The sequence below is a fragment of the Streptomyces sp. NPDC002784 genome, from assembly GCF_053592135.1.
The window spans coordinates 1-57,671 of sequence record NZ_JBSFVD010000005.1 but is presented as its reverse complement, the minus strand read 5'-3'; the positions used below and the strand labels follow the sequence as shown (position 1 = coordinate 57,671).

General features: G+C 71.7%; 44 protein-coding genes and 2 pseudogenes (1 of these 46 running past the window's edge). 26 read left to right on the top strand and 20 right to left on the bottom strand.

Annotation, left to right across the window (positions count from 1 at the left end; translation table 11 throughout):
• Positions 1–114, top strand: partial view of a PP2C family protein-serine/threonine phosphatase gene (locus ACWD1Z_RS12305; RefSeq protein ID WP_451117936.1) — the 3' portion only. 1,116 nt of this gene lie to the left of the window's left edge; 114 of the gene's 1,230 nt are visible here — the last part of the coding sequence; its start codon lies beyond the left edge, outside the window; the stop codon is at positions 112–114.
• A gap of 21 nt (positions 115–135) precedes the next feature.
• On the opposite strand, the gene ACWD1Z_RS12300 is transcribed toward ACWD1Z_RS12305, so the two are convergent.
• A complete protein-coding gene (locus tag ACWD1Z_RS12300) occupies positions 136–312 on the bottom strand; it encodes a hypothetical protein (protein WP_451117934.1) in 177 nt (58 codons plus the stop codon).
• Positions 313–505: 193 nt separating this feature from the next.
• Here ACWD1Z_RS12300 and ACWD1Z_RS12295 point away from each other — a divergent pair, with 193 nt between their 5' ends.
• Together ACWD1Z_RS12295 and ACWD1Z_RS12290 are read left to right on the top strand one after the other, a co-directional pair.
• The gene (locus ACWD1Z_RS12295; protein WP_451117933.1) at positions 506–1,684 is read left to right on the top strand and encodes a spore photoproduct lyase family protein; all 1,179 of its coding nucleotides are present in this window, start codon (positions 506–508) and stop codon (positions 1,682–1,684) included.
• A gap of 75 nt (positions 1,685–1,759) precedes the next feature.
• Complete coding sequence (locus ACWD1Z_RS12290; protein ID WP_451117932.1) at positions 1,760–2,797, top strand: LacI family DNA-binding transcriptional regulator; 1,038 nt, start codon at positions 1,760–1,762, stop codon at positions 2,795–2,797.
• A 31-nt stretch (positions 2,798–2,828) separates the two neighbouring features.
• On the opposite strand, the gene ACWD1Z_RS12285 is transcribed toward ACWD1Z_RS12290, so the two are convergent.
• The gene (locus tag ACWD1Z_RS12285) at positions 2,829–3,896 is read right to left on the bottom strand and encodes a fatty acid desaturase family protein (RefSeq protein ID WP_451117930.1); all 1,068 of its coding nucleotides are present in this window, start codon (positions 3,894–3,896) and stop codon (positions 2,829–2,831) included.
• A gap of 342 nt (positions 3,897–4,238) precedes the next feature.
• Here ACWD1Z_RS12285 and ACWD1Z_RS12280 point away from each other — a divergent pair, with 342 nt between their 5' ends.
• Positions 4,239–5,081, top strand: coding sequence for a SigB/SigF/SigG family RNA polymerase sigma factor (locus ACWD1Z_RS12280; RefSeq protein WP_451117929.1), 843 nt, complete (start codon positions 4,239–4,241; stop codon positions 5,079–5,081).
• Between the two features lie 73 nt (positions 5,082–5,154).
• On the opposite strand, the gene ACWD1Z_RS12275 is transcribed toward ACWD1Z_RS12280, so the two are convergent.
• The gene (locus ACWD1Z_RS12275; RefSeq protein ID WP_451117927.1) at positions 5,155–5,790 is read right to left on the bottom strand and encodes a DUF6461 domain-containing protein; all 636 of its coding nucleotides are present in this window, start codon (positions 5,788–5,790) and stop codon (positions 5,155–5,157) included.
• A 246-nt stretch (positions 5,791–6,036) separates the two neighbouring features.
• Between ACWD1Z_RS12275 and ACWD1Z_RS12270 the strand changes: the two genes are divergently transcribed.
• On the top strand, positions 6,037–7,545 hold the full coding sequence (locus ACWD1Z_RS12270; protein WP_451117925.1) for a phospholipase D family protein: 1,509 nt from the start codon (positions 6,037–6,039) through the stop codon (positions 7,543–7,545).
• Between the two features lie 95 nt (positions 7,546–7,640).
• On the opposite strand, the gene ACWD1Z_RS12265 is transcribed toward ACWD1Z_RS12270, so the two are convergent.
• Positions 7,641–8,099: a TIGR03618 family F420-dependent PPOX class oxidoreductase gene (locus tag ACWD1Z_RS12265; RefSeq protein WP_451117923.1), complete on the bottom strand. Its 459-nt coding sequence runs from the start codon at positions 8,097–8,099 to the stop codon at positions 7,641–7,643.
• Positions 8,100–8,157: 58 nt separating this feature from the next.
• Positions 8,158–10,191 carry a BTAD domain-containing putative transcriptional regulator gene (locus ACWD1Z_RS12260; protein WP_451117921.1) on the bottom strand — a complete coding sequence of 678 codons (2,034 nt, stop codon included), beginning with the start codon at positions 10,189–10,191 and terminating at the stop codon, positions 8,158–8,160.
• Between the two features lie 158 nt (positions 10,192–10,349).
• Here ACWD1Z_RS12260 and ACWD1Z_RS12255 point away from each other — a divergent pair, with 158 nt between their 5' ends.
• The gene (locus ACWD1Z_RS12255; protein WP_451117920.1) at positions 10,350–11,231 is read left to right on the top strand and encodes an alpha/beta fold hydrolase; all 882 of its coding nucleotides are present in this window, start codon (positions 10,350–10,352) and stop codon (positions 11,229–11,231) included.
• Between the two features lie 109 nt (positions 11,232–11,340).
• On the opposite strand, the gene ACWD1Z_RS12250 is transcribed toward ACWD1Z_RS12255, so the two are convergent.
• On the bottom strand, positions 11,341–12,510 hold the full coding sequence (locus ACWD1Z_RS12250; RefSeq protein ID WP_451117918.1) for an NAD(P)/FAD-dependent oxidoreductase: 1,170 nt from the start codon (positions 12,508–12,510) through the stop codon (positions 11,341–11,343).
• A 171-nt stretch (positions 12,511–12,681) separates the two neighbouring features.
• On the opposite strand from ACWD1Z_RS12250, the gene ACWD1Z_RS12245 reads away from it, so the two are divergent.
• Together ACWD1Z_RS12245 and ACWD1Z_RS12240 are read left to right on the top strand one after the other, a co-directional pair.
• Positions 12,682–13,029, top strand: a complete 348-nt coding sequence (locus ACWD1Z_RS12245) for a hypothetical protein (protein WP_451117917.1) — start codon at positions 12,682–12,684, stop codon at positions 13,027–13,029.
• Positions 13,030–13,108: 79 nt separating this feature from the next.
• A complete protein-coding gene (locus tag ACWD1Z_RS12240; protein ID WP_451117915.1) occupies positions 13,109–13,747 on the top strand; it encodes an SRPBCC family protein in 639 nt (212 codons plus the stop codon).
• A 589-nt stretch (positions 13,748–14,336) separates the two neighbouring features.
• Here ACWD1Z_RS12240 and ACWD1Z_RS12235 read toward each other — a convergent pair.
• Entirely contained in the window at positions 14,337–15,353 is a 1,017-nt protein-coding gene (locus ACWD1Z_RS12235; protein ID WP_451117914.1) for a LacI family DNA-binding transcriptional regulator, read from the bottom strand.
• A 303-nt stretch (positions 15,354–15,656) separates the two neighbouring features.
• Between ACWD1Z_RS12235 and ACWD1Z_RS12230 the strand changes: the two genes are divergently transcribed.
• From ACWD1Z_RS12230 to ACWD1Z_RS12215, 4 genes are all read left to right on the top strand, one after another.
• On the top strand, positions 15,657–16,970 hold the full coding sequence (locus ACWD1Z_RS12230) for an ABC transporter substrate-binding protein (RefSeq protein WP_451117912.1): 1,314 nt from the start codon (positions 15,657–15,659) through the stop codon (positions 16,968–16,970).
• A gap of 94 nt (positions 16,971–17,064) precedes the next feature.
• Positions 17,065–18,060, top strand: coding sequence for a carbohydrate ABC transporter permease (locus ACWD1Z_RS12225; RefSeq protein WP_451117910.1), 996 nt, complete (start codon positions 17,065–17,067; stop codon positions 18,058–18,060).
• Positions 18,061–18,072: 12 nt separating this feature from the next.
• Positions 18,073–18,996, top strand: coding sequence for a carbohydrate ABC transporter permease (locus tag ACWD1Z_RS12220; RefSeq protein ID WP_451117908.1), 924 nt, complete (start codon positions 18,073–18,075; stop codon positions 18,994–18,996).
• 48 nt (positions 18,997–19,044) lie between these two features.
• Positions 19,045–20,487, top strand: coding sequence for a GH1 family beta-glucosidase (locus tag ACWD1Z_RS12215; protein WP_451117906.1), 1,443 nt, complete (start codon positions 19,045–19,047; stop codon positions 20,485–20,487).
• Between the two features lie 104 nt (positions 20,488–20,591).
• Here the strand turns inward: ACWD1Z_RS12215 and ACWD1Z_RS12210 are convergent, their stop codons facing one another.
• Positions 20,592–21,581, bottom strand: coding sequence for a Gfo/Idh/MocA family protein (locus ACWD1Z_RS12210; protein WP_451117904.1), 990 nt, complete (start codon positions 21,579–21,581; stop codon positions 20,592–20,594).
• A gap of 271 nt (positions 21,582–21,852) precedes the next feature.
• Here ACWD1Z_RS12210 and ACWD1Z_RS12205 point away from each other — a divergent pair, with 271 nt between their 5' ends.
• The 3 genes and pseudogenes from ACWD1Z_RS12205 to ACWD1Z_RS12195 all read left to right on the top strand — a co-directional run bounded on the left by ACWD1Z_RS12205 (position 21,853) and on the right by ACWD1Z_RS12195 (position 23,076).
• Positions 21,853–22,299: an SsgA family sporulation/cell division regulator gene (locus tag ACWD1Z_RS12205; RefSeq protein ID WP_451117902.1), complete on the top strand. Its 447-nt coding sequence runs from the start codon at positions 21,853–21,855 to the stop codon at positions 22,297–22,299.
• 268 nt (positions 22,300–22,567) lie between these two features.
• Positions 22,568–22,627 (top strand): annotated as a pseudogene (locus ACWD1Z_RS12200) (hypothetical protein); the annotation flags it as partial.
• A 245-nt stretch (positions 22,628–22,872) separates the two neighbouring features.
• Positions 22,873–23,076, top strand: coding sequence for a hypothetical protein (locus ACWD1Z_RS12195; protein ID WP_451118482.1), 204 nt, complete (start codon positions 22,873–22,875; stop codon positions 23,074–23,076).
• Between the two features lie 24 nt (positions 23,077–23,100).
• Here ACWD1Z_RS12195 and ACWD1Z_RS12190 read toward each other — a convergent pair whose 3' ends face one another.
• The 10 genes and pseudogenes from ACWD1Z_RS12190 to ACWD1Z_RS12145 all read right to left on the bottom strand — a co-directional run bounded on the left by ACWD1Z_RS12190 (position 23,101) and on the right by ACWD1Z_RS12145 (position 31,847).
• A complete protein-coding gene (locus tag ACWD1Z_RS12190) occupies positions 23,101–23,748 on the bottom strand; it encodes a CoA transferase subunit B (RefSeq protein WP_451117900.1) in 648 nt (215 codons plus the stop codon).
• 8 nt (positions 23,749–23,756) lie between these two features.
• A pseudogene (locus ACWD1Z_RS12185) lies at positions 23,757–24,504 on the bottom strand (CoA transferase subunit A); the annotation flags it as partial.
• Positions 24,501–24,848, bottom strand: coding sequence for an SDR family oxidoreductase (locus tag ACWD1Z_RS12180; RefSeq protein WP_451117898.1), 348 nt, complete (start codon positions 24,846–24,848; stop codon positions 24,501–24,503). The gene ACWD1Z_RS12180 and the pseudogene ACWD1Z_RS12185, both read right to left, overlap by 4 nt.
• 124 nt (positions 24,849–24,972) lie before the next feature.
• Positions 24,973–25,728, bottom strand: a complete 756-nt coding sequence (locus tag ACWD1Z_RS12175) for an SDR family NAD(P)-dependent oxidoreductase (RefSeq protein ID WP_451117896.1) — start codon at positions 25,726–25,728, stop codon at positions 24,973–24,975.
• Positions 25,725–26,696, bottom strand: coding sequence for a fumarylacetoacetate hydrolase family protein (locus tag ACWD1Z_RS12170; protein WP_451117894.1), 972 nt, complete (start codon positions 26,694–26,696; stop codon positions 25,725–25,727). Before ACWD1Z_RS12170 ends, ACWD1Z_RS12175 begins: the two co-directional genes overlap by 4 nt.
• 84 nt (positions 26,697–26,780) lie before the next feature.
• Entirely contained in the window at positions 26,781–27,713 is a 933-nt protein-coding gene (locus ACWD1Z_RS12165) for a VOC family protein (protein ID WP_451117893.1), read from the bottom strand.
• A gap of 5 nt (positions 27,714–27,718) precedes the next feature.
• Positions 27,719–28,744: an amidohydrolase family protein gene (locus ACWD1Z_RS12160; RefSeq protein WP_451117892.1), complete on the bottom strand. Its 1,026-nt coding sequence runs from the start codon at positions 28,742–28,744 to the stop codon at positions 27,719–27,721.
• On the bottom strand, positions 28,741–29,871 hold the full coding sequence (locus tag ACWD1Z_RS12155; protein WP_451117891.1) for an FAD-dependent oxidoreductase: 1,131 nt from the start codon (positions 29,869–29,871) through the stop codon (positions 28,741–28,743). The genes ACWD1Z_RS12160 and ACWD1Z_RS12155 overlap by 4 nt, the downstream gene beginning before the upstream one ends.
• 24 nt (positions 29,872–29,895) lie before the next feature.
• The gene (locus ACWD1Z_RS12150; protein ID WP_451117889.1) at positions 29,896–30,852 is read right to left on the bottom strand and encodes a cyclase family protein; all 957 of its coding nucleotides are present in this window, start codon (positions 30,850–30,852) and stop codon (positions 29,896–29,898) included.
• Positions 30,849–31,847, bottom strand: a complete 999-nt coding sequence (locus ACWD1Z_RS12145) for a fumarylacetoacetate hydrolase family protein (protein WP_451117887.1) — start codon at positions 31,845–31,847, stop codon at positions 30,849–30,851. The genes ACWD1Z_RS12150 and ACWD1Z_RS12145 overlap by 4 nt, the downstream gene beginning before the upstream one ends.
• A gap of 137 nt (positions 31,848–31,984) precedes the next feature.
• Here ACWD1Z_RS12145 and ACWD1Z_RS12140 point away from each other — a divergent pair, with 137 nt between their 5' ends.
• Together ACWD1Z_RS12140 and ACWD1Z_RS12135 are read left to right on the top strand one after the other, a co-directional pair.
• A complete protein-coding gene (locus ACWD1Z_RS12140) occupies positions 31,985–32,896 on the top strand; it encodes a LysR family transcriptional regulator (protein ID WP_451117885.1) in 912 nt (303 codons plus the stop codon).
• 223 nt (positions 32,897–33,119) lie between these two features.
• Positions 33,120–34,355: an MFS transporter gene (locus tag ACWD1Z_RS12135; RefSeq protein WP_451117883.1), complete on the top strand. Its 1,236-nt coding sequence runs from the start codon at positions 33,120–33,122 to the stop codon at positions 34,353–34,355.
• Positions 34,356–34,365: 10 nt separating this feature from the next.
• Here ACWD1Z_RS12135 and ACWD1Z_RS12130 read toward each other — a convergent pair whose 3' ends face one another.
• Both ACWD1Z_RS12130 and ACWD1Z_RS12125 read right to left on the bottom strand, forming a co-directional pair.
• Positions 34,366–35,454, bottom strand: coding sequence for a LacI family DNA-binding transcriptional regulator (locus tag ACWD1Z_RS12130; protein ID WP_451117881.1), 1,089 nt, complete (start codon positions 35,452–35,454; stop codon positions 34,366–34,368).
• A gap of 15 nt (positions 35,455–35,469) precedes the next feature.
• Positions 35,470–36,483, bottom strand: a complete 1,014-nt coding sequence (locus tag ACWD1Z_RS12125; protein WP_451117879.1) for a LacI family DNA-binding transcriptional regulator — start codon at positions 36,481–36,483, stop codon at positions 35,470–35,472.
• A gap of 298 nt (positions 36,484–36,781) precedes the next feature.
• On the opposite strand from ACWD1Z_RS12125, the gene ACWD1Z_RS12120 reads away from it, so the two are divergent.
• The 9 genes from ACWD1Z_RS12120 (at position 36,782) to ACWD1Z_RS12080 (ending at position 57,502) form a co-directional block, all read left to right on the top strand.
• Positions 36,782–38,095, top strand: coding sequence for an ABC transporter substrate-binding protein (locus tag ACWD1Z_RS12120; RefSeq protein ID WP_451117878.1), 1,314 nt, complete (start codon positions 36,782–36,784; stop codon positions 38,093–38,095).
• A gap of 88 nt (positions 38,096–38,183) precedes the next feature.
• Positions 38,184–39,068, top strand: a complete 885-nt coding sequence (locus tag ACWD1Z_RS12115; RefSeq protein WP_451117876.1) for a carbohydrate ABC transporter permease — start codon at positions 38,184–38,186, stop codon at positions 39,066–39,068.
• A 4-nt stretch (positions 39,069–39,072) separates the two neighbouring features.
• The gene (locus tag ACWD1Z_RS12110) at positions 39,073–39,981 is read left to right on the top strand and encodes a carbohydrate ABC transporter permease (RefSeq protein ID WP_451117874.1); all 909 of its coding nucleotides are present in this window, start codon (positions 39,073–39,075) and stop codon (positions 39,979–39,981) included.
• A gap of 69 nt (positions 39,982–40,050) precedes the next feature.
• Positions 40,051–42,624: a family 78 glycoside hydrolase catalytic domain gene (locus tag ACWD1Z_RS12105; RefSeq protein WP_451117873.1), complete on the top strand. Its 2,574-nt coding sequence runs from the start codon at positions 40,051–40,053 to the stop codon at positions 42,622–42,624.
• Positions 42,625–42,983: 359 nt separating this feature from the next.
• Positions 42,984–45,452: a glycoside hydrolase family 3 protein gene (locus ACWD1Z_RS12100; protein ID WP_451117871.1), complete on the top strand. Its 2,469-nt coding sequence runs from the start codon at positions 42,984–42,986 to the stop codon at positions 45,450–45,452.
• A gap of 93 nt (positions 45,453–45,545) precedes the next feature.
• Entirely contained in the window at positions 45,546–46,652 is a 1,107-nt protein-coding gene (locus ACWD1Z_RS12095) for an ABC transporter substrate-binding protein (protein WP_451117869.1), read from the top strand.
• Between the two features lie 53 nt (positions 46,653–46,705).
• On the top strand, positions 46,706–47,485 hold the full coding sequence (locus tag ACWD1Z_RS12090; protein WP_451117868.1) for an IclR family transcriptional regulator: 780 nt from the start codon (positions 46,706–46,708) through the stop codon (positions 47,483–47,485).
• Positions 47,486–47,801: 316 nt separating this feature from the next.
• The gene (locus ACWD1Z_RS12085; protein ID WP_451117866.1) at positions 47,802–55,172 is read left to right on the top strand and encodes an amino acid adenylation domain-containing protein; all 7,371 of its coding nucleotides are present in this window, start codon (positions 47,802–47,804) and stop codon (positions 55,170–55,172) included.
• Positions 55,169–57,502: an ATP-binding cassette domain-containing protein gene (locus ACWD1Z_RS12080; RefSeq protein ID WP_451117864.1), complete on the top strand. Its 2,334-nt coding sequence runs from the start codon at positions 55,169–55,171 to the stop codon at positions 57,500–57,502. Before ACWD1Z_RS12085 ends, ACWD1Z_RS12080 begins: the two co-directional genes overlap by 4 nt.
• The last annotated feature ends 169 nt before the right edge of the window (positions 57,503–57,671 follow it).

Here is a 57,671-nt window from a genome sequence, read left to right as displayed (position 1 = left end):
CTCACCCGGCATCGGCACGCCGAGCCCGATGCCCTCGCCGACGCACTGCTGTCCGACCTCCTCCCGCCCACCGGAAACACCGACGACACGGCCCTGGTCGTCATCCGACTCTGATCCGGCGCACCGGCATCCCCGTCACCGCCGGCGGGTCCGGCTCCCCCAGCCGCTGCCGATTCCGGCGACGTGCAGGGCCAGCAGGGCCAGCCCGATCAGCATCACGTTGGTCGAGGTGAACACGTCGTTGGTCCCGATCTCCGCCGCATTGATGAGCCAGGCGATGAAAAAAAGGACCGCCGCAATGATCGCAAGCACGTTTGCCTCCCGAGTTCGTCCGGTTGTCGTATGCCGTATGCCCCCGGCGAGGCGATGGACACGGCCACGCCCGTTGTGAACGGGCCCGCCCGGTGTGAAGCCGGCGGGGCGCCCGCCGTCATCGCCCGGCCGTAGAGTGGAAGGTCCGGATCCGCCCCTTGCGGCACTCCCGCACCACCCCACCGGAGCCCGCATGCACCACCCGTCCACCGGCCCGGACGACGGCTCCGGCACGCTGTTCGGGCTGGACGCCCTCGACCCCGGACCGGCCCCCGCCCCCTCGCGCGCCCCTCTCTTCCGGGACTCCGCGGCGGCACGCCGGCTGCTGCCGGTGCGGGAGATCCACGCGGAACCCGCCGCGGCGGCGTCCCCGCGAGGCAGGCAGGTCCTGAGCCGCTTCCCCGAGGCGCGGCTGATCACCGTGGACTCCCACTGGCGCATTCCCGGACTGCACGGCAACGAGGGCAACGTCGACCGCTGGGTCCGGATCAAGGGCGAGACGGTCGTCCTCGGCGAGAAGAAGACGCTCACCACCCGCCCCAACGGCAGATCCGCCGACTGGATCGCCCCGGGCACCTCCAACGGCTGCGCCATGGCCTGCGCGTACTGCTACGTGCCGCGCCGCAAGGGGTACGCCAACCCGATCACCGTCTTCACCAACATCGACCGGATCATCGCCCACCTCGCCCGGCACATCGCACGCCAGGGTCCCAAGCCGGAGCCGAACCAGTGCGACGCCCGCTCCTGGGTGTACGACATCGGGGAGAACGGCGACTGCTCGGTGGACGCCCTGATCTGCGACAACACCGCGGACCTCGTCCATGCCTTCCGGCGGTGGCCCACCGCCAAGGCGTCGTTCGCCACCAAGTTCGTCAACCCCGACCTGCTCGCCCTGCACCCCGGCGGCCGCACCCGCATCCGCTTCTCGCTGATGCCGCCCGACGACTCCCGTCTGCTGGACGTACGGACCTCACCCGTCGCCGAGCGCATCGCCGCCGCAGCGGACTTCCTCGACGCCGGTTACGAGGTGCACTTCAACCTCTCGCCGGTGGTCGTCCGGCCCGGCTGGCAGGACGCCTGGGCGGAGCTGCTGAGGCAGCTCGACGACGTCCTGCCCGAGCGGGTGAAACGGCAGGCCGCCGCCGAGGTGATCATGCTGACGCACAACCGGGAACTGCACGAGGTCAACCTCGGCTGGCACCCCCGCGCCGAGGACCTGTTGTGGCGGCCGGAAATCCAGCAGGCCAAGCGGTCCGAGAACGGCGCCCTCAACGTCCGCTACCGAAACGGCGTCAAGGCCGAGGCGGTCGCTTCCCTGCGCTCCTTGATCCACCTCCACGCCCCCTGGCTGGACGTCCGCTACGCCTTCTGACCGGTCGCCCTCCGGGGGAGCCGGGGGCCGGGAGAGCGCTCCCCGAAGGCGCCGTCCAGCGGGTAGGGTGCGGGGATGATCAGGCGGCTGCCGACCCTGGAGGACGTGGCGCGGGAGGCGGGGGTCTCACGGGCGACCGTCTCCCGGGTCATCAACGGGGTGCGCAACGTCGATCCCGCCATCCAGAGCGTGGTGCGCGACGCCGTCGCGCGTACCGGGTACTCACCGAACCGGGCCGCGCGCTCCCTGGTCACCCGCCGGACCGAGACCATCGCGCTCGTCGTCTCCGGAGCGGGCGAACCTCAGGACGGGAAGGGCTCGTTCGCCGCGCGGATGCTGGCGGACCCCTTCTTCGGCCGGGTGGCCGGCGGAGTGATCGACTTCCTGCGCCCGCGGTCGATGCACCCCGTGCTGATGTTCGCCGACTCCGAGGCGACCCGTGCCGAGGTGGTGGCCCATGTGCGGCAGGGCAGCGCGGACGGCGCACTGGTGGTCTCCACGCACGCGGAGGACCCGCTGCCCGAGCAGCTGGCCGAGGCGGCCCTGCCCTGCGTGCTGTTCGCGCGCCCGGCACGGCCGGTCCCGGTCAGCTACGTGGACCTCGCCCACGCCGACGGTGGCCGACTGGCCGCCGAGCATCTCCTGGCCCGCGGTCGCCGACGGCTCGCGACGGTCACGGGACCGCTCGACGTGCCCGCCGGACAGGACCGGCTGGCCGGGTTCCGGGACGCGCTGGCGCGGCGCGGTCACCCGTACATCCCGATCGTCGAGGGCGGCTTCACCTACGACAGCGGTGCCACGGCGATGGCTCGGCTGCTGACCGAGCACCCGCACATCGACGGGGTGTTCGTGGCCAACGACCTGATGGCGCAGGGAGCCTGCGACGTGCTGCGGGAACACGGCAGACGGGTGCCGGACGATGTCGCGGTGATCGGGTTCGACGACTCCAGCGCGGCCCTCGCCTGCCGGCCCGCGCTGACCACCGTCCGGCAGCCGATGGAGGAGATGGCGGGCACGATGGCGCAGCTCCTCCAGGAGCACATCGAGGGGGGCCGCACCGAGCCCACCTCGGTCATCTTCGAACCGGAGCTGGTGGTGCGCGCGTCGGCGTAGGAACGGGATCAGGGCCGTACGCCGACGTCGCCTAGATGCCGGCGCGCAGCGGCTCTCCCACCTCGTGCATGTGCCGCAACGCCTGACGGTAGGAGTCGACGAGGCCGGTCTCCGCGTAGGGGATGCCGAGGTCGCGGCAGTGGGCCTTCACCATGGACTGGGCGAGCCTCAAGTGAGGGCGGGGCATGCTCGGGAACAGGTGGTGCTCGATCTGGTAGTTGAGGCCGCCGAGGAACCAGTCGGTGGCGACACCGCCCTTGATGTTGCGGGATGTCAGGACCTGGCGTCGCAGGTGCCCCCACTTCTCGCCGTCGGGGTCGGGCATGTCCATCCCCTTGTGGTTCGGTGCGAAGGCCAGGCCCAGGTGCAGCCCGAACAGGGCCTGATGGAGCGCGGCGAAGACGAGTGCGTGCGCGAGGGGCATGGTCGTCAGCAGCAGGGTGGCGTACCCGGCGACGTGGGCGATGAGAAGCGCGCCCTCCACCAGGCGCTCGCGGCCGCGCCGGCGGCGCACGTCCTGGAAGCCGGAGAGCTTCAGGGCGAGGCCCTCCAGGAGGGTGAGAGGGAAGAAGAGCCACGCCTGATGGCGGGTGAGCCAGCCGCGGAAGCCCGTGCGGCCGGCGGCCTGCTCGCTGGTGAACACGAGGACATCGGCGGCGACGTCCGGGTCCTTGTCGATGTGGTTGGGGTTGGCGTGATGGCGGTTGTGCTTGTCGTTCCACCACCCGTAGCTCATACCGAGCAGCAGATTGCCGTGGATGAGCCCGATGGTGCGGTTCGTGGCGCGGTTGCCGCTGATCTGGGCATGGCCCGCGTCGTGCCCGATGAACGCCGCGCGGGCGCACAGGATCGCGAGGACGGGGGCGAGGGCGAGGACCCACCACGAAGCGCCGAGGAATGCCATGCCGGTGCCGACGGCGGCCAGGCCCAGGGCGTTGGTGACGATGGTTCGCGCGTACCAGCCGGTGCGCCGTTCGAGGAGCCGTTGCCCCTTGACGGCCCGCAGCAGGGGCGTGAACTCGCTGCTCGTGTCAGGTGACGCTTGCCTCGCGGTGGCCTGCTCGGGGTGCGGCAGAGTGGTTTCGCCGGCCAAGGGCATGGGTGTACTCCGGTGTGGGGTGCGGTGGATGGGGTGCTGCGTCGTGTGGCTCGTCAGCCCGTGCGAATGAACCTACGGAGCCGAGGGGCCGGCGGCCATGGAGCCATCACCCGGCCGATCCGGGGGAGCGCCCGCGTGCTCATGGGGGGTTGTCCGCAGGTCGCGCGGCGGATGGCGGTAGCCCGCCGCCAGGGTCGATGCCCCCTGGTCGCGCCCGGCCGCCGCCGACTCGGAAATTTCTTTTTCGTGAATCGGTGTGTGGGGGATTCTTCGGGGTAGACGCGCCTCTGCCGGTCACTGGACCGGTGATGATCGGCAGAGTTCTACAGGGAGGGGTGTGTGATGGTCGCGACGACCGTGCAGGCTGCTGAGCGGACCACGGACGTCTTGGAGGGGGTTGAGGCGCGACGCGTGGCCCCCCGGGACGCGCGAGAGCTGTCGCGGCACTTCTTCGACCAGCTGGCGGTGCTGGAAGAAGGCACTGAGGAGTTCCAGTACGTCCGCAACACCCTGATCGAGATGAACATGTCCTTGGTCCGGTACGCGGCGGGCCGGTTCCGCAGCCGTGGGCCGCAGGAGATGGAAGACATCGTCCAGGTCGGCATGATCGGTCTGATCAAGGCGATCGACCGGTTCGAGATTTCCCGCGAGGTCGAGTTCACCTCCTTCGCGGTCCCCTACATCGTGGGTGAGATCAAGCGGTTCTTCCGTGACACCTCGTGGGCGGTGCATGTGCCGCGGCGTCTTCAGGAGGCGCGCGTGCAGCTGGCCCGCGCGACCGAGGAACTGCGCAGCCGCCTCGGCCGTACGCCCACGACCAAGGAACTCTCCGAGCTGATGTGCCTGCCGGAGGAGGAGATCGTCGAGGCCAGGCTCGCGTCCAACGCCTACACCTCCGCCTCCCTGGACGCCGCGATCAACAGCAGCGAGGACGGGGAGACGGCACTCCAGGACTTCATCGGTACCGAGGACGCCGCCCTCGACCTGGTCGAGGACCTGCACTGCCTCGCGCCGATGATCGCCGAGCTGGACGAGCGCGACCGCAAGATCATTCACTGGCGCTTCGTCGAGGAACTGACTCAGGCCCAGATCGCCGAGCACCTGGGGATCTCGCAGATGCACGTCTCACGGCTGCTCTCACGCCTGCTGGCCCGCCTGCGCGAAGGCATGCTGACCACACGCTGACCCTCCCCGAGGCGGGAGGCGGTCGGGCTACCAGCCCCTTGGAGGTGACGTACTCCAAGGGGCTGCGGCGCTGTCAGGCGAACGCGGCCGACGGCAGCTCTGCCTCCGTTTCCTCCCAGGAGAGGTAGATACCGAGTTCGACTCCGAGGAACTCCAGGAACGCGACGTCTCCGAGCCCGTCGCCCTGGTGGACGAAGCCGAGCGCCTCCTCCGGTGGGGCGCCGCTCGTCAGATGCGGCAGGCCGGGCTCGAAGAACGTCACCACCTGGCCGTCAAGGGCGTACCCCACCTGGCTGAAGCCCTTGGCGTTGCGATGTACGCAGAACGCCCGCCCTCGCTCGGACAGCGCCGCGAGGCAGGTGCCCGTATGGCAGCTGTGCTCCTCCAGCGCATACGCCCACCCGGCCACCGAGCCCGCTCGGACGATGGTGGTCGGCGGAGTGGGCAGAAAGCCGCCGCTCGTCAGCCTGGCGACCGCCGCTTCGTCTTCCCAGTCCAAGAAGTCGAGGTCACTGATGTGGTCCTCCTCCTGCCTGAGCAGCAGCAACTCCGCCGCTGACCGGGTGAGCGGGACAATCCGGGCGTCCCGGGCGCCGACAGCGCGCAGCAGCTCGTACGGGGAGAGCCCTTCGCTGAGGGTGAGCGTGAATCCGATGTCGTAGGCGTCTGCTATCCACCGCAGCCTGTTCTCCCCGAGTCTCTGATCCACCGGTTCCCCCTCCGCACGATGTCTGCCGCGCGCGGGCGGCCTTCGCGGAGAGACGTCAGCGCCCGGCACTGACACCGCCCCCGGCCGAGAAGGTGCCGTGATGTGGGTACTCATGAGGAGTCTGGGAGGAGACCTGGGGCTGTGGACATCGATGCATGGCTGTTGACCGCGGCGGAGCGTGGCAACCGCGCGACGCGGCTGGACCGTCGTCGGCCGGATGGCGCGGCTTGGTCGTGCGGAAACGAGGTGCGCCCTCTGGTTCATGGGGCGACGTACTTCGCGGAGTTGCTCCGTGCGATCCGGGCGCAGCGCGCCGGTGATCTGCTGCTGTTCACCGACTGGCGCGGCGACCCCGACGAGCGACTCGACGGTCCCGGGAGCGAGATCGGGGCCGTCCTGGCAGCGGCGGCCGAGCGCGGTGTGATCGTCAAGGGGCTGGTGTGGCGCTCGCACCTGGACCGCTTCCAGTTCAGCGAGGCGGAGAACCGCCACCTCGGCGAGCAGGTCGCCGCGGCGGGCGGCGAGTTCCTGCTGGACATGCGGGTGCGCCCGGGCGGATCGCACCACCAGAAGTTCATCGTGCTCCGGCACGCCGACCGCCCCGAGCTGGACGTCGCCTTCGTCGGGGGCATCGACCTGTGCCACAGCCGCAACGACGACGCGAGCCACCGCGGCGACCCCCAGCCCTTGCCGCTCGCCGCCGCGTACGGCCCCAATCCGCCCTGGCACGACCTCCAGCTCGCGATCCGCGGACCGGCCGTCGGCGACCTGGAGGCCTGCTTCCGTGAACGCTGGGAGGATCCGGCGCCCCTCACCCGCAGCCCGCTCGTCCGCCTGCGCGAGCTCGTGCACCACGAGGACGTCCACGCCGACCCGCTCCCGCCCCAGCGACCCGACCCTTCCCCCCGCGGCACGGCCATGGTCCAGATCCTGCGCACCTACCCCAACCGCCTCCTGCGCGGCTACGACTTCGCGCCCGACGGCGAACGCAGCATCGCGCGCGGTTACCGCAAGGCATTGCGCCGGGCCCGGGCCCTGATCTATCTGGAGGACCAGTACCTGTGGTCCCCGCGCGTGGTGGAGTGCTTCGCCGAGGCCCTGAGCAGCAACCCCCGCCTGCGCCTGATCGCGGTCGTCCCTTCCTTCCCGGATCAGGACGGCTCCGTCAGCCTGCCGATGAACCTCGTCGGCCGCGTTGCCGCCCTGAACAGGCTGCGGCAGGCCGGGGGCGACCGCGTCGGGGTGTACGGCCTGGAGAACCATGCCGGAACCCCGGTGTACGTACACGCCAAGGTCTGCGTGATCGACGACGTCTGGGCCTCGGTCGGCTCCGACAACGTCAACCTGCGCTCCTGGACCCACGACTCAGAGCTGTCCTGCGCCGTCCTGGACGAGTCCAGGGACCCGCGCGAGCCGCACGACCCCGGCGGCCTCGGCGACGGCGCCCGCGGCTTCGCCCGCAACCTGCGCCTGGAGTTGTCGCGCGAGCACTTGGACCACGAGGACATGGAAGGGCGGGAAGCCGACGAACTCTGCGATCCGGTGAGCGCATTCGACGCCTTCGCGAGGAGTGCCGCCGCGCTGGACTCCTGGCACCGCAACGGCCGCCGCGGCCCTCGACCGCCGGGCAGGCTGCGTCCCTACCGCTCACCGAGGATGTCCCGTACGGCGCTGACGCTCGCGAAGCCGCTGCACCGGGTCCTCGTCGACCCGGACGGCAGGCCCTTCATGCTGCGGCGCCGCAATGAGTTCTGACGCAGGGCGGCGGATCAGCACCGCCGTATCCCTGGTGGGCGGTTCACCGGCGCTACAAGGGCGCACCCGATCGATCCCCAGGGACCCGGCACCTCTCAGCCGCTGATGTCGAGCGCCGTTCCGTACAACCGGTCGACCTTCAGCCGGATGACCACGCGGCGCTCGGCGACCAGCTGCTCCAGGAACGCGTCCTCGTCCTCCGGCTTCGCGGCGGCGGGGATCATCCCGAGCAACTCCCGCCCGACCGCGTCCCCGGGCGCCGTCGTGGTCTCGGAGACCTCGGCGTCGCCCTCGGCGACAGCGAAGGACCACACGTCGCCGCCCTGCACATGCACCGAGGCACGGGGATTGCGGCGCAGATGCCCGATCTTGATCCGGTCGGCCGTGGTCGAGAACCGCACGATGCGCGCCTCGGGGTCCCAGCTGTACAGCATGGTGGTCAGGTGGGGGTGGCCGCTGCGCCTGACGGTGGCGAGCGTTCCGAACTGCTGCCGGCCGAGCAGGGCGGAGAGCGCTTCGTCGGACAGGGCGCGAGGTGCTGGTCCTTGAGTCATGACGTGATCAACCCCCGTGACTGCTCGGCTATTTCATGGTCCTCTCGGGCCCCTTTCGTCACCCCTGGACTGCCAGCGCCCGCTCTGCGGCTCGCAGGTGCCGGGCGACCGGTCCGAAGGAGATCAGTCCGCTCGTCGCTCCGGCCAACTCTCCCTGCGCGGGGCTGAGTTCCTGTACCGCCCGCCGCAGGATCCGCGGGTGCCCGACGGCTTGGGCGCTGCGGGCGAGCACGCACCACAGGGCCTCCTGGAGCAAGTCGTGCGGGGGCCTCGGTACCCGGTCGAGTGCCTGCCGGGCCAGGTCGGCCGCGCCGGAGCCGGCCAGCAACAGGGGCTCCAGCCAGGGCTGGTAGGGGCCGGCGTCGAGGCCGGCGAAGTCGTCGGGACGCGGCAGGGCGTCCTCGGTGCGCAGCACCGGCACGAGCGCGACCAGCGCGTCGGCTCCGCGGGCGAGGCCGGGCATGCCGCAGTCGGCGGTCGCCGCCAGGGCGTCGGAGTAGAGCGGGCGGGCGGCGGCCCAGCCGTCGGTCTCGCAGGTGCGCAGCGCACGGAACCAGGAGGTGAACACACCCGCCAGAGGCCGTTCGTGATGGGCGGCCAGCCGGTCGGTGGCCTCCGCCTCCGCTCCCGCGCCGGTGAAGTCCCCCAGTCCGGCGAGGGCTTGGAGGCGTACGAGGCGTCCGAGGACTTCGTGGCTGGGCAGTTGGTGGTCCTCGGCGAGGCGGATCAGTTCCCGCCCGGTGGCGTCCCGGTAGGCGCTGTTGCCGCAGTGGCCGAACGACTGCATGAAGGCGCCGTTGAGGGCGAACGCGAGCAGCGTCGGGTCACCGAGCCGCCGCGCGAGAAGGACGGCTTCCTCGGCGGCCCGCTCGGCGCGCGCCCGCCATCCTTCGCGGACCGGCGGGGCGGCGGCCGGGGCGGGCGGGGTGTCGGCTGCCGCGTCCCCGCGGGACTCCACCGCGATGACCGACAGCAGCCGGGCGCGCAGGGCCAAGGTGTCACCGGGGGCCAGCGCCGAGGCGGCGCGGGCCGCGGCGCGGGCGAGCTGTCCGGCGCTTTCGGGGTCGTCGGCACGGGTCCAGACCGCGGGGACGTCGTAGGACCCGATGACGCGGGCCGTCAGCTCGGCGTCTCCGGTGGCCTCGGCCGCAGCGACCACGTCCCGGCGGTATTCACGGGCTTCGGCCAGGCCGTCGGCGCCGGTGACGGCGAGATCGCGCAACAGGCCCGCGGCGGCGTACAGCCGGGCCCTGGAGCGGGCCGGCACCGAACGCTCCCAGGCGGCCGCCGCCCGGCCCCACACCCCGTCGGCGATACCGGCGTCCGCGGCGGGCTCGCCGGTGGCGGAACCCTTGAGGATCTGCGCCTCGACGCGGGCCAGCGCCGGTCCCGGCCCGGTGCCCGGCTCCCCGGCCAGCGCGCCACGGGCGCGCCGCAACGTCTCCTGGGCGTCCGCGCGCCGACCGGAGCGGGCCAGCGCGGTGGCCAGCAGCACCCAGCCGTCCTCCCGTGCCGGATGCGCGGCGACATGGGCCTCCAGGTCGACGGCCGCTTCCCGGGCGGCGCCGGTGGCCAGCAGGGCGTCGGCCCGGCGCTCCACCGCGTGCAGGCGCAGGGCCTCAAGCCGGGCACGGTCGGCGGCGGCCCATCGGGCGGAGGGGAAGTCGGCGAGGACCGGTCCGCGCCACAGGGCGAGCGCCGCGTCCCACAGCGCTACGGCCGCCTGCGGGGCCGCCGTACCGGCCTGCTGTACCGCATCCTCGAAGCGCCACGCGTCGACCGCGTCACGGCTCGCTCGGAGCGCGTAACCGGGGCCCTGGGTCACCAGCAGCCGGGACGCCTCGCGGGGCGGCCGTCCGGGTTCCAGGGAGCGGCGCAGCGCGGCGACGAAGGTGCGCACCGCCCCCACCGCCGCGGCGGGCGCCTCGTCCTCCCACAGATCCGCCACCAGCCGGTCCACCGTCACCACCCGGCCCCGTGCGACCAGCAACCGGCCCAGCACCTCCCGGTGCCGCGGAGCCCCGAGGGCCAGCGGCTCGCCCTCCGCGCTCCAGGCGGCCACCGGCCCCAGCAGTCCGAATGCGACGCCCACGGCACGGTCCCTTCGCGGACGGCCCCGTTGCCGGCGCGCCGATCCCGTTCACTCATCGATCACTGATCCGGCGCCCGCAGCCTGGATCACGTCCCCGGACGAGCCCGGCCCCAGTCGCCCGGAGCGTCCACTCTGCCACGAGCACCAGGAGTATCCGCGTGTCCCCTCTGAGCATCCCCGGCTTCACCGAACAGCGAGTGACCGTCGACGACGGTGTCGCCCTGCACGCCGCCGTCGGCGGCAGCGGCAGCCCGGTCGTGCTGCTGCACGGCTTCCCGCAGACCCACCTGATGTGGCGGCACGTCGCGGCCGACCTGGCCGCCGACCACACCGTCATCTGCCCCGACCTGCGCGGCTACGGCGCCAGCGACAAGCCCGCCGAGACCGGTCCAGACGTCTACTCCAAGCGCACCATGGGCCGGGACGTCGTCCGCCTCGCCGAAGAACTGGGTCACCCCCGCTTCACCCTCGCCGGCCACGACCGGGGCGCCCTCGTCGCCTTCCGTACCGCCATGGACCACCCGCAGGCCGTCTCCCGCGCACTGTTCCTCGACGTGCTGCCGACCCTGGACATGTGGGACGCCCTGCGCGGCGTGTCCGGTGCGGTGGGATTCCACCTGTACCTGATGGCCCAGGCCCCCGGTCTGCCGGAGGAGATGATCCGGGGAGCCGCCGACAGCTTCTTCTCGTACTTCCTCGACGCCTGGACCAACGACCCCGCCGCCCTGCCCGCCGACGTCCGCCGCCACTACCTCGACGCCTCCGCGGCGGCGGTGGACTCCATCGTGGCGGACTACCGCGCCTCGGCCGGTATCGACGTCGAGCACGACACCGTCGACCGCGAGAACGGCGACCGGCTCGCCATGCCGGTCACCGTCCTGCAGCAGGACTGGGGCGCCGCCCTCGGCTATCACGCCGAGGGACTGTGGAGCGCCTGGGCGCCCGACCTCCGCCACCGCACCGTCTCGTGCGGCCACTTCATGGCGGAGGAGGACCCGAAGCTGATCGCGGCGGAGATCCGCGCGCTCGCCGATCGCTGAACCGGGGCGCTCGGAGGGGGACGGCACTCGGGGAGGCACCGCCATCCCCCTCGTCTCCCAGCGTCACTGTCCGGGGCTCATCTACCCGGAAACAGCACGCAAACCAGCCTTACTGCTCGCCCAGGGCGCTGGCGCGTTGGTCGAACTCGGTGCCCGAGGGCTGGGCGCCGATGAAGCGGGTGGGCCGGAAGGGCCGTAGGAGGTCCTGCTCCTGGTCGGTGGTGATCTCGCTCGCGGCCAGCCGTCCCAGGATCGGTGCCAGGGTGATGCCGCTGTGGGAGACGAGGCAGTAGATGCGGGACCGGCTGGATGCGTAGCCGGCGACGCTGTGGCCGTCCGCGGGTAAGGACCGGATGCCGATGCGCAGGTCTATCTCCGGTGCGGCGCCGCTCGCATCGGGGAGGAGCGCTGAGAAGCGTCGAGCGAGGGTGCGTGCGAGGGCCCCGTCGGCGGTGGGCGGGTTTGCCGGGTCGACGTCCTGATTGAGGTCCAGAGCCTGTAGGACCGTCTGGCCGCCGGTGGCGGGGCGGAGGTTGAGTCCAGGGGTGTGGAGCACACAGCGGAGGTCGAGTTGCGGGCTCCTGACGTATCCGAGCACGCCGACCGTCTGCGATCCGCGGCTGGTGTCCGTCACCATGGGGATGTCGATGTCGGCCCGTGCGGCCAGTTGTTGCGTCCAGCGGCCGGCCGCCAGCACGGCCCGGTCGCCCTTGAGGGTTTCTCCTCCGGCCAGGGTGACGGACACTCCGTCAGCTCTGTCATGGATGGCCACCACCGCGCCGAACGCCAGCCTGGCTCCGTGCCGTTCGGCGTCGGCGAGAAGGTTCGTCATGAAGAGTTCGGGCAGTACGTATCCCTCGCTGGGGAAGTGGGCGCAGGACGTGATGGTCTCCGGGACGCGGAGGGCGCCTGCGATGCGCGTTGCCTCGGCGGGCGTTACCCAGCGCGCGGGGTAGCCGAGGGACTGCAGGCGTTCCACGTTGTCGGCGAGCCACTGCTCGTTTGCGGAGTCCGCCCACTGCAGCGCTCCGCTGGGGAAGTAGGCCTGCGCTCCGGGCAGTTGTTCGGCGAGCCTGGCGTGCTCCTGCATCCCGGCGAGGTTGAGCCGGTGGTAGTCGGGGTCCGGCTTCCGGCTCGAGTTGGTCCAGGCGAATGTGGTCGCGGTGGTCCCGGTGCCGGCTCCCGATCGGTCGATCAGGAGAACTTCCTCGCCGCCGACGGCAAGCTGCCTCGCGGCACTCACTCCCAGCACGCCGGCACCGATGACGATGACCTTCATGGTCTGCGCATCCTTTCCGCGAGGGCACGCTGCGGACCGTTGCCCGAGGGTACGCCCCGGCAATTCAGTTAGAGCCTGTAACTGGAGTTCTTGACTGTCGCCATGCCATTACGTTATAACTTCTAACTAACGGCAAGGGCTCTAGCTCAAGCTCGCCAGGAGGGCAATCCCATGAGCGCGATATCCATGTCACCCACCCGTCAGCACCGCCGACCTCCCCGGGCGGTGTCCGTCTCCGCGTGGGCGGTGCCCGTCATGGTGGTCGGGCAGTTCGTCCTGATTGCGGTCGTACCAGTCGTGGTCGCCCTGGTCGCTGCCACGCTCCGGGTCCAGGACCGGGCGGTGCGTTTCGGGGCCGGGCTGGTCGCGGCCGTATGCGCCATCCCGCTCGTCATCTGGCTGGTGCGACCCGACGGCGCGCCGAGTCCGTCCAAGGACATGCACCCCGTGTTCCTGGGCCTCATCCCCGCCGCTTCCGCCGTACTCATCCTGGCCGTTCACCGGGCCGGCCGCCGCTGACCGCATCGCCTTACGGCCATCTCTCGCCACCGACCGCCGTACGCACCTCCTCCGATCGCACCCACACAAGGGGAACGCCATGCTGAACACCCACACCGCGACGCCGTCGAGCCGACGGGCCGCCGCGCTCGCGATCTCACTCGCCGTCACCGGTCTTCTCGGGGCCGCTGCCCTGCCGGCGCAGGCCCACCCCGGGCCGGCCAACGACCACTCTCCGACCTGTCGCGGGAAGGGAGTCGATCCCACCGCGCAGATCCGCTACTCCACCGACATCGTGATCGACGCGTCGATCGAGACGATCTGGAAGCTCCAGACCGACGTCGAGCGCTGGCCCGCCTGGCAGCAGCCCGTCCTCAGCGCCGAACGCCTCGACCCGGGACGGCTTGGCGAGGGTTCGGCGTTCCGCTGGACGACGCCCGCGCCCGCCACGCCCACCACTCCCGAGACCACCCTGGAGATCACGTCCACCGTCCAGCAGGTGAAGCAGCACATGTGTCTGCGGTGGACGGGGCCCGCTGAAGGTGAGGGGTTGCGGATCGACGAGTGTGTCCACGTGTGGACGTTCAAGAAGGTCAAGGGCGGCGTGCGCGTCCACACGGAGGAGACCTGGACCGGTGAGCAGGTCGAGGCGGACGCCCCGCTCGCGACCGAGATGCTCGGGTGGGGCCTTGAGGGGTGGCTGGCCGACCTCAAGGCCGCGGCGGAGGCACGGGGTTAAGCGGCACCGCGGCGAAAGTGCCGCGTGGGCTGGTCGCGCGTCGGGCCCCGAGGGGACGGGTTCGACCCGGCGCCGCGCGTTCCTACGACCTCGCCGACGCGGCCGTGAAGAAGGCCGGCCTCGCTTCCGCGCGCCACATCGTCGACGCCGACGGCAGCAAGCTCGGCCGCACCGTCTACGGCCTACGTCGGCCCGTCCACCCTCCTGCACACCCTGGTCACCGACAGGTCGGGCCCACGCCGACGAGGTCGCCGCACTCGAAGACACCGGCGCCCTAGTGAGGACCGTCTGACAGAACCGCGGCAGACCCACCAGCCGGCCCGCCCCGCTTCCGCCGAGCGGGCCCCGAAGCCGCCCCTCAAAACCCGGCAGCCGGTCCGCCCGGCTCCCACCGAGCGCCCCCGAGGCGGCACCCTAGAAACCCGGCAGCCGGGGGTCCGCCCCGCTGCCCCCGAGCACCCCCGAAGCCGCACCCTGGAACCCCGGCAGCCGGTCTGCCCCGCTTCCGCCGAGCGGGCCCCGAAGCCGCCCCTTAGAACCCCGCCAGCCGGTCCACCCCGCTCCCACCGAGCGCCCCCGAAGCCGCCCCCTAGGACGACTCCCGCACCACCAGCTCCGTAGGCAGCGTCAACTGCCGTTCAGCGGACGCGACCTCGCTGATCTCGTCGAGCAGGATCGCCGCCATCGTCCGCCCCAGTTCCTCGACCGGCTGCCGGATCGTGGTCAGCGGCGGGTTGGTGTGGCGGGCGAGGACGGAGTCCTCGAAGCCGACGACGGCCACGTCACCCGGCACCTGCCGTCCCTGGCGGCGCAGTTCGCTCAGGGCGCTGACGGCCATCAGGTCGGACGCGGCGAAGACGGCGTCCAGATCCGGCGCACGTTCAAGAAGCGAACGCATCGCCCGGCGGCCGCCCTCTTCGGTGAAGTCGCCCACCTCGACCAGGAGTTCGTCGGCCGGAACCCCCGCCTCCGCGTGGGCGGCGCGCCAGCCATCGAGGCGGCTGCGGCCGACGTCCATGTCGAGCGCGCCGGTGATGGTGGCGATGCGGCGCCGGCCGCCGTCCAGCAGATGCCGCACGGCCGCGGCGGCGCCCCCGGCGTTGTCGGCGGTGACGTAGCTCAGCGGCTCGTTCTCGTCGCGGCGGCCCGCCAGCACCGTGGGCAGGCCCATCTCCTCCAGCATGCCGGGCAGTTGGTCGTGGGCGTGGACCGAGACCAGCAGGACGCCGTCGACCCGGCGGGTGGCCACCGACGCGGCCAGCTGGTCCCGTTCGGACTGGTCGCGGACGAGCATCAGCTGGAGCTGGGTGCGGGTCTCGGAGAGCGCGCCGCTCACGCCGCGGATCAGGGCGGCGAAGTAGGGCTCCGAGCCGAGCCGGCTCTCCGACTCGGGGATCACCAGGGCCACCGCGTTCGTGCGGTTGGTGACCAGTCCGCGGGCGACCGAGTTGGGGACGTAGTCCAGCTCCTTGATCGCGGCCAGCACCCGGGCCCGCGCGTCGGCGCTGACGAGTTCCGAGCCGTTGATGACGCGGGACACCGTGGTCCGACCCACCCCGGCACGGGCGGCGACCGTCTTGATCGTGGGACGGCGGTTCCCTGTCATGTGCTCCTCCCGGCAGCAGCCGCGGCGGCACCGGCCGCGGACGTGACCAGCGGCAATTGTGGCAGACGCGGGACGGCGGGCAGCACCCCCGCCAAAGTCACGAACCGAACACCGAACCAGGGCTTCGGTCACGAATTGTTTTCAAGTTATTGACATAGCCGATCCCTGCCACGAGTCTTCCATCCACTGGTGGGCACGTTCCCACCGCTTGATGGGAACGTGCCCACCGACAAAACGCCCCACCCCGTAGATCGCGGAACCCGCTGCTCCGGTGCGTCAGCGCCGTCGCTTGGAGGAAGAAACATGGCAACTGTTCGAAGGTCATCACGGACCAGGGCGCTCGCGGCCGTCGCGGCCACCGGCGCGCTCGCGCTCGTCGTCGGCTGCGGCGGCAACGACGACTCCGTCACCGGCGGCGGCAAGAAGGACGGCAAGGTCGTCATCACCGTGGGCCTGTACGGGGTGATGGGCTTCAAGGAGACGGGCCTGCTGGAGCAGTACGAGAAGGAGAACCCGGGCGTCGAGATCAAGGCCGAGATAGCCGGCGACGAGCAGACGTACTACACCGCGCTGCAGACCCGGCTCGCGGCCGGCAAGGGCCTGAAGGACATCCAGGGCATCGAGATCGGCCGCGCCAAGGAGATCGTCGACACCCAGGCCGACAAGTTCGCGGACTTCTCCGACGTGGCGGGCACCGACCACTTCCTGCCGTGGAAGCAGTCCCAGATCACCACCGAGGACGGCAAGGTCCTGGGCCTGGGCACCGACATCGGCCCGATGGCGGTCTGCTACCGCAAGGACTACTTCGAGCAGGCCGGCCTGCCCACCGACCGCGACGAGGTCGCCAAGCTGTGGGAGGGCGACTGGAACAAGTACGTCGATGTCGGCCGCACCTTCAAGAAGGACTTCAAGGACGGCGAGGTGGCGTTCATGGACGCCGCCAGCGGCCTGTTCAACGCCATGGTCTACGGCTACCCCGAGCAGTACTACGACGCCCAGGGCGAGCTGATCTACGACAAGAACCCGGCCGTCAAGGAGGCCTGGAACCTCGCCGCGGACGCCGCCGAGGACGGGCTGACCGCCAAGCTCCGCCAGTTCCAGCCCGGTTGGGACCCCGGCCTGGCCAACGGCACATTCGCCACGGCCGTCTGCCCGGCCTGGATGCTCGGCCACATCGGTGAGAAGGCCGGCGAGGCGAACAAGGGCAAGTGGGACGTCGCCAAGGCCCCCAAGGGCGCCAACTGGGGCGGCTCCTTCCTCGGCGTGGTCGAGCAGAGCCCGGTGAAGGAGGAGGCGAAGAAGCTCGCCGCCTGGCTGACCGCGCCGGAGCAGCAGGCGCACATCTTCGAGAAGCAGGGCAGCGTCCCGTCCTCGCAGAAGGCGCTGGAGAGCGCCGAGGTCAAGAACATCACCTCGGAGTACTTCGACAACGCCCCGATCGGTGAGATCTTCGGCGCCGCCGCCCAGGAGATCCCGGACAAGCAGGTCCTCGGCCGCAAGGACGGCACGATCAAGGACACCTTCTCCCAGGGCCTGACCCTGATCGAGCAGCAGGGCACCTCACGTGACAAGGCGTGGGAGACCACCGCGGAGCGCATCGAGAAGGCGGTCGGCTGACCCGTCGACCGCTCCGGCCACCCGGGCCCGCCCGTCCGCGACGGCGGGCGGGCCCGGGCCCGGCCCACTCATCCGCTCTCAGGAAGGAAGTCCGGTGGCCACCTCCACCACCAAGGCCCAGGTCGGCGAGGGCCGTCGGGGTCCGTCCCCGCACCCCGGCGGCGAAGGCGCCGGCCGGCGCCGCGGCGCGCTGCTGCACCGCCTCGACGTCAAGGGCGCGCCCTACGCCTTCGTCGCTCCGTTCTTCGTCGTGTTCGCCGCGTTCAGCTTCTACCCCCTCGTCTACACCTCCTGGATCTCCCTGCACCGGGTGGAGCTCGCCACCCTGGACCTCATGGAGTGGGTGGCGTTCGACAACTACGTCGAGCTGTGGAACGACGACCGCTTCTGGAACGCGCTGGCCAACACCATCACCATCGGCATCATCTCCACGGTGCCGCAGCTGCTGATGGCGCTCGGGCTGGCGCACCTGCTCAACTACCGCATGCGCGGCTCGCTCTTCTTCCGGGTCGCCTCGCTCGTGCCCTACGCCACCTCGGTCGGTGCCGCCGCCCTGGTGTTCACCATGCTCTTCGAGCGTGACTTCGGCATGATCAACTGGGCGTTCGGCACGGTCGGCCTGGACCCGGTGGACTGGGAGGCCGACAAGTGGCCCGCCCAGATCGCCATCTCCACCATCGTCATCTGGCGCTGGACCGGCTACAACGCGCTGCTCTACCTCGCCGCCATGCAGGCCATCCCCGCCGACCGGTACGAGGCCGCCGCCCTTGACGGCGCCTCCCGCTGGAAGCAGTTCACCCACGTCACCGTGCCCGGGATCCGCTCCACGATCGTCTTCACCATCGTGCTCTCCACGATCGGCGCGACCCAGCTCTTCGGTGAGCCGCTGATCTTCGGCCAGGGCCCCAACGGCATCTCCGGCGGAGCGGACAACCAGTACCAGACGCTGGGCCTGCTGCTGTACGAGGAGGGCTGGAAGAACTACCAGATGGGCCGCTCGGCGACCGTCGCCTGGGCGATGTTCCTGCTGCTCGTCGTCGTCTTCGTGGCGCAGCGCCTCATCACGCGCCTGCGTGCCCGTACGTCCTGACCAGGAGTCGTCATGACCACCGAAAGCCTCCCGGTCCGGACGGACGCCCCCGCCCGGATCCCCGTCACCAAGCCCGCCGCCCGCCGCAGCCTCCGGGTGTTCCGGCCGGGCGCCGGCCGCCAGCACCACGCGGGCCCGCTCTCCTACGTCCTGCTCGGGATCGTCGCGATCGTGTCGATCTTCCCGCTGTACTGGACGATGGTGGCGGCCTCGACCGACAACACTCGCGTCAGCCAGACGCCGCCGCCGTTCCTGCCCGGACCCAACCTGTTCAGCAACCTCGCCCGCGCCTGGGACGAGGCGGCCATGGGCAAGGCCATGATCAACAGCACGATCGTGGCCGGGGTGATCGCCCTGTCCACGGTGATGTTCGCGACCCTCGCCGGCTTCGCCTTCGCCAAGCTCCGCTTCAAGGGCCGCAACGTCCTGCTCATGCTGGTGATCGGCACGATGATGGTGCCGCCCCAACTGGGCGTCGTACCGCTGTTCATGATGATGTCCGAGCTGGGCTGGTCGCAGCAGCTGCCCGCCGTCATCTTCCCCACCCTGGTCAGCGCCGTCGGAGTCTTCTTCATGCGGCAGTACCTCACCGAGGCGCTGCCGGACGAGCTGGTCGAGGCGGGCCGGGTGGACGGCGCGCACTCCCTGCGGATCTTCTGGAGCATCGTGCTGCCCATCGCGCGGCCCGCGATGGCGGTCCTCTTCATGATCACCTTCGTGCACGCCTGGAACGACTTCTTCTGGCCGTTCGTGGTGCTCGACATGAGCAACCCGACCGTCCCCGTCGCCCTCACCCAGCTCAGCGCCGGCTACGTCCGCGACCAGTCCCTGATCATGGCGGGCGCGCTCCTCGGCACGCTCCCGCTGCTGGCGATGTTCATCGTCTTCGGCCGCCAGATCGTCAGCGGCATCATGGCCGGCGCCGTCAAGGGCTGACCCCCCGCCCCACTCCCACCGATCCACCCCATTTCCGAAAGGACCTCCGTGGTCACCGCAGCACGACAGCAGCCCGCGTCCGCCCCGGACGCCTCCCGCACCTTCCCGAAGGGCTTCCTGTGGGGCACCGCGACCGCCTCCTACCAGATCGAGGGGGCCGCCGGCGAGGACGGCCGCACCCCGTCCATCTGGGACACCTATGCCCGCACCCCGGGCCGGGTCCGCAACGGCGACACCGGTGACATCGCCACCGACCACTACCACCGCTGGCGCGAGGACGTCGCCCTCATGGCCGAACTCGGCGTCGGCGCCTACCGCTTCTCCCTCGCCTGGCCCCGCATCCAGCCCACCGGCCGCGGCCCCGCCGTGCAGAAGGGCCTGGACTTCTACCGGCGTCTCGTCGACGACCTGCTCGACAAGGGCATCCAGCCCGTCGCCACCCTCTACCACTGGGACCTGCCCCAGGAGTTGGAGGACGCCGGCGGCTGGCCCGAACGCGCCACCGCCGAGCGGTTCGCCGAGTACGCCGCACTGGCCGCCGAAGCCCTCGGCGACCGGGTGCGCACCTGGACCACCCTGAACGAGCCCTGGTGCAGCGCCTTCCTCGGCTACGGCTCAGGAGTGCACGCCCCCGGCCGCACCGACCCGGTCGCCGCCCTGCGCGCCGCCCACCACCTCAACCTCGGCCACGGCATGGCCGTACAGGCGCTGCGCGACCGCCTGCGTGCCGACGCCCAGGTCTCGGTGACCCTCAACATCCACCACGTACGCCCGCTCACCGCGACCGAGGCCGACACCGACGCCGCGCGCCGCATCGACGCCCTGGCCAACCGCGTCTTCACCGGCCCGATGCTGCGCGGCGCCTACCCGGAGGACCTGTTCAAGGACACCGCCACGCTGACCGACTGGTCCTTCGTGCGCGACGGTGACCTGGAGACGGCACACCAGCCGCTGGACTTCCTCGGCGTCAACTACTACTCGCCCACGCTCGTCTCGCAGGCCGACGGCAGCGGCACCCACACCTCCGACGGGCATGGCAAGAGCGCGTTCAGCCCGTGGCCGGCCGCCGACGAGGTCGCCTTCCACCAGTCGCCGGGCGAGACCACCGCCATGGGCTGGGCCATCGACCCGAGCGGTCTGTACGAGCTGCTGCGCCGGCTGTCGTCGGACTTCCCTCAGCTGCCGCTGGTCATCACCGAGAACGGCGCGGCGTTCGACGACTACGCCGACCCCGAGGGCAACGTCAACGACCCGGGCCGGATCGCCTATGTGCGCGACCACCTGGCCGCGGTGCACGACGCCCTGCGCGACGGCTCGGACGTGCGCGGGTACTTCCTGTGGTCGCTGCTGGACAACTTCGAGTGGGCGCACGGCTACAGCAAGCGCTTCGGCGCGGTCTACGTGGACTATCCGACCGGGCGGCGCATCCCCAAGGCCAGCGCCCGCTGGTACTCCCAGGTGGCGCGCACCGGCGTCCTGCCCGGCGCCTGACCCATACCTGGCGCGGCGCCTTCCAGCCCGCCCCGCACGGGTGCCGCGTCCCGCAGCCCGTCCTCCGGCCCGGACCACCGGGTCGGAGGACGGGCTCGCGTGCGTCACTCCCCGGGGTAGCGCACCCCGGTCCGTTCGCGCACCTGGTCCAGGGTGTCCATCACGGCGAGGGTGTGGGCCGGCGGCAGCAGCGGTGACGCCGTCAGGCCCGCCCGCAGGCAGCGCATCACCTCTCGGGCCTGGTGCCCGTAGCCGTGTCCTTCCTGCGGCGCTGCGGTCACGGTCCGGGGCTCGTGGCCGTCTCGGTGCAGCACGAAGGAGCGGGGGTTGTAGAAGTCGGCCGGTATCTCGATGCGGCCGGTGGTGCCGTACACCGTCGCCCGGTGCTCGTCCTGCGCGAGCAGCGAGCACGTCAGGACGGCCATCGCGCCGTCCCGGTAGCCGAGCAGGATGCCTGTCTGCTCGTCGACCCCGCGCGGCGACAGCCGGGCGTGGGCGGTGACCGTCTCGGGAGCACCGAGGATCAGGTGGGCGAAGGAGACGGGGTAGGTGCCCAGGTCCAGCAGGGCGCCGCCGCCGGCCGCGGGGTCCCACAGGCGGTGGTCCTGGGGCGCGTCCACGCGGGCGCCGAAGTCGGCGTGCAGGGCGCGGACCTCGCCGATGGCCCCCTCGGCCACCAGCTCCGCGACGCGCAGGACGGCCGGGTTGAGGCAGGTCCACATCGCCTCCATCACGAACAGGCCCTGCTTCTCGGCCAGTCCGGTCAGCCGGCGGGCCTGCCGGCCGCTGAGGGCGAACGGCTTCTCGCACAGCACCGGCTTGCCGGCCTCCAGGCAGGCCGTCGCGGCGGCGACATGCTGGGCGTGGGGGGTGGCGACGTAGACGACGTCGACCTCCGGGTCGGCGGCCAGCTCCCGCCAGCTGCCGTGGGCGCGGGGGATGCCGAAGCGGGCCGCGAACGCCTGCGCGGACTCGGCCGACCGGGACCCGACCGCGGTGACCCGCGCGTCCGGCAGCCGCAGCAGATCCTCGGTGAAGGCGGCGGCCATGCCCCCGGTCGCCAGGACACCCCAACGGACGGGCTGTTCGCTCACGTGCTTCTCCTGTTCAGCGGTGCTCGCGTACACCCCGCACTCTATGGGCACGTTCCCACCAGGCGCGTGGCGTGGTCGTACCGCGGACATTTCGCGCGAGAAGTGTGCCTATGTGTTCGGTACTGCCCAGAAAAGTGCGTACGAGCCCGGCGCCGTCAATTCGCTGAGCTGACGCTTCATCACATTGCGGGAGGCGAGTTGTGGCCGTACGGGGGTACTCGCGCTGTCGGGAGCGTCGAGCGCTGATGAAGAATGAACGGGCGGAGGGTGTATGAACGGCAAGCATTTCGAACCGGGCGGGAAGAACCGCGCGACCAGCGGGCTGGAACCGTTGTCCTTGACGGTGCACCAGGTGCTGGGGGAGACCAGGGCCCCGCTGCAGGCTGAATTCTCCTACGATCCGGCCGACCCGCTGTTCGTGACCCTGGTCTTCAGGCCGGCGGGGGAGCCCGCGGTGACCTGGCAGATCAGCCGTGACCTGCTGGTGGACGGACTGTCCCAGCCCAGCGGCATCGGCGATGTGCGGATCCGGCCGACGCGGTACGGCGCCCTGGTGCGGGTGCGCCTGCAGGAGCACGGCGCCACGGCCCAGTTCGACGTCGGCCTGCTCGAGCTCCAGGAGTGGCTGACGCGGACGTGCGCGGTGGTGCCGATCGGTACGGAACTGCGTGACGTCGACTGGGACGCCGTCACCCGGGAGCTGCTCGGCGGCTCGTGACGGGCCCTCCTGGAAGCCCGCGGGGGACGGCTTCATGGAGGGCTTGGCCCGTCTCCGGCTGTCCGTGCGGCATGAACGGATCGCGGTCGGGCGCCGTGCTTCCGGTCGATGCGGCGCGCGGTGATGCGGGCATTCGTCCTCGCCAACGTGGTGGTCGTCGAGGCGCTGTTCCTCAGCGCGGGCGAGGGCAAGAACGACGTGCTCGTCGGTTTCACTCTGCTGTGGACGGTCCTCACCCACGAGCGGGGTCCCCGCCTCCCTGCTGGGCATGCTCGCCGCGGCCGTCGTCGTCGTGATCGGCGCGCTCTCCACCCGGCCCCTGCGGCACCGGCTCCGGTACGAGGTGTGGCACGGTCTGCACCTGCTGCCTTACGTGGCCCTGGGGCTGGCGTTCGTGCACCAGGAGACGACGACGCAGCGGCAGGACGACCCGCCCGGTCAGCAGCGCGCCGAACGCGAGCGGGGCGTTCACGGCGCTGCACCGGTCCCGGCGTGGCGCCCTGCTCATCGCCGGCGGGGTGGGGATCACGCCCGTGCGGGCCATGCTCAAGGGTCGCCCAGCAGGGCGGACGGTTGTACCTGCTGGCCGGCCGGACCGGTGAGCAGGGCGTTCCGCCGTTCGGCCCGAGCGCCCTGCGCCAGCTGGTCCCCGACATCACCGACCGGGACGTGTACGTCTGCGGCCCGCCCTCCATGACCACGGCCGTGCTCGCCGCGCTGCGGGACCTGCGGGTCCCCGCGCGCCAGGTGCACGCCGACCGGTTCGCCATGGCCTGACCCGGGAGCGGCCCGGCGCCCCCGTCACCTCTGCGTCGGCTGCTTCGCGCGCAGCGGCGCGTCGGTGTGCGCGGCGATCTCCTCCACCGTGACCCCGGGGGCGGTCTCGACCAGGGCGATGCCGTCCGGGGTGATGTCGAGGACCCCGAGGTCGGTGATGACGCGGTGCACGCACTGTTCCCCGGTGAGGGGGAGGGTGCATTCCTTGAGGAGCTTGGGGCTGCCGTCCTTGGCGGTGTGCTCCATCAGGACGATGACCCGGCGTGCGCCGTGCACGAGGTCCATCGCCCCGCCCATGCCCTTGACCATCTTGCCGGGGATCATCCAGTTGGCCAGGTCTCCTCGCTGCGAGACCTGCATGGCGCCCAGCACGGCGGTGTCGATGTGCCCGCCGCGGATCATGCCGAAGGAGAGCGCGGAGTCGAAGAAGCTCGCTCCGGGCAGGACGGTGACGGTCTCCTTGCCCGCGTTGATGAGGTCGGGGTCGACCTCCGACTCGGTGGGGTAGGGGCCGGTGCCGAGGATGCCGTTCTCGGAGTGCAGGACGACGTGCACGCCGGGCGGGAGGTGGCCGGGGATGAGGGTGGGCAGGCCGATGCCCAGGTTGACGTAGGAGCCGTCGGTGAGTTCGGCGGCGGCGCGGGCGGCCATCTGGTCGCGGGTCCAGGCCATCGGGAACGTACCGTCCTCTTCTCGATCTGCTTGTCGGCGGCTTCCTCGGCGGTCAGCACCGTGACCCGCTGGACGTAGATGCCGGGCACATGGACCTCGTTCGGGTTGAGGTCGCCCGGTTCGACGAGTTCCTCCACCTCGGCGATCGTGACGCGGCCGGCCATCGCGGCCAGGGGATTGAAGTTGGCGGCGGCCCGGCGGCAGCAGAGGTTGCCGTGGCAGTCGCCGCGCCAGGCGCGGACGAGTGCGAAGTCGGTGGTGATGCCGTGCTCCAGTACGTGCGGGCGGCCGGCGAACTCGCGGGTCTCCTTGGGCGGGGAGGCCACGGTGACCGAGCCGTCGGGGGCGTAGCGCCAGGGCAGACCGCCGTGCGCGACCGGCGGTGCCGACACCGGCGGGGGTGTAGAAGGCCGGGATGCCGGCGCCGCCCGCGCGCAGCCGCTCGGCCAGCGTGCCCTGCGGGACCAGTTCGACCTCGAGTTCTCCGGAGAGGTACTGGCGGGCGAACTCCCGGTTCTCGCCGACGTAGGAGCCGGTCACCCGCGCGATGCGGCCGGCGGCGAGCAGGACGCCGAGGCCGCGGCCGTCCACGCCGCAGTTGTTGGAGATGATCTCCAGGCGGCCGGCGCCCTGGGCGTGCAGGGCGCGGATGAGGGTCTCGGGCACGCCGCTGAGGCCGAAGCCGCCGACGGCCAGCGAGGCGCCGTCCGGGATGTCGGCGACCGCCTCGGTGGCGCTCGGGCGGACCTTGTTCATACGGGGGAGTCCTTTCGGGGAGTCGCGCCGGGCAGTACGGCGGACCAGCCGCCGTCGACGACGAGCTGGGCGCCCGTGGTGCACGCGGCCTCGTAGGGGCGGCCGAGGCGGCCGAGCGGGATGTGGCGGGCGACGGCGCGCATCGGAGGCTCGTCGGCGAAGAGAGCGGCGAAGAGATCGGTGAAGAGATCGGCGCGGGACCCGGGGGTGCCGAGCATGCCGGGGCTGACGCAATGGGCGCGGATGCCGTGCGGGACTCCTTCGGCGGCGAGTTGCCGGGGCAGCGCAGCTGGTCGGCGAGCGAGCCGGTGAGTCCCGTCGTGGAGCCGACGGTGCGGATGCAACCGCGGCTGCGGGCCAGGTGCGGCCGGGCGGTCAGCCGCACCGAGTCCGGTTCCACGTGCGGCGCCGCGGCCCCCTGGCCCCGGGCGGTCCCGGAGATCATGGCAACCTTCCCGTTGAGCCGCGTCATGCCCGGTTCTCCGCGAGGAGGGCGTCCGAGACGGACTTCACGCCGCCGTGTGCGGTCAGGCCGCCGTCCACGGCGATCTCGGCGCCGGTGATGAAGGACGACTGGTCCGACAGCAGGAAGACGACGAGCGGGGCGATCTCGTGGACGGTGCCGGTGCGGCCCAGGGGTGTCTCGCGGATGTTGGCCTCGCGGAAGGCCGGGGCGGCGGAGGCGGTCATCTCGGTCTCGATGTAGCCGGGGTGGATGGTGTTGACGCGGATGCCGCGCGGTCCGAGGTCGAGGGCCGCGGTTCTCGACAGCCCGCGCAGGGCCCACTTGCTGGTCGTGTAGGCGACCGGGTAGTGCGCCGTGAGGGCCGCCGAGGAGCCGACGTTGACGATGGAGGAGCCGGGCGGCATGAGCGGGCTCAGGTGCTGGATGCCGAGCAGCGGGCCGGTGACGTTGACGGCGTGGACGCGTGCCATGTCCTCGGCACGGACGTCGGCGATGCGGGCACGCCAGGTGACGCCGGCGTTGTTGACGAGGCCGTGGACCCGCCCGTACGCCTCCTTGAGCTCGGCGGCGAGGGCGGCCCACTCCGTCTCGCTGGTGACGTCGAGGCGGCGGCAGCCGTCGCCGGGCTCCACGTCGGTGGCGATGACGCGGGCCCCCTCCCGGACCAGCGCCTCGGCCTCGGAGGCGCCCTGTCCGCGGGCCGCGCCGGTGAGCACGACGACCTTGCCGGCCAGCCGCTTGGGGTGCAGGTCGTTCACGGCCGCTCCCGGGGCCGGCGCCTGCCGGTGGGCAGGGGTACGGGTCCGGCGCCGGGGACGACGGTGTTGGAGACCGTGCCGATGCCCTCGACGGTGAGCGTGACGGTGTCGCCGGGCTTGAGCGGCGGCGGCGTCTGCTCGCCGTGTACGCCCCACAGTTCGGCGAGACAGCCGCCGTTGCCGCAGGTGCCGGAGCCCAGGACGTCGCCGGGCATGACCCGGGTGCCTCGGGAGGCGTAGGCCACCATCTCCTCGAACGTCCAGCTCATGTTGGACAGCAGGTCCTCGCCCACGATCTCGCCGTTGACCTCGGCGGTGAGCGCGAGCCGCAGGAAGCCCTCGTCGTCCCGGTACCGGTCCAGCTCGTCGGCGGTGACCAGGAAGGGGCCGAGGGTGGTGGCGGTGTCCTTGCCCTTGCAGGGGCCGAGGCCCACCTTCATCTCGGCGGACTGGAGGTCGCGGGCGGACCAGTCGTTGAAGACGGTGTAGCCGATGATGTGCTCGCGTGCCTGTTCGGGGGTGAGGTCGCGGCCTTCGCGGCCGATGACGGCGGCGACTTCCAGCTCGAAGTCGAGGACCGCGGAGCCGGGCGGCACGGGGATGTCCTCGCCCGACGCGTAGATCGCGTGCGGGTTGGTGAAGTAGAAGGTGGGCGCGGCATACCACTGCTCGGGCACTCCGCCGGTGCCCTCCACCGAGCGGCGTACGCCCTCGACGTGTTCCTCGAAGGTGACGAAGTCGCGTACGGAGGCGGGTTGCAGCGGCGGCAGCAGACGCACCTGGGAGATGTGCGGGCCGGGCGGGACGTCGAGGGTGGCGGCGCCGAGGTCGAGCAGCGCGCCGGTTCCGTCCCCGGCGGCGATGACTTCGGTGAGCGAGCGCACGCCGGGTACGGGGTACAGCACCCCTTGGTCGTCGACGACCGCCAGGCGGCGCCGGTCGTGGTGTTCGTAGGCGGCGAAGCGCATGGGCAGCTCCTGGCTCGGGCTGGTCCCGGGGCGCGGCGCGAGAGTGACAGGGCTGCGGCCGCACCCCGGGGCATGGGGGTGGGGTCAGACCGGCGGGGCGATGAAGCAGCCGCGGTCGGGGTCGTTGAAGGACTCCTTGGCGACGAGTTCGTTCATCGGGTTGGCGGTGCCCCACTGGTCGGTGACCTCGGGCTGGGAGAAGTCGTAGACGTGCGGGTGCCAGGTGTCCTCGTCCAGGCACTCCAGCTCGGTCGTGTACTCGACCGTGTTGCCGTGCGGGTCGAGGAAGTAGGTGAAGGTGTTGTCGCCGGCCATGTGGCGGCCGGGACCCCAGATCTTCTTGAACCCGGCGCGCATGACACGGCCCGAGCCGCGCATGTACTCGTCGATGCCGCGCATCTCGAAGGAGACGTGGTGCAGGGCGGTGTGCGGGCCCTTCGCCAGCGCCATCGAGTGGTGCTGGCTGGAGATCCGCATGAAGTGCATGACCTCGCCCATGTGCGGGGAGCTGAGCGTGTCGGAGAGGCGGAAGCCGAGGTGCCGCTCGTACCAGTCCTTGGTGCGGTCCAGGTCGGGGGAGTTGAGGACGACGTGGGACAGCTTGACCGGGATGGACTCCTTCTCCTCGACCTTGCGGTGCCGGCGCACCTCCACGTCGGCGGAGACCTCGATGGTGCGGCCGTCCACGTCGAAGAAGCGGAAGCCGTAACCGCCGCCGGGAGTGTCGACCTTGCCCGGCTGCGTGATCAACTGGACGCCGCCCGCGAGGAGTTGCTCGGCGAGGGTGTCGACGTCGGCCGGCGTGGCGGCGCCGTAGGAGACGAGGTCGAGGCGCTTCTCGTCGGCCTTGCGCAGCCGGATGACGTACTGCTCGGGGGATCCCTCGGCGGCGAGGAAGGAGATGCCGGAGTCCTCGGCGACCTTGGTCAGGCCCCAGACGCCGGCGTAGAAGTCGAGCTGCTTGTCGTAGTCGGGCACGGCCAGGTCGACGTGGCGCAGATGGGTGAGCAGGCGCATGGTGGTCAGTCCTTCCGGAGGAGGGCGATGGCGTTGCCGCCGCGTACGGCCTCGAAGTCGGCCTCGGGCAGCCGGGCGGCGCGCAGCGCGCCGAGGGGGTCCCGCGTGCCCATGTCGAAGGGGAAGTCGGAGCCGAGCAGGACCTGGCCGGGGCCCGCGGCCCGGACCAGCTCGCGCAGTACGGCCGGGTCGTGGACGAGGGAGTCGAAGTACAGGCGCTTGAGGTAGCTGCTGGGCGGGTGCGCGCAGCCGGCGCCCGCGTCGGAGCGGGCGGACCAGGCGTGGTCGGAGCGGCCGATGTGGGTGGGCAGATAGCCGCCGCCGTGAGCGGCGAGCACCTTCAGCCCGGGGTGGCGGTCGAGCACTCCCGAGAAGATCAGATGGGACAGGGCGACGGCGTTCTCGGTGGGCTGGCCGACCGTGTTGGACAGGTACCACCGGTCCAGGCGTTCGTCGAGCGTGCAGCCGAAGGGGTGCAGGAAGACGATCGTGCCCGTCTCCTCGGCGCGCGACCACAGCGGCTCGTACGCCGGGTCGGACAGTTCCCGGCCCGGGGCGTGGCTGGAGATCTCCACCCCGGCCAGGCCCTGCTCCAGGGCGTGGTCGAGCGCGCGGACCGTGTGCCGCGGGTGCTGCAGCGGCACCAGGCCGAGGCCGCGCAGCCGCTCGGGGGCGGCCGAACAGTGCGCGGCGGTCGCCTCGTTGGCGAGCCGGTACAGCTTCTCGGCGGTCCCCTCGTCCGTCCAGTAGTGGTAGTGGGAGGGGGAGGGGCTGACGAGCTGGATGTCCACGCCCTGGGCGTCCATCGCGGCCAGCCGTGCGGTCACGTCGGTGAGCAGGGGGATGCGCTCGCCCACCATGGGGCCGCTGACCGCGAGGGCGGCGGGGCCGTTGCGGCGGGCGTCGAGCGCCTTCGCCTCCGCGAGTCCCGGCAGGTCGGCCACCAGGGCCTCGACCTCGGGCAGCAGCACGTGGGCGTGGACGTCGACGGTGGGACAGGTGCGGGCGCCGGGTGACTGGGGGGCGGTCACGGCAGCTCCCTGAGCATGGTCATCGTACGGCCCATCAGGCCGGGTACGTCCGCGTCGCGCACTCCGTCGAGCTGCCACTGCCCGATCTGCACGGACGCCTCGACGACCGGCCGCACCCGGGCGATCCGCCGCTCGTAGTACGTCTGGAACAGCGCGTCGTCCCAGGATTCGCCGCTGGTCAGCAGCTGGGCGAGGACCCAGGCGTCCTCCAGGGACAGCGCCGCGCCCTGGGCCAGGGTCGGCGGGCAGCAGTGGGCGGCGTCACCGACGAGGACGACCCGGCCGCGGTGCCAGGAACCCTCGACCAACAGGCGGTCGAACCAGGTGTAGTTGACCCGCGCCGGGTCGGTGATGTGCGCGGTGATCTCCGGCCAGCAGCCGCCGTAGGCCGAGGCCAGGCTTCGCATCTCCTCGGCGTAGGTCTCCGGCGGGATCGAGGCCCGGTCGCGGTTGGCCTCGACGACATAGGCGTAGAGCGTCGTGTCGCTGGTCGGGCAGTAGCCGGCGATGTAGGCGGGGCCGCCGTAGGCGAGGTCGGTGCGGGTCACGCCGGCCGGGCGGGGAGCGGCGACGCGCCAGATGGCCATGCCGGTGGGTTCGGGCTTGGCGGTGATGCCGACGGCCGCGCGGGTGGCGGAGCCGAGGCCGTCCGCGCCGATCACCAGGTCGTAGCGGCCCTCGCTGCCGTCGGTGAAGCGTACGGTCACGCCGTCCTCGTCCGTTTCCAGGGACTCGGCGCGCACCCCGAGGCGCACACCGGCTCCCGTGGCACGGACGGCGTCGATGAGGATGCGCTGCAGTTGGGGGCGCTGCATGCCGACGGTGGCGGGCAGGTCGTCGCCGCCGGTGCGGATGTCGCGGGCGACGTGCAGGACCGCGCCGTCGGGGGCCGTGATGCCGACCGAGCCGAAACCGAAGCCGGATGCCTTGACCTGGTCCCACACGCCCAGTTCGCGCAGCACGCGAAGGGCGTTGCCCTGGAGGGTGATGCCGGATCCGGCGGTGGCGTTCCAGTCGTCCTTGGCCTCGATCAGGTCCACGGCGAGACCGGCACGCCGCAGCAGGATCGTCACGGCGTTGCCGGCGGCACCACCACCGATCACCAGGACCGTGCGGGCTGTGCTCATGGGGGAACTCCCTTGTTCCGCTGGTTACTTGACGGCGATGGGGTTGATGGGTGAGCCGACGGCGCCGGTGATGGGCAGGGGAGCGGCGGTGAGCCAGAAGTCGTAGGTGCCGTCGGCCGCGCAGTCCTCGGCGAGGGCTTCCAGGTCCCACATCTCGCCGATGAGGAGGCCGATGTTGGGGATGGCGACCTGGTGCAGCGGCTGGAAGGCGTCGTCGAATTCGTTGGGCCGTACCTCGAAGCCCCAGGTGTCGGTGGCGATCGCGGCGATCTCGGTGCCGTGCAGCCAGCCCGCGGTGGTGAAGGACAGGCCGGGCGCGGGCCCGCCCGCGTACTCGCCCCAGCCCTCGCGCCGTACGCGCGCCAGCTGGCCGGTGCGCACCAGCACGATGTCCCCGCGGCCGACGCTCACCCCGTGCGCCTCGGCGGCCGCCGTCAGATGCTCCTCGGTGATGGCGAACCCGTCGGGCAGTTCACCGCCGGTGCCGACGACCCGGCCCACGTCCAGCAGCACCCCGCGCCCGGCGACGTGCGGGGCCATGTGCTCGATACCGGTGACGAGGTCGCCGTCGGAGGTGACGACCCGCTCGGCCGGGCGGCCGTTCCAGGCCTTGCCGTGGTCGAAGATGTGCCCGAGGCCGTCCCACTGGGTGGAGCACTGCAGCGGCATGGCGATCACGTCGTCGGCGCCGCCGATGCCGTGCGGGAAGCCCTGGTGGCCGAGGGCGGCGTCGGTGCCGGTGTCCAGCATGGTGTGGACCGGGTTGGTGCGCCGGCGCCAGCCCTTTTGCGGGCCGTTCATGTCGAAGCGCTGGGACAGCGAGAAGCTGACGCCGCGCCGGACGAGGGCCGCGCCCTCGCGGCGTTTGCCCTCGTCGAGGAAGTTCAGGGTGCCGAGGACGTCGTCCTCGCCCCAACGGCCCCAGTTGGAGTACGACTTGGCGGCCTCGGCGATGGCGCCCTCGGGGTCGTGCCGGTTCATGCCGTCTCCCCGACGCAGCGGGTGCGCTGGACGCCGAGTCCCGTGACGGAACCCTCCATGACGTCGCCGTCGCGCAGCAGCCGGCCCCAGTGCATGCCGTTGCCGGCGGGGCTGCCGGTGAGGACGAGGTCCCCCGGCAGCAGACGGGCGGTCCGGGAGGCGTAGGACACCATCCGGGCGACCTTGAAGATCATGTCCTTGGTCGACTCGTCCTGCATGGTCTCGCCGTTGAGCTTGAGCGTCAGGCGCAGGTCGTCCGGGTCGGCGATCGACTCCGCCGGCACGATCCACGGCCCGAGCGGGGTGAAGCCGGGCGCGTTCTTGCTGCGCAGCCAGTCGGTGCCGATCTGCGGCATGTCCCGGCGGAAGACGGTCGCCCGGTCGGTCAGGTCGTTGGCGATGGTGTAGCCCGCGATGTGCGCCGCCGCCTCCGCCACGGACACCTGGTGGGCGGGCCGGCCGATCACGACCGCCACCTCCAGTTCCCAGTCCGGCTGCTCGGCCCAGGCGGGCAGGACGACGTCGTCGTAGGGGCCGGTGATCGCGCTGGGCAGGCCGATGAACACGTACGGCAGGTCCTCGGCGGCCCGCCGGTCCATGATCTCCGCGGCTTCCGCCCGCCGTTCGGCCTCGGGCCGCTCGTCGCCGGGGGCGCGGTGGGCGACGTGCAGGTCGATGACGTGCTGACGGTAGTTGGCGCCGGACTGGAAGACCTGGCGCGGTGCGACCGGGGCGTGCACGCGCAGGTCCGTGACCGGGGTGCGGTCGGGGCCGGGGTCGGCGGCCAGGGCGCGCAGCCTCGGCAGCAGGTCCGCCCAGTCGTCCAGTACGTCGAGCATGGTGAGCCGTTCATCGCCCAGGGCGGACCGGAGGTCGAGAGCGGACCCGTCGGGGGTGACGAGGGCGGGAAAGCGGGGCCCGTCGGGGGCCGAGAGGGTGGCGAGGGCGAAGGGTCCGGCGAAGAGCGCGGACGCGGTGTCAGGTTTCACGGACATGTCCTCCTGATGGCGATGCGACTAATCTGGACCTCCCACCCGCGATCAGGGAAATAGATTCTGTGGATGAACGGCATCCGCTGCATGGATTCCTGCCTGGTCGACGCCGTACCGCACAGGACCGCAGAGGAAAACCGATGAACCTGGCCCGGCTGGATCTCAATCTCGTCGTCGCCCTGCGCGCCCTGCTGGAGGAGCGCAACGTCACCCGTGCCGGGCAGCGCGTCGGCCTCAGCCAGCCCGCCATGAGCGCCGCCCTCGCACGGCTGCGCCGGCACTTCGACGACGACCTGCTCGCCCGCGTCGGCGGACACTACGAGCTGACCGCGCTCGGCCAGGTGCTCCTGGACCGCACCTCCACCGCCTACGACGTGCTGGAACGGCTCTTCGCCAGCCAGGCGGACTTCGACCCGGCGAAGGAGAACCGCGAGTTCAGGCTGGTCGCCTCCGACTACGCCGTGGCGGTCTTCGGCACCGAACTGGCCCGCGTCATCCACGAGGAGGCGCCCGGGATCCGGCTGCGCTTCTCCCAGACCCCGACGACCGTGGTCGACGACACCGCCACCCTGCTGAGCGCCACCGACGGCCTGTTCATGCCGCACGGCGTCATCAGCGACTTCCCCGCCACCGACCTCTACGACGACCGCTGGGTCTTCCTCGTGGCACGGGACCACCCGAGCGTGGACGACCGGCTCACCCGCAAGGACCTGGCCCGGCTGCCCTGGGTGACGTACCAGCGGACCTACGACGCCCCCGCGGTGCGCCAGCTCGGCATGCTCGGGATCGAACCGCGCGTCGAGGTCTCCGTCGACAGCTTCCAGCTGCTGCCGCTGCTGGTCGCCGGGACCCGGCGGATCGCCCTGGTGCAGGCGCGGATGGCCCGCATGATGGAACCCGTCGCGGCGGTGCGGGTGGTGGAGCCGCCCTACGAGGCGGTGCCGCTGCGCGAGGCGCTGTGGTGGCACCCGGTCCACACGCATGACGCGGCGCACATCTGGCTGCGCGAGACCGCCGCCCGCGTCGGCGCGCGCCTGAGGCCCGAGGGCTGAGCCGGCGGCGGCTCAAGGGAGGGCGGCTCGTGAAGGCGCACCGCCATCCATCCGCTGGATCGATCCCATCGGCAACTTGGATGGCGCGAGGGCTGGGCAGAGCGACACCCAAAACGCATAGTCGTGGGACACCGCCGCGCCGAACGCCACTTGCCGGAGCCGTCACACCTCCGGCCCGTCCCCGCCGCGGTGCCTCCTTCCCCGCGTCCCCCGGAGTGCCGCCATGCCCGCTTCCGCCGCCCTGCCCGCCCACGCACGCCCAGGGAGTCCGGGCCTCCTGGGCAAGCTGCCCGTCGTGCTGCTGATGGCCGGGAGCTGCCTGCCGATCCTCGGCGCCGTGCTGATCGCGCCCGTCCTGCCGCGCATCGAGGACCACTTCGCGCACGTCGCCGGCAGCGCCGCCCTGGTCCCGCTCGTCCTGACCGTCCCGGCCCTCTCCCTGGCCGTGCTCGCGCCGTTCGCGGGGGTGCTCGTCGACCGGCTCGGCCGCAAGCGGCTGCTGGTCGCCGCCACCGCGCTGTACGCCGTGTTCGGCACCGCGCCGCTGTGGCTGGACTCGCTGCACGCCATCCTGGTCAGCCGCGTCCTGGTGGGGATCGTCGAAGCGGCCATCATGACCTGCTGCACGACACTGATCGGTGACTACTACGAAGGCCGGGTGCGCGACCGCTACCTCGCGCTCCAGACGATGTGCGCGTCGGCGTCCGCCACCGTCTTCTTCGCCGTCGGCGGCGCCTTGGGCTCGGCCGGCTGGCGGGCGCCCTTCTGGCTGTACGCGGTCGGCCTGCTGCTCGCCCCGGTGATGGCCCGGGCGCTGCCCGCCCCGGCCCCCGCCGCGGCCGTGGAGCCGAAACCGGCGGAGGAGCGGCGCCCCTTCCCCGTCCGGCGCATGGCGGGCATCTGCCTGCTGACCGTCTTCGGTGCCGCCGTCTTCTACACCGTGCCCGTGGAGATGTCCTTCCTCATGGACGACCTGGGCGTGCAATCCACCGCAATGGTGGGCGCGGTCACCGCGCTCGCCAGTGCGGCGACCGTCCTCGGGTCGGTCATCTTCACCAAGCTCGGCGACCACACGCGCCGCCGGCTTCCGGCCCTGTTCCTGCTGTGCGCGGTGGGCTTCCTGCTGATGGGGGCGACCGACCACCTCGCGCTGCTCATCATCGGCGCCGTCGTCAACTGCGTGGGCACCGGGCTGCTGCTGCCGTCGCTGCTGACGCTGGCGCTGTCCCGGCTCGACTTCGCCGATCGCGGCCGGGGGACCGGACTGTGGACGGCGGCCTTCTTCCTCGGCGAGTTCCTCTGCCCGCTCGCGCTCCTCGCCGCCCAGGGCGTCCTGGGCACCCTGGCCTCGGCGGTCCTGCTGCTCGGCCTGCTGACCCTGCTGATGTCGGCCGCGCTGATGCTGCTGACCCCGCGCACACCGAAGTCACCTCCGCAGCATGCCGGCGTACAGGCCTGACCGGGCCGGCTCACCGGGTGGTCGTCCGCATGGTGGACCTGCGGACGACCAGTTCCGGTTGCAGGACGACATGGGCGTGTTCGTGACCGGAGCCCTCCGCCGTGTCCTGCAGCAGCAGGCGGCCGGCCTCGCGGCCCAGCGCGACGGCCGGCCGCCGCACGGAGGTGAGCGGGACGACCGCGGACGCGGCGAACTCGATGTCGTCGTAGCCCATCACCGCGATGTCGTCCGGCACCCTCAGGCCCGCTTCGTAGAGCGCCTGCAGCACCCCGAGGGCGAGCAGGTCGTTGGCGCAGAACACGGCGGTGGGCCGCTGCGCGAGCCCGAGGATGCGGTGACCGGCGTCCTTCCCGGCGCTGACGGTGAGCGCCGGGCAGGGGAGGTCCCGCAGGACCGTGGCGGGAAGACCGGCCAGGCTGACGGCGATGGCCGCGCCCCGGCGCCGGTCGCGTACCTGCTGGAGACGGTCGGGTCCGCTGACGTAGCCGATCGAGCGGTGTCCTTGCCGGAGCAGGTGGTGCACGGCGGCCCGGCCGCCCGCCACGTCGTCGATGCCGACCGAACACGCGCCCGGCTGGGGGGCGTTCTGGTCCGCGACGACGAAGGGCACGTCGTTGCGGCGGAAGGCGGCGACGGTGCGACCGGCGCCGTCGCCCGCGGCCAGGACGGCGCCGCGGATCTGGTGCGAGGTGATCAGCGACAGATGGCGTGCCTCGTCGGCGGGTCCCCGGCCGGCGGTGCCCACCATGATGCCGAGGTCCGCCTCGCCCGCGGCCTGTTCCACACCGGCGGCCAGCGCGGTGAAGAAGGGATTGGCCAGGTCCAGCACCAGCACCGCCACCAGCCGGGACGTGAACCCGCGCAGCTGACGGGCGCCTTCGGAGCGTACGTAGCCGAGGGCGTCGATGACGTCCAGGACGCGTCGCCGGGTCGGCTCGGCGACGATCTCGGGGCGGTTGAGGACGTTGGAGACCGTGCCGAGGGAGACGTCGGCCTGCCGCGCCACGTCCTTGATGCCCACTCTGCGCCGCGCCCCGTCCCCGCGGGCGGCCGAGGTGCGGTGGTGGCTCGCGCGCCGGGCCGCGGGAACGGCGGGCATTCCCCGCTCCACGGTCTACCGGCCTTGTGCCTCGGCCGTGCTGGCCCGCACGACGAGGCGTGGCGTCATGGTGGTGCGGATGGCCCGGTCGCGTTTGCCCTCGACCCGTTCGATGAGCATCCGCGCGGCTGCCGAGCCCATCGTGTGCCCTGCCTGGTCGACGCTGGTCAACTGCACCGGCGCCAGGGCGGCGAGGGCGGTGTTGTTGTAGCCGACGAGGGAGAGGTCGCCGGGGATGCGCAGGCCGAGTTCGTGGGCCGCGCGGTAGATGCCCAGGGCCGCGACGTCGGCGCCGGTCATGATGGCCGTGGGGGCGCGTTCCGCGGTGAGCAGGGTGAGGCCGGCCTTGAAACCGCCGTCGTCGGAGTAGGCGGCGTGGTGCACCTGGGCGTGGTCCGCGAGGCCGTGCCGCTCCATCGCCTCCAGGTATCCGGCGGCGAGCACGATCTCCGGGGTGCGCTTCCACTGGCCGGCCTTGGCGCCCGGGGCCGAGACCAGGGCGATGTCCCGGTGGCCGAGGGCGACCAGGTGGTCCACCACCAGGCCGGCGCCCACGTCGTCGGCATCGACGACGGAATCGTGACCGGCGTCGGCGTCGTGATGGCCGATCACGACCGTGGGCGTGGACGCGGCGGTGGCGAGGACCTCCGGCCGGGGGGTGCCGGGCGCGATGAGGATCAGCCCGTCCATCTGGCGGTCCACCATGGACCGGATGGTGCGGGCCTGGTCCTGCGGGTCGAACCCGGCCGCCCCGATCAGCACCGTGTAGTCGGTGCTGCTGAGTTCGTCGCGGATGCCGTCCAGGATGTCGGCGAAGAAGGCGTTGCGGACGTTGTCCAGCAGCACCCCGATCGTGTACGTCCGGCCGCGCATGCCGCGTGCGGCGGCGTGCGGGCGGTACCCGAGTGCGGAGATGGACGCCTGCACCTTCTCGTGCATCGCGGGGCTCACGCCGTAGGCGTTGTTGAGCACCTTGGACACCGCCGCGGTGGAGACTCCCGCGTGCCGGGCGACATCGGTGATGGTCACCCGCTTGTTCTGCCTGGGTCCCGCAGCCCCGTCCATCGTCAGCACTCCGGATCTCGTAGTCGTTGGTGTAACGGTTTACAGGATGTCATAGGTGTGACGTCAAGTCTCCTGCCGACGAATCCGGTGTTACAGCTCCGTGTCTTGACGAAGTCGGACGGCGAGTGCAGGGTGTTGCCCACTCGCTTCGGAGAACGTTTTACGAACTCTCGCACGGCGCGGCTCTCAGTTGCCCCCGGCGCCGTTCCTCCGTTCCTCGCCTGACGTCTCGCTTCCCTCTCCAACCCACTGGGAGTCACCCGTGTCGATTCGCATGTCCTCCGCTCGGCGTACGCGGCTGAGCCTGCTCACGGCCGGCGCCGCGTCGATGGCGCTGCTGGCCACCGCCTGCGGCGGCGAGGGTGGTACCGCGTCCGCGCCGAGCAACTTCAGCTACCTCAGCGTCACCGAGAACACCACGGTCAAGTCGGCCCTGACGACCATGTCCGAGGGAGCGTGCAAGGCGGCGAACGACGCGCTGCCCCTGAAGGTGGAGACCGTTCCGCAGAGCAGCCTGGACCAGCGGCTGCAACTGCTGGCCGGGCAGAACGCCCTGCCGGTCCAGTTCGCCGCGGGCAACGCCCCCGCGCTCACCCAGAAGCTCGCCAAGTCGGGGCACGTGGCGGACCTGGAGGCCGAGCTGAAGAAGCTGGGCGTCCTCGACCAGCTGGAGCCGGCCGCCGTCTCCACGATCAAGGCGCTGTACGGCGGAAAGCTCCAGGTGCTGCCGTACGAGTACAACATCGAGGGGATCTTCTACAACAAGGAGCTCTTCGACCAGCACGGCCTGAAGGTGCCCGGCACCTGGGAGGAACTGACCGCCGCCGCCGCGAAGCTGGAGGCCGAGGGCGTCCAGCCGTTCTCCGCCTCCGGTCAGCAGGGCTGGCCCCTGACCCGGCTGATCAGCGGCTACCTCTACCGCAGCCTCGGCCCGGACGCCCTGCAGAAGGTGGCCGACGGCACCGCGAAGCTGACCGACCCCGAGTACGTCGAGGCCGCCGAGGAGATCGCCGAGCTGGGCAAGAAGGGGTACTTCGGCAAGGGCGTCGGCTCCATCGACTACGACACCGCGATGAACCAGTTCCTGACCGGCGAGGCCGCCATGTTCTACATGGGCAGCTGGGCGCTGGCGAACATCGCCGACGACCAGCAGAACGAGGTCGGTGCCGAGAACGTCGGCTTCATGCCCTTCCCCGCCGTCGCCGGAGGCAAGGGCTCGGTCGACCAGTATCCCTCCAACGTCGGCCTCGGCATCGCCCTGGGCGCCAAGTCCTTCGACAAGAAGACCGGCGACTGGGTCACCTGCATCACCGAGAACTACGGCAGCACCGCGCTGAAGGACCACGGCGCCATCTCCGGCTTCAAGGTGAACACCCCGGTGAAGGACGCCAACGAGGTCACCACCCAGGTCCGCGACACGATCAGCGCCTCCCAGCAGAACGTGCTGTGGTTCGAGGCCCTGTTCAGCACCAAGGCCACCACGGTCAGCCAGACCAACGCCGCCGGCCTCATCGGCGGCGGCATGAGCGCGGAGCAGTTCATGCAGACCGTCCAGGACGCTCTCGCCGCCCAGTGATCCGGCCGGGGCGGCGCGCACCCGGCCGCGCCGCCCCGTTTCCCGACCCGGCACATCCCCCGCACCGCCATCGAAGTGGATACCACCCATGCACCGCGTACTCGGTGACCGCAGGGCCATCGCGATCCTGCTCGGTCCCGCACTCGTCGTCTACTCACTGATCATGCTGGTCCCCATGGTGTGGTCGCTGGGCTACTCCTTCACCAAGGGCAACTCCATCGACGGCTTCACCGGCAACGGCGTCGCCAACTTCTCCCGCCTCTTCTCGGACCCGGCCGTCCACGACGCCCTGTGGTTCACCCTCAAGTACGCCGCCGTCGTCACCGTCGGCCAGGTCGTCGCCGGCTACCTGCTGGCGCTGCTGTACGTCTTCTTCCTCAAGCGGGCCTCGGCGCTCATCCGCACCCTGGTGTTCTTCCCGGTGGTGCTGCCCACGGTCGCGGTCGGCCTGCTCTTCCAGAAGTTCTTCCAGGTCGCCCCGCAGACCGGACCGGTCAACTCGCTGCTCAACGCGGTCGGTGTCGACTCGATCGACTTCTTCGGCAGCGCGGGACACGCCTTCTGGGTGCTGATCGTCATGGACATCTGGCGCTCGATGGGCTTCTACGCCGTGCTCCTCTTCGCCGGCCTGGTCGACATCCCCGACGAGATCCTGGAATCGGCCCGCCTCGACGGAGCGTCGGGGCTGCGGCTGATCCGGCACATCGTGCTGCCCCTGTCCCTGCCCGTGCTGATGTCGTCGCTGATCTTCAGCATCAACGGCACGCTCAAGGTCTTCGACTCCGTCGTGGCGCTGACCAACGGCGGGCCGGGCACCGGCACCACCCCGCTGACCCTGTACATGTTCCAGACGTCGTTCACCTACAGCGACTACGGCTACGGCAGCACGATCGCCCTGCTGCTGACCGTGGTGTGCCTGCTGGTGAGCCTGGTCGTCTACCGCGTCTCGCGGCGCGACCTCACGGAGGGCTGAACCCATGGCCGTCGAAACACCGCTGAAGACCTCCGCCCGCCGGGCCGGCCGCGGACCGTCCGCCACCACCGGACGCCCCCGCAGGCGCCCGCGGGTGAGCAAGGCGTGGGTGAAGGGCGTCGTCGCACTGCTGCTGGTCGTCGAGATCTACCCGCTCGTGTGGATGTTCCTCACCTCGCTGAAGTCCAACAGCGACTACCTGAACAACTCCACCTGGAGCCTGCCGACCACCTGGGAGTGGGCCAACTACTCCGAGGCCTGGACCACCGGCAACATCGGCCTGTACGTCCGCAACAGCCTGCTCGCCGTCGGCCCGGCGCTCGCGCTGATCCTGCTGCTGGGCACGGCCGCCGGCTTCGCCCTCCAGATCATGGTGTGGAAGGGCCGCAGCCTGACTCTGGTGATCTTCCTCGCGGGCATGATGGTGCCGCCGCAGATGATTTTGCTGCCCCTGTTCACCGTGTACTTCCAGACCGGCCTGTCCGGCACCCTGTGGCCGCTGATCCTCACCTACACCGGCACCGGTCTGCCGCTCACCGTCTTCATGATGGCCACGTACTACCGGGCCGTCCCGCGGGAGATGTTCGAGGCCGCCACCCTCGACGGCGCGGGAATCCTGCGCTCCTTCTGGACCATCAGCGTCCCCATGGTCCGCAACGCCCTGCTGACGGTCGGGCTGGTCGAGTTCTTCTTCATCTGGAACGACCTGCTGATCGCCCTCACCTTCACCAACAACCAGGATCTGCGCACCGTCCAGGTCGGCCTGCTCAACTTCACCGGCGACTTCGGCGCCACCCAGTACGGCCCGCTGTTCGCCGCGATCTGCATCAACGTCTTCGGCACCCTCCTGATCTACCTCTTCCTCAACCAGAAGGTCATGAAGGGCCTCACCTCCGGAGCGCTCAAGGGCTGACGCCCGGCCCCCTTCAGCTCCCGCGCACGTGACGAAAGGTTCCTCTTGCTGTCCCCTCAGCCCTCGCCGGTGTCCTTCGAACACCTCCCGGACGGCCTCGGCATCGGTACCGCCACCCCACGGCTGACCTGGACCCTGCCCCCCGGCTCCGGCAGCCAGCAGGCGTACGACGTCAGGCTCCTCCGCGCCGGCCGTGCCCACGGCAGCGGCCGGGTCGACGGCCCCGACCAGGTCCTGGTGCCCTGGCCCGGCGCACCGCTGGCCTCCCGGGAGCGCGTGACCGTACAGGTCCGGGTCTGGACGGCCAAAGCCGCACAGCCCTCCGCGTGGAGCGAGCCCAGCGTGGTCGAGGCCGGGCTGCTCGACCCGGCGGACTGGCGGGCGGTTCCCGTCGGCGCCGGATGGGCCGAGGACCCGGACGCCGAACGCCGCCCCGCCCGGGTGCGCAAGGACTTCCACCTGGAACGCCCGGTGGCCCGGGCCCGGTTGTACGTCAGCGCGCACGGCCTGTACGAGGTGGAGATCAACGGCCGCCGGGTCGGCGAGGAGATCCTCGCCCCCGGCTGGACGGTCTACCCGCACCGGCTGCGCTACCGCACCCATGACGTCACCGAGCACCTGGCCGCGGGCGCCAACACCATCGGCGCCTGGCTCGGCGACGGCTGGTACCGCGGCAAGTACGGCTTCGACGGCGGCACCCGCAACATCTACGGCACCGACCAGGCCCTCATCGCCCAGCTCGAAGTGACCTACGACGACGGCACCACCGCGGTCATCGCCACCGACGGGACCTGGACCGCGGCCCCGGGGCCCATCATGCGCAGCGGCCTGTACGAGGGCGAGGTCTTCGACGCACGCCTGGACGACCCAGGTTGGGCGACCCCTGCCGCGGCCGACCACGCGGAGTGGAGCCCGGTACGGCCCGGAAGCCGTGACCCGCGCACCCTCGTCGCCCCGCAAGGGCCTCCCGTGCGCTGCACCCAGGAGATCGCCCCCACCGGCATCACCCGCACCGCCGACGGCCGTCATCTGCTCGACTTCGGCCAGAACCTGGTGGGCCGCCTCCGCGTCACGGTCGACGGCCCGGCCGGTACGACCCTGCTGCTCCGGCACGCCGAAGTGCTGCAGGACGGCGAGCTGGCCACCCGCCCCCTGCGCGAGGCGTACGCCACCGACACCCTGATCCTCTCCGGACGCGGTCCGTACACCTGGGAGCCGCGCTTCACGCTGCACGGCTTCCGCTACGCCGAAATCACCGGCTGGCCGGGGGAGTTGACCGAGGACGCGGTGACCGCCCGGGTGTACCACACCGACATGCGCCGCACCGGCTGGTTCGAGTGCAGCGACCCGCTGATCAACCGGCTCCACGAGAACGTCGTCTGGAGCATGGGCGGCAACTTCGTCGACATCCCCACCGACTGCCCGCAGCGCGACGAACGCCTCGGCTGGACCGGCGACCTCCAGGTGTTCGCCCCCACCGCCGGGTTCCTCTACGACTGCGCCGGCATGCTCGAATCCTGGCTCACCGATGTCGCCCTGGAGCAGCTGCCCGACGGCACCGTCCCCTGGTACGTCCCGGTCATCCCCGGCGAGCCGATGTGGACGCCGATCCAGCCCGGCGCCGCCTGGGGCGATGTCGCCACCCTGACGCCCTGGACCCTGTACCGGCGCTTCGGTGACCTGCGGATCCTGCGCCGCACCTACCCGATGGCCCAGGGCTGGGTGGACCTCGTCGCACGGCTGGCCGGCCCCAGCCGCCTGTGGGACACCGGCTTCCAGCTGGGCGACTGGCTCGACCCCGCCGCTCCACCCGACGACCCGGCGGCCGGCTGCACCGACCGCTACCTGGTGGCCACGGCCTACTTCGCGCACTCGGCCCGTCATCTCGCCCTGTCCGCTGCCGAGTTGGGCGCTGAACGCGACGCCGAGAAGTACGCGGCACTGGCCGACGAGGTCACGGCCGCCTTCCGCGGGCGGTACGTGCTGCCCGGCGGCCGGATGGCCAGCGACAGTCCGACGGCCTACGCGCTGGGCATCGCCTTCGGACTGCTCGCCGAGGAGCAGCGCGAGGCGGCCGGTGACCGGCTCGCCGAGCTGGTCCTCGCCGACGGGGCCCGCATCGCGACCGGATTCGTCGGCACCCCGCTGATCTGCGACGCGCTCACCGACACCGGACACCTGGAGGTGGCCTACCGCCTGCTGACCCAGACCGAGTGTCCCTCCTGGCTGTATCCGATCACCCAAGGAGCCACCACCATCTGGGAGCGCTGGGACAGCCTCCGCCCGGACGGCACCCTGAACCCGGGCGGCATGACCTCCTTCAACCACTACGCCCTCGGCGCTGTCGCCGACTGGCTGCACCGCGTGGTCGGAGGCATCGCCGAGTCCGCGCCGGGCTACCGCCGTATCGTCTTCCACCCCCGCCCCGGCGGCGGCATCACCTGGGCCCGCACCCGCCACGAGACGCCCTACGGGACGGCTCGGATGTCGTGGGAGACGACGTCCGGCGGCCGGATACGAGCCCATGTCGTCGTACCGGACGGCTGCACCGGCGTCGTACGACTCGCCGCATGCCCTCCCCAGGAGGTGGGTCCGGGAGAACATGAATTCGACTCCTGGGAGCTGGAGAAGAAGTCCGCCTGACGTATTGATTTCTCTCGTGGATGGCCATCATCGATACGGTTGATGGCGCGGCTGAAGTCCGTCCGTTTTCATTTGAAATTTCATCTCCCCATTTCAATGAGACGGGCGGATTGCCTGGTCAGAAGCATTTTTCTCGCGCGGTTGCCACAAGGGTTGACCGCTCTGGGTGTGGCCCTTAGTTTTGCCGCTCAATAAGTGGAAGGCGCAACGGAAAGCGATTCCCCTCCCCGCGGGAATGCGTGGGAATGCATGGGAACTGCGCTCCTCTCTGAGCTGGGGCCGGCCGCCACCTGACCCAGCGGCCGGCCCCTTTCCCATGCGTCCGTTGCGCACCGCCCCCATTTCCCCGGAGAGCCGCTGTGAAAAGAAGAACGTTTCTGTCCGCCGCCACCCTCACCGCCCTGAGCGCGAGCATGGCTCCCGTGCTGACCGGAGCGGCAGCCGCCGCGACCTCCCGGGACCGCGCCGCCGCGATGCTCGCCCGGATGACGGCCGCCGAGAAGGAGGCGCTCGTCAGGTGCGACTTCGCGGCCCTGTCCCATCTGGGCATACCGGCCCTGACGATGGTGGACGCCTCCGCCGGCCTGCGCGGCGAGCAGGGCGTCACCGCCTTCCCGGTGCCGATCGCCCAGGCGGCCACGTTCGATGCCTCCTTGATGGGCCGGGTCGGCAGCGCCATCGGAGCCGAGGGCCGGGCCAAGGGGTACAACAACCTCCTCGGTCCCACCATCGACCTCGTAAGGACCTGGCACACCGGCCGGCTGGCCGAGGGCATGGGCGAGGACCCCCTGCTCGCCGGTGAACTGGGCGCTGCCCTCACCGTCGGCATGCAGAGCCGCAACGTCGTCGCCACGGTCAAGCACTTCGCCGCCTACACGCAGGAGACCAACCGCTTCTTCACCGACACCGCGGTCTCCGGCCGCGCCCTGCACGAGATCTACGAAGCGCCGTTCCGCCGCGTGGTCACCGCCGCCCCGACCACGTCCGTCATGATGGCCTACCCGAAGATCAACGGCACCTTCGCGACGCAGAACGCCGCCCTCTTCGACGACTTGAAGAAACAGATCGGCCTCCAGGGCTACACCGTGCCGGACTTCTGGGCGGGTGACGACCAAGTCGCCGCCGCCCGGGCGGGCATGGACCTCGCCGGGCTCGGCCCCGCCGGCGTCAGGATTCCCGCCGGGTCCCTCACCGGCGGCGCGATCCCGGGCACCCGGCTGGACGACGCGGCCCGCCGCATCCTGGTCTCGATGTACGCGAACGGCCTCTTCGACCACCCGGTGCCCCCCGCCTCGGCCGACGTCAGCACCCAGGCACACCAGGCCCTCGCCCACGAGACCGCCGTCGCCTCCCTCGTCCTGCTGGCCAACCGCTCCGCCGCGCTGCCCCTGCCGGCCACCCTGAAGTCCCTGGCCGTCATCGGACCCGCGGGGACGGACGCCTTCACCGGGGTGGCCGGCTCCAGCCACGTCGACCCGGGCACCTGGACGACGCCCCTGGACGCCCTCCGCACCCGGGCCGGCAGCGGGGTCAAGGTCACGCACGCCCAAGGCACCAAGGGAGACCTGCCCTTGACCACCGTGCCGTCCTCCGTGCTGCGCACCGGCACCGGAGCGCCCGGCCTGACCGGCACCTACTGGGCGGGCGCCGAAGCCTCCGGCACGCCCCTCACCTCCCGCACCGACGCCACCGTCGACTTCACCTCCAACCCGGTGGACGGGCTGCCCGCCATCTGGTCGGCGAAGTGGACCGGCACGCTCGTCCCCACCACCACGGGTCTGCACCGCTTCTCCCTGCTGCCCGCCGGAACCGCCACCCTCAAGATCAACGGCGCCACGGTCGTCACCGGCACCCGGCACAGCCGCCGCTTCTTCCTCGGCCCCTACGACTACCCCCTCCAGGGAACCGCCCGGCTGACCGCGGGCAAGGCCGTCACCGTCGAGCTGACCTACACCAACGCCACCACCGACCCCGGCACCTGCGGCCTCACCCTGGGCTGGCAGCCGGGCTCCCTGATCCCCGCGGCCGTCGAGGCGGCCCGCGCCGCCGACGCCGCCGTCGTCTTCGTCAACCGGGTCGCCGGCGAGGACATGGACCACCACGGGCTCGGCCTGCCCGGCGACCAGGACCACCTCATCAGCGCCGTGGCCGCGGTGAACCCGCGCACCATCGTCGTCCTGAACACCGACGGCCCCGTGGCCATGCCCTGGCTCGGCGACGTCGAGGCCGTGCTCCAAGCCTGGTACGGGGGCCGGGCCATGGGCACGGCGCTGGCGGCGGTCCTCTTCGGCGACAGCGACCCCTCGGGCCGCCTGCCCGTCACCTTCCCCGTCGATGCCACCCAGGGCCCCGGCACCACACCGGCGACGTACCCCGGCACCAACGGAACCGTCTCCCACGACGAGGGCATCCTCGTCGGCTACCGCTACTACGACAGCAAGGGCCAGCAGCCCCGTTTCCCCTTCGGCCACGGCCTGTCGTACGCCTCCTTCGCCCACGGCTCCCTCCAAGCCACGTACGACACCACCACCAGGAGCGTGACGCTTCAGGTCACCGTCACCAACACCGGCTCACGCCGGGGCACGGACGTCGTGCAGATCTACGCGACCCTGCCGGGCGCCGCGGCCGCCGAGCCGCGCCGGCTCGTCGCCTTCCGCAAGGTCACCCTCGGCCCCGCGGCCGGCAAGCGGCTCACGCTCACGATCCCCGCCCAGGACCTGACGGTGTGGAACGCCGGTACCTGGAAGCTCGTGCCCGGCACCTACACCTTCGCCACGGCACGCAGTTCACGGGACCTGACCGCACAGCGAGCCGTTCCCATCGGCTGACAGCCGCCCCTGACGGCGCGCCACGCCTGCCGACTCCCCGGCACGGCATGGCGCGCCCCACCTCCACGTCCCTCTACCGCACGGAGCCCTCTCGTGCCCTCCAGACCGAGACGCATCCCTCTCGCCGCGCGGCTCGCCACGGCCATGGCGCTGCTGACGGGCTGCTCCGCCGTCGGCGGGATCGGCGGCGACACCGCGGACACCGAGCTGTCCGTCATGGCCAACACCACCGACAAGACGTCCATGCAGGCCGTCGTCGAGGCCTTCCACCGAGCACATCCCGGCATACGGGTCACCGTCCGCTACGCCGATACGAACACCCTGCAGAAGGAGCTCCCGCGACGGCTGCGCACGGGCGACGCGCCGGACGTCTTCACCGTCTGGCCGGGCAACGGCAATCCCGCATCGGTCGTCGCCCTGGAACGGGAGGACTTCCCCCGTACCTACAGCGGCCTGCTGGAGCTGTGCGACACCGCCCGCCGCCACGGCAAGGTCCTGTTCGCGCTGGGCAACGCGACCCCCTGGGTGACCCAGCTCGTCGACTACGCCCTCGTCGCCACCACGGTGTACGCCGACGATCCCGACTTCGACGCGCAGATGGAGTACGGCCGAAGGACGTTCGCCCGCTCCGGCTGGCGCCAGGCCATGGCGAAGTACCTGGAGATGCGGGAGCACGGCTGCTTCAGCTCCGACCCCCTCCACACCACCTACGAGGAAGCCGTCGAGCAAGTGGCCGACGGACGAGCGGTGGGCGTGGTCCAGGTGGCCGGTACCCTCCCCGATCTGCGTGCCGCCGCACCGGGCACGCACTTCCGGATGACGGCGCTGCCCGCCACCGACGACCCCGAGGCGACCCGCATGCCCGGCGCGGTCTCCGCCGCCTACGGACTCGACGCGGACACCCCGCACCGCCGGGCAGCCCTGGCCTTCATCGACTTCCTGGGCTCCGAACGGGGGCAGAACCTGTACAACAAGTCCGGCGCCACACTGCCGGCGCTCCCCAACGACTCCTCCTCCGTCGACCCGGCCGTGGCGGAGGTGGCACGGCGCCAGAAGGAGGGGACGACGGTACCTTTCATGGACCAGCGGTGGCCCAACTCAGAGGTGCAGCAGGCCCACTTCGCCCAGGTGCGCGCCCTCTTCGAGGGCACCACAGACATCGACCGGGCCCTGGCCGCGATGGACTCCGCCTACCGGTAGGGACGCGCGGACGGCCATTCCCCGCGGCCAGGGGATCATCGGAGCGGCAGACCATGCACACACCACGCCAGGAGTCGGTGCTCTCCCGAGCGGCGCGCATCCTCGAGGCGTTCAGCCAGGACGAACCGGCCCTGACGGTCTCCGAGATCGCACGCCGGACGGGACTGCACGTGGCCACGGCGTCCCGGCTGGTGGCCGAGCTCGTCGCCCATGGCTTCCTGAGCCGGGACGCCGATCGCAAGGTACGGATCGGTGTCCGGCTCTGGGAACTGGTGACCCGCGCCTCACCGACGCTGTCGCTGCGCGATCACGCCATGCCGTTCATGGAGGGCGTGCACGACGTCGTGGGCCACCATGTGCAGCTCGGTGTGCTCGAAGGGGACGAGGTGCTGTTCCTCGAACGTCTCACGGCCCCCCACGCGGTGGTCAACTACACCCGGATCGCCGGTCGTCTGCCCCTGCACGCCTCGTCCAGCGGGCTGGTCCTCCTGGCCCACGGCCCGGCCGACCTCCAGCAGCGGATCTGCGACGGCCCGCTGACCGCCTACACCCCGGCCACCCCCGCCACCTCCGCGGGACTGCGGGCGACGCTGGCCGAGATCCGCCGCCAGGGCTACGCCTCCTGCCCCGGGTTCGTCCACGCCGACGCCCTCGGCGTCGCCGCCCCCGTGCGGGGTGCGGACGGCACGGTGGTGGCGGCGCTGTCGGTCATCGTGCCCCAGGACGCTCGGGCGCAGACGGTCGTCCCCGTCGTACGCACCGCCGCCCGAGGCATCTCCCGCGCGCTGTCCGGCAGCGCGGCGTCTCCCCGAAGCCGGTCTCTCACTGACTGAGGATGCCGACCTGCGGCGTACGCAGCAGCAAGCAGCAAGGCACCTCGCCGCACCGGTCACGGCCCCCTCTCTCCACGCCCAGGGCCGCGCGACACACCGGGGGCGTCATTCCTTCGGGTGGCTCTGTTGCTCCGGACGCGGAGAATGTGCTGGTAGCTGACACGATGGGTGTTCTGGCGAAGGCCGGCCGTGATCAGGGGGCGCCGGCACCACAGGAGGTAGCTCGTTGTCCCGTCCTCAGCTTCCCGTTCAGTACGTCGGTGCCCATTCGCAAACTCCGGAACACAGACCCGACACATCTGCCGAGATCCTTCCGGTGACGGCGGGGCAGCGCGAGGTGTGGCTCGCCGAGCAGCATTCCCCGCACCTGGGCTCGGCCCTGCGCCTGGGTGAGTACCTGGACATCCGCGGGCCCGTCGACCCGGATCTGTTCGAGACGGCCCTGCGCCAAGTCGTCGCGGAGACCGACGCGTTACGGGTGCGCCTGGTGCCCGGTGCGGACGGACCCGTCCAGATCCTGGAGCGCGAACTGCCCTGGCCGCTCGCCTTCGTCGACGTGAGCGACGAGCCCGCGCCGGAGACGGCCGCCCGAGCCTGGATCTCCGAGGACATGGCCCGGCCCATGGACCTGGCCGCCGGCCCCCTGTTCAGCTACGCGCTGTTCCGGCTCGGACCGGACCGGTTCTGGTGGTACCACACCTACCACCACGCCGCCGTGGACGCCTATGGCTACGCCTTGGTGGCCCGCCGGGTCGCCGAGGTGTACACCGCCCTGGTCCAGGGCCACGAGCCCGGCCCGTGCCCCTTCGGCCCGCTGTCCGCACTGGTTCGGGCCGACCGGGACTACCACGCGTCCCGGGAGCACGCCGCGGACCGGGAGTACTGGACAGGGGAGTTGTCCGGATGGACGCGCCCGCACGCACCGCCCGCGGCCGGCACCGATGCCCAAGGGCCCGTTCCGCGCACGGAGTTGCTGCCCCTCCTGCGCCCCGAGGCCCTCAAGGAGGCGGCCACCCGTGCGGGCGTCTCCCGCTTCCGTTTCGTGTTCGCCGCTGTCGCCCTCCACACGCACCGGCTGACCGGCGCCCGGGACATCGTGCTCGGGCTGACCGTCGCGGGCCGGGTGGGTGAGGCCGCCCGCGAGACACCGGGCATGCTGGCCAACAGCGTCCCCGTACGTCTGACGGTCCGGCCCGACATGCCGTTGCGGGAACTGCTGGCCCAAGTCGACCGGCAGATGCGGGCAGCGGTGAAGCACCAGCGCTACCGCACCGAGGACCTGCACCGCGACATCCACCTGTCCCGCGGCCCCGGCAGCGTGTTCTCACCGGTCGTCAACCTCATCGGCTTCGACTACAACGTCACCTTCGCCGGGCACCGTTGTGTCGCGCACAACCTCTCGTTCCCGCTGGGCGCCGACCTGCTGATCATGGTGTGGGACCGTCGGGACGGATCCGGGCCGCACATGCGGCTGCACGCCGCACCCGGCGCGCACGCCCAGGCGGACCTGCTCGACACCCAGCAGCGTCTGCTGCGCCTCCTCGCGGACATGTCCGACCTGGACCCCGACCAGCCGATCGGCTCGCTCGACGTCCTGACGCAGGACGAACGGCAGCACCTCCTCGACCTGGGCGATGCCACCGCGGCGGGCAGTCCGGCCGTGCCGTTCCCGACCCTGTTCGAGGACCAGGTGCGCCGCGCCCCGGACGCGGCGGCCCTGCTGGCCGACGGGACGTCTCTGACGTACGCGGAGCTGAACGCGCGCGCCAACAGGTTCGCGCACGCACTCGTCGCCAGGGGCATCGGGCCCGAGGACGTGGTCGCCCTCGCGCTGCCCCGGTCGGCCGAACTGGTCGTGGCGCACCTCGGCGTGCTCAAGGCCGGGGCCGCCTTCATGCCGGTCGATCCGGCGTACCCGGCGGCGCGCAAGCAGTACATGCTGGCCGACGCCCGCCCGGCCCTGGTGATCGAGGACCGGGCGCTCGTGGCCGAACTGTCGCAGGGGCAGCCGGAGACCGATGTGTGCCGGGCCGTGGATCCACGGCATCCGGCGTACGTGATCTACACCTCCGGTTCCACCGGGAAACCCAAGGGCGTGGTGGTGACGCACACCGGTATCGCCTCAGTGGCGAGATTCCAGGGAGAAGGCGCAGCGATGACCTCCGGCAGCAGGGTGCTGCAATTCGCCTCGCCCAGCTTCGACGCCTCCGTACTGGAGACGTATGGCGCCCTGCTGAACGGGGCCGCGCTGGTGGTCGCCCCCGCGGCCGACCCCGTCTCCGCCCTCCTCGACGGCACCTCCCTCACGCATGCGGTCGTACCGCCCTCGGTGCTGGCGGCGCTGCCCGAGACGCAGGTGCGTGTCCCGACCGTGCAGGCGGCCGGTGAGGCGTGTCCGCCGGGGTTGGTGGCGCGCTGGGCGCCGGGCCGGTGCATGCTGAACGCCTACGGGCCGACCGAAGCCACGGTCATGGCGACCCTGAGCACGCCACTGGTGCCCTCGGCCGCGGCGCCGCCGATCGGCCACCCGACCTCCGGCAGCCGCCTCTACGTGCTCAGCGGCACCCTGCACCCGGTGCCGGTGGGTGCCGCGGGGGAGCTGTACATCGCCGGGCTGTCCCTGGCGCGCGGCTATCTGCACCGGCCGGCGCTGACGGCCGCCCGCTTCGTGGCCGACCCGTACGGACCCCCGGGCAGCCGGATGTACCGGACGGGCGACGTGGTGCGGTGGCGGTCCGACGGGCAGCTGGAGTACATCGGGCGCGCCGATCAGCAGGTCAAGGTGCGCGGGTTCCGCATCGAACCGGGGGAGGTCGAGGCCGCGCTGACGGCCTGCCCCGGGGTGCGGCAGGCCGCCGTGCTGGCCCGGTCCGGCCGGCAGCACAGTGATGTCAGGCTCGTCGCCTACGTCGTAGGGGAGGAGGACGCCACCCGGCCGGGGCTGCTGCGGGAGCGCCTGCGGCAGAGCCTGCCCGAGCACATGGTGCCCTCGGTGTTCGTGCGGCTGGACGAGCTGCCGCGCACGCCGAACGACAAGCTTGACCGCGACGCCCTGCCCGCCCCGGACGAAGACCAGCTGGAGGTGCCGCCTTCGCGTGCGCCCCGCAGCCCGCGCGAACAACTGCTGTGCGAACTGTTCGCCGAGGCCCTGGGCCGGTCCCTGGTCGGCCCGGACACCCACTTCTTCGAAGCGGGCGGGCATTCCCTGCTGGCGATCCGCCTGGTCTCCCGCGTCCGCGCCGTCCTCGGCGTGGATCTCACCCTCAGCACGCTGTTCGACGCACCCACGCCCGCCCTGCTGGCGTCGAGGCTCGACCTCGCGGACTCGGCCCGTCCGCCCTTGACCGTCCAGGAACGATCCGACCGCACTCCGCTGTCGTTCGCGCAGCGGCGCCTGTGGTACCTGCACCAGGTCGAAGGACCCGGCGCCACCTACAACATCCCCCTGGTGCAACGGCTGTCCGGCCCCCTCGACCGGGCCGCACTGGAGCGGGCCCTCGGTGACGTGGTGGGCCGCCACGAAAGCCTGCGCACGGTCTACGGCGACATCGACGGCGAGCCCTTCCAGCGGATCCTCGACGCCGACGCCGTGCGTACCGCGCTGCCGGTGACGGATGTGGACGACGAGGAGGCGCTGCACGCCCGGCTGCTCGACGCCGTCCGCTACCCCTTCGACGTGGCGACCGAACCGCCCCTGCGCGCCGAGCTGTTCGCGCTGGGCCCCGCCGAGCACGTCCTCGTGATCGCGATTCACCACATCGCCGCCGACGGCTGGTCCCTGGCGCCCCTCGCCCGTGACCTGGCCACCGCCTACACCGCCCGCAGCCAGGGCCGCAGCCCCGACTGGGCGCCGCTGCCCGCCCGGTACACCGACTACGCCCTGTGGCAGCGCCGGCTCCTGAGCGAGCCCGACGCAGTGCTCGACCGCCAACTCGACCACTGGCGCGAGACCTTGGCGGGCCTGCCCGAAGAACTCGGCCTCCCCTACGACCGGCCCCGCCCGGCCGTCGCGTCCCACAGTGGTGCCCGGGTCCGCCTGACGATCGATCCGGAGCTGCACACGGCACTGACCGAGCTGGCCCGCCGGTCCGGCGCGAGCCTGTTCATGGTGCTGCACGCCGGGCTGGCCGCGCTGCTCACGAAGCTGGGCGCGGGCACCGACGTGCCCGTCGGCAGCGTGATCGCCGGGCGCAACGACCAGGCCCTGGACGACCTGGTGGGCTTCTTCGTCAACACCCTGGTGCTGCGCACCGACACGTCCGGAGATCCCGCGTTCACCGGGCTGCTGGAGCGTGTCCGCCGGAGCGCGCTGGCCGCCTACGCGCACCAGGACGCGCCCTTCGAGCAGGTCGTCGAGGCGCTCGCCCCGCCCCGGTCGCCCGCCCGCCATCCGCTGTTCCAGGTCGCGCTCTCCCTCGACGCCGACGAGGGCGCGGCGCTCCGGCTTCCGGGCGTGGAGGTCTCCCCGATCGCGGTCCCGACCGAGACCGCCAAGTTCGACCTGGACATCGGCGTCTACGAGAAGCGCTCCGCGCAGGGCGCGTGCCTCGGCCTGCACGCGACCCTCGACTACGCGACCGACCTGTTCGACCACGGCACGGTCGAGGACCTGGCCGCGCGCTGGGTACGGCTGCTGGAGGAGGTCGTACGCGACCCCGACCGGCCGCTCAGCCGCCTCGACGTCCTGTCCGCCGACGAACGCCGTCACCTGCTGGTCGACACCGGCCGGCCCGCGGCGGCCACGGGCACGCTCCCGGAGCTCTTCCACGCGCGCGTGCGTGCCGCGCCCGACGCGGTCGCCGTGGTGGCGGGCGGCGTCACATCGACGTACGGAGAGCTGAACGCCCGGGCGAACCGGCTCGCCCACGCGCTGGCCGCGCGAGGGGTGGGTCCCGAGGACGTGGTCGCGGTCGCCCTGCCGCGTTCGCACGACCTCGTCGTGGCCCTGCTCGCCGTGCTCAAGGCGGGGGCCGCCTACCTGCCGCTCGACCCGGAGTACCCGCGGCCACGTCTTGCCGCCATGGTCGACGACGCCAGGCCGGTGCTGCTGCTGACCCACACGGCCACCGCCGTCGGACCGGGGACGCCCACCCTTCTGCTGGACACCCCGGAGACCGAGCAGGCGCTCCAAGAGCTGCCCGACTGCGACCCGATGACAAGGTTGTCGCCCGACCATCCCGCCTACGTGATCTACACCTCGGGGTCCACCGGGGCGCCCAAGGGGGTCGTCGCCCGCCACGCGAGCGTGGCCAACATCGCCGCGCAGTACCGGGAACGGGTCTTCGGTCCGGCGGCCGAGCGCCTCGGGGGCCGGCCGCTGCGGGTCGCGCTGACCGCCTCCGTGTCGTTCGACGCCTCGTGGGGCCAGCTCGCGGCCCTGACGGCCGGTCATGAACTGCACGTTCCCGACAGCGGCACCTGGGCGGACGCGGACCGGTTCGCGGCCTGGGCCGTCCGGCACCGCATCGACACCGTCGACGCGACCCCCTCGTACCTGCGCATCCTGTACGACCGCGGGTTGTTCACCGACGAGCGGTGGCGGCCGGGCCTGGCCGTGGTCGGCGGTGAGGAGCTGCCGGAGCGGCTGTGGAGCGAACTGCGGGCGGTGGACGGGCTGGTGGCCCACAACATGTACGGACCGACCGAGTGCACCGTGGACGCGCTCCAGGTGCGCCTCGACGCGGCCACGAGTCCCGTCCTCGGGCAGCCGGTCCCAGGAGGCCGTGCCTACGTCCTGGACGCCGCGTTGCGGCCGGTGCCGCTCGGGGTGACCGGCGAGCTGTACGTCGCGGGCGCCGGACTGGCACGCGGCTATCTGCGCCGCCCGGGTGCGACGGCCCACCGGTTCGTGGCCGATCCGTACGGCCCGCCCGGGAGCCGGATGTACCGCACCGGCGACCTCGTACGGCGGCGCGGTGACGGCCTCCTCGTCTTCGCCGGCCGGGCGGACGAGCAGGTCAAGGTCCGCGGCCACCGCGTCGAACCCGGCGACGTCGAAGCCGTCCTCGCCACCCACCCCCACGTCGCCCACGCCGTCGTGACCGCCCGCGCCGACCACCGGGGAGACACCCGCCTGGCCGCCTACGCGGTGCCCGTCGGCGGGGTCGGGATCGACCCCGACGAGCTGCGGGCCTTCCTCCGGGAGCGCGTGCCCGCCCACATGGTGCCGTCGGCGTTCACCACCCTGGACGCTCTGCCCCTGACCCCGAACGAGAAGCTCGACCGCCGCGCCCTGCCCGCACCGGACTTCGCCGCGGGCGCCGGCGGCGGCCGGGCCCCCGACACCCCCGAGGAACGGACCCTGTGCGACCTGTTCGCCGAGGTGCTGGACCTGCCCGCGGTCGGCGTCGACGACGACTTCTTCGCCCTGGGCGGCCACTCCCTGCTCGCCACCCGTCTGGCCAGCCGGATCGGCGACGCCCTGGCCGTGCCCTTCGGTCTGTCGGCCCTCCTGGAGGCACCGACCCCGGCGGGACTGGCCCGGCACCTGCGGACCGGCGGCGCGCCCACCCCCTCGTACGTCCCGGACACGGAGGCGAGACTCAGCCCCGCCCTGCGCTTCGCCTCCGACCCCCGGCGCGGCGGTGACCCACGGGAGATCCTGCTCACCGGAGCCACCGGCTTCGTCGGCGCCTTCCTCCTGGCCGAACTCCTGGACAGGACAACGGCCCAGGTGCACTGCCTGGTCCGCGCACGGACCGACGCCGAGGCACGCGAACGGCTGGCCGAGGCGTTGCGGACGTACGGCATCACCGCGACGGTGGACGATCCACGCCTGCACATCGTGCGCGGAGACCTCACCGCCGTGGACCTCGGCGTGGGCTCGGCGCACTGGGCGCGGCTGCGGGAGACGGTCGACACCATCGTCCACAGCGGCGCCCGCGTCCATCACCTGTCCCCCTACGCCCGGTTGAAGCCGGCCAACGTGGACGGCACCCGAACCCTGCTGCACCTGGCGGGCGAGGGCCGCCCCAAGGCGTTCCACCATCTGTCGACGCTCGGGGTGTTCCGGTCCGGCCCGGAGGCACCCCGGCCGGTCACGGAGGACTCGGCGATCGACCGCGCACGGCACCCCTACGGCAGGGGATACGCGGCGAGCAAGTGGGTCGCCGACCGATTGGTGGAGCGTGCCTTCGCACGGGGAGCGAGCGGCGGCATCCATCGCCTCGGCCGCGTCTGGGCCCACTCCGCGTCCGGCGCCATCAGCCCGGACGACATGTTCTCCCGCCTGCTCACCAGTTGTGCGGCGCTGGGCTGCCATCCGGTGGACCCGGGCCTCGAGGAGAGCCTGCTCCCCGTCGACATCCTCGCCGCCGCCGTAGTAGGACTGCTCCTCGACCCCGACGGGACCGATCACGTGCACCACCTCCACCACCCGCGCCGGACCGGCCCCGGCGTCTTCATGGCCGGCTACGACCGGCTGCACGGGACGCACACCGAACCACTCCCGCTCACCGACTGGCTGCACCGCCTGCGCCGCGCGACCGAACAGGGACGGGACCTGCCGATCGCGCCCTACCAGGCGTACTTGGAGGAGTACGCCGGCACGGCACAGGACGCCCGGCAGCCGGGCCTGGAGTTCGCCAACGAGCGCACCGTGCGCCGACTGCGGCGACTGGGCGTGGAGATCCCGGAGATCGACGAGGCCGCGGTCTCCCGCTACTGGAAGTTCGTGGACGAGCGATGACCTTGCTGGAAAGTGCCCCGGCCCAGCGGCCGATGACACGGCTGTCTCCCACCCGGGCGAAGATGCGGCCCCGCTCGATCGTGCCCGGACGCCAACGCTGGGAGGTCGACCTCCTCAAGGGCAGACCCGCCGCGGCGCGGCTGACCGAGGCGACGCTCCTGGAGACACCGGGCATCGAGGAGGCGCACGCCAGCCCGGTCACCGGCCGGGTGCTGCTGCGGCACGACCGTACGGTCAGCCCGCGCGAGGCCGCCGGGCTGCTGCGGCAGGCCGTGTCACGCACCCTGACGGCCCTCCTGACGACGGTGGTACGACCCCGCGCGGCCGGGACCGCGGCGCCTCGCCGGGACCCGACGCCCCGAACGGACAAAGCAGGCAAGGGACGTTGGCTGCCGCGGATCGTCGCGGCCGGCGGCGCCGTGGCGGCGGCCGTCGTCGGCGGCCCGCTCCTGCTGAAGGTGCTCAGCAAACCCCTGCTCATGCTCGGGCTGACCACCGCGGCCACGGTGGGGATCGTCCGCAGAGCCTGGCGCGGATCCGACCGCAACGGCGACGAAGCCGCGGCGCACCGCCATCCCCTGCGCCGCATCATCGGCCCCCACAAACGAAAGTTCGCGCTGGCGGCGGTGCTGTCCGGTCTCTCGCAGCTGGCGGAGATGGCACTGTTCGCCCTCAGCCCGTCGATCGTGCTGCTGGTCGCCAAGGGCGGCAGCTCGACCCTGGCCGGTTACGGAGTGGCCGGTGTCACCAGCCAGTTGGGGCTCCTCGTCGGTGCCGCCGGCGCCGCCTGTCTCGCCATGGCGGCCTTCGGCTACGGCGCCAGCGTCGCCTGGCGGCAGCTCGCGCAGACCATCGAGGACGACTGGCGCACCCGCACCTACGAGCACGTCCAGCGGGTGGCGCCCTCCGAGCTGGAGAAGGAGCGCGTCAGCCGGGTCAACAGCGTCCTGTCCGAGGACATCAGCCAGATCAGCACCTTCGTCGCCTCCAACATGAACGACGTCGTGCAGATGGTCGCCAGCCTCGCACTGGTCGTACCCGCGTTCTTGCTGCTCGCCCCGCAGATCGCCTGGATCGCGTTCGTCCCCATCCCGGTCGTCGCCTGGCTCTCCTTCCGCTTCCACGAACGCGCCGTCGCCCACCACACCGCCTCCGACGAACGCCGGGCCCGGCTGAACGGCCGCATCACCGAGAACCTCCACGCCCACACCACCATCAAGTCCGCCGTCACCGAAGAGCACGAGATCGCCCGGATCACCGAGTTCAACCGCGAGTGCAGCGAGGCCAACCGCGCCAGCGGACGCAGCTCCGCCATCCCACCCCAGATCCTGCGCCTGGCCGGCGGCTCCGCGCTGGTGGGCACGGTCCTGCTGGGCGGTACGGCCGTACTGCGCGGGACCCTGTCCACCGCCGCCTTCGGCCCGCTCATCGAGATGCCGGGGATCGCCATGCTGAAGCTGTCCCGGCTGGGCAGCACCACCGACCAGTACCAGCGCACCGTCACCGCCCTGGACCGTGTGGAGCGCCTGCACCGGCTCCCGCTCGAACCCGTCGCGCAGGGGCGCCCGTTGCCCCGCCAGCAGGTGAAGGGCGAGATCGAACTGCGGAACGTGACCTTCGCCTACCCCGGCCGCGCCCCGGCCCTGAACGACACGTCCCTGCTCATCCCACCCGGCCGGACCACGGGCATCGTCGGTACCAGCGGCGCCGGGAAGACCACCGTCGCCAAGCTCCTCATGCGGTTCCACCATCCTGACCGGGGCCGGGTCCTGCTCGACGGCGCCGACGTGCGCACCCTCGCCCTGCCCGACCTGCGCCGCGCGATCGGCTACGTCACCCAGGAACCCTTCCTGTTCGACGCGACGATCGCCGAGAACATCCGCTACGGCGCCTTCGACACCACCGACGAGCAACTCCTCCACGCCGCCCGCACAGCCGGCGCCGACACCTTCGTCGACAGCCTGCCCGACGGCTACGACACCCGGGTCGGGGAGCGGGGCGCGGCGCTGTCCGGGGGGCAGAAACAGCGCATCGCACTGGCCCGCACGATCCTGCGCGACCCCCCGGTCATCATCCTCGACGAGGCCACCTCCGCCGTCGACAACGAGACGGAGGCCATCATCCAGCGGGCCCTGCAGGTGTTCGGCTCGGACCGCACGATGGTCGTCATCGCGCACCGGCTGTCCACCGTCCAGAGCGCCGACCAGATCTACGTCATGGGACCAGGGGGACTCGTGACCGAACAGGGCACGCACGAGGAGCTGGTGACCCGCGGAGGCACCTACACCACCCTGTGGCAGCTCCAGGCCGGCACCCCGACCGTCGCCTGACGGATGACCTGCTCAGCTGTTCGTCATTCGTTCGGGTGGCAACACCTGCCGGGCCTCCTGGAACCGCCGTTGACCTGACACGAAAGATGCAAGCGACTGCGAGGTCAGGACGTTGTGATGGGTTCGAAGCGGACGGTCATTCCGAGGCTGTTCGCTTCCTTGATCATGC

Coding starts and splice junctions, on each gene's coding strand:
- ACWD1Z_RS12230 (WP_451117912.1), top strand. CDS start 15,657: ATGGCAACTGTTCGAAGGTCATCACGGACCAGGGCGCTCGCGGCCGTC.
- ACWD1Z_RS12235 (WP_451117914.1), bottom strand. CDS start 15,353: ATGACAGGGAACCGCCGTCCCACGATCAAGACGGTCGCCGCCCGTGCC.
- ACWD1Z_RS12165 (WP_451117893.1), bottom strand. CDS start 27,713: ATGCGCCTGCTCACCCATCTGCGCCACGTCGACCTGGCCGTGCCCGAC.
- ACWD1Z_RS12280 (WP_451117929.1), top strand. CDS start 4,239: ATGGTCGCGACGACCGTGCAGGCTGCTGAGCGGACCACGGACGTCTTG.
- ACWD1Z_RS12190 (WP_451117900.1), bottom strand. CDS start 23,748: ATGGCCTGGACCCGCGACCAGATGGCCGCCCGCGCCGCCGCCGAACTC.
- ACWD1Z_RS12240 (WP_451117915.1), top strand. CDS start 13,109: ATGCTGAACACCCACACCGCGACGCCGTCGAGCCGACGGGCCGCCGCG.
- ACWD1Z_RS12150 (WP_451117889.1), bottom strand. CDS start 30,852: ATGAACCGGCACGACCCCGAGGGCGCCATCGCCGAGGCCGCCAAGTCG.
- ACWD1Z_RS12265 (WP_451117923.1), bottom strand. CDS start 8,099: ATGACTCAAGGACCAGCACCTCGCGCCCTGTCCGACGAAGCGCTCTCC.
- ACWD1Z_RS12245 (WP_451117917.1), top strand. CDS start 12,682: ATGAGCGCGATATCCATGTCACCCACCCGTCAGCACCGCCGACCTCCC.
- ACWD1Z_RS12130 (WP_451117881.1), bottom strand. CDS start 35,454: ATGCCCGCCGTTCCCGCGGCCCGGCGCGCGAGCCACCACCGCACCTCG.
- ACWD1Z_RS12250 (WP_451117918.1), bottom strand. CDS start 12,510: ATGAAGGTCATCGTCATCGGTGCCGGCGTGCTGGGAGTGAGTGCCGCG.
- ACWD1Z_RS12090 (WP_451117868.1), top strand. CDS start 46,706: ATGCACACACCACGCCAGGAGTCGGTGCTCTCCCGAGCGGCGCGCATC.
- ACWD1Z_RS12170 (WP_451117894.1), bottom strand. CDS start 26,696: ATGCGCTTCGCCGCCTACGAACACCACGACCGGCGCCGCCTGGCGGTC.
- ACWD1Z_RS12155 (WP_451117891.1), bottom strand. CDS start 29,871: ATGAGCACAGCCCGCACGGTCCTGGTGATCGGTGGTGGTGCCGCCGGC.
- ACWD1Z_RS12110 (WP_451117874.1), top strand. CDS start 39,073: ATGGCCGTCGAAACACCGCTGAAGACCTCCGCCCGCCGGGCCGGCCGC.
- ACWD1Z_RS12205 (WP_451117902.1), top strand. CDS start 21,853: ATGAACGGCAAGCATTTCGAACCGGGCGGGAAGAACCGCGCGACCAGC.
- ACWD1Z_RS12145 (WP_451117887.1), bottom strand. CDS start 31,847: ATGTCCGTGAAACCTGACACCGCGTCCGCGCTCTTCGCCGGACCCTTC.
- ACWD1Z_RS12295 (WP_451117933.1), top strand. CDS start 506: ATGCACCACCCGTCCACCGGCCCGGACGACGGCTCCGGCACGCTGTTC.
- ACWD1Z_RS12220 (WP_451117908.1), top strand. CDS start 18,073: ATGACCACCGAAAGCCTCCCGGTCCGGACGGACGCCCCCGCCCGGATC.
- ACWD1Z_RS12080 (WP_451117864.1), top strand. CDS start 55,169: ATGACCTTGCTGGAAAGTGCCCCGGCCCAGCGGCCGATGACACGGCTG.
- ACWD1Z_RS12115 (WP_451117876.1), top strand. CDS start 38,184: ATGCACCGCGTACTCGGTGACCGCAGGGCCATCGCGATCCTGCTCGGT.
- ACWD1Z_RS12290 (WP_451117932.1), top strand. CDS start 1,760: ATGATCAGGCGGCTGCCGACCCTGGAGGACGTGGCGCGGGAGGCGGGG.
- ACWD1Z_RS12140 (WP_451117885.1), top strand. CDS start 31,985: ATGAACCTGGCCCGGCTGGATCTCAATCTCGTCGTCGCCCTGCGCGCC.
- ACWD1Z_RS12135 (WP_451117883.1), top strand. CDS start 33,120: ATGCCCGCTTCCGCCGCCCTGCCCGCCCACGCACGCCCAGGGAGTCCG.
- ACWD1Z_RS12285 (WP_451117930.1), bottom strand. CDS start 3,896: ATGCCCTTGGCCGGCGAAACCACTCTGCCGCACCCCGAGCAGGCCACC.